The sequence below is a fragment of the Mycobacterium shunyiense genome, from assembly GCF_058270035.1.
Genome location: NZ_JBZDPT010000003.1, coordinates 114394 through 172064, shown reverse-complemented (window position 1 = coordinate 172064; position 57671 = coordinate 114394). Strand labels below are relative to the sequence as shown.

Below are 57671 nucleotides of genomic sequence, written 5' to 3'. Positions count from 1 at the left end.
TTCTGGATCTACGAATGACGGACAGCCCCGCGCCGACCAAGTTCGGTCCTCTCAGCTTCGTGGCGGCTCTGATCACCAGTCTCATATTCGAATTCACCGCTGTGACAATGGGATACTTCGTGATCTTCCTGCTCTACATCGTCTTGCCCGCGCTCCTGATCGTGGCTGCGATCGGAGGCCTGCTCTACTTCTCGGGAGGCAAGGCAACACAGGTCGGTCTCGGAATGCTGATCGGCTGTCTGGCAGCTCCGTTGACTGCGACGATCGCGGTCATCGTCCTCGTTGTCTCCTATTCCGGAGCCTAGTTGCCCACCCCGGCCAGGTTCTGGGCGTGGTCGACCACCTGAGTCAGGATGTTCTTCTGGCGTTCCAGTTCCCTGACCCGGGTGTTGCGCTCGTTCTCCTCGACCTTCGCCGCGGCAAGGGTGGCCTGCAGCGATTCGTTGAGCGAGCGGGTGGTCTGGTTGGCGATCCCCCGGTAGTGGTCGCGCAGTTGCCGCTGAATGCCCTTGAGCCGGTCCCGCGATTCCTTGCCGACGACGAAGGCGACGTCATCGATGAACTTGCGCATGTTGGTCTTGGCCTCGCCACGCACGCGGAGCATGCGGTTCTCCATGTCCTCCTTGTAGGCCTTGCGACCCAGCACCAGACCGGCGCCCAGCGACAGCGGGTTGAACATGCCGAGTCCGGCGAAGGACGTCAGCATGCCGAACATCAGCACACCGCCGTAGGAACCGCGCATGCCGGTGATGACCTTGTGCCCGGCCTTGATCGGCTTGGCCTCCAGCCGGGCCAGCGATTTCATCTCGCCGAATCCGGCGCCCATGTCGCGGGCGTCGATCTGAGGCAGCTGCACCGCCTCAAGACCTGCCTCGGTGAAGGTGCGGGCCACCTCGGCGGCCAGTGCCTCGGCACGCTGGTAGGCCCAGACGAAATTGTCGCCGACGGCGGTTGCCACCGCTTCCTCCAGCTCCGAGCCGATCTCGGCCCAGTGCAGGGTGGGGTCGCCGGTGTCGATCACCTTCTCTGCGTGCTGGGTGATGTTGCGGAACCGGTTACGCAGATCGTGGTCGACGTCGGCGGTCAGGTCGGCGATACCGTCGTTGAGCACCTGCTGCCACAGGGCGGTCTGCTGCAAGGCGTCCTGGGCTTCCTGCTTGCGCCGTTCCAGCTCGGCGGTGAGCCGCTCACGTTCGTCGGGATCGGTGAAGGCAGACAGCTCGGAGTCAACCGACAACAGCAGATGCTCTGCAGCTGACTGGATTTCGGCGACCACCTGGTCGCGAATCCGGTCGCTCTCGCGGGTCAGCACGCGGTCGGACAGGAACTTCACGATGGCCGGGAAGTTCGACTCCTCGTTGAGTTCTTTGTCGTTGAGCTGGATTGCGTGGCTGCGCAGCACACTGGAGACAGGCGTGATCGGGGTCGATATACCCGCCCGTTGCAGGTGGCCGGTATTGGCGCCGACGATCTCGCGCCAGTGCGGGTAAAGGTCTGTCTTGGTGGCGACAACCGTTGCCACCGGACAGATTTCGATCGCCTGGCGAATGAAGGTCATTTCCGGCTCGGTGAATTCCTGGCTGGTGTCGCTGACCATCAGCAGCGCATCGGCGTCGGGCAACAGGCCCAGGGTCGCCGAAAGGTGCGGCTGCCCGAGCCCGCCAACTCCCGGGGTGTCGACGAAGGCCAACCCGCCCTTGAGCAATGGGCTCGGCGCGGTGACCTCGACTCGCAACACCTCACGGCCGCCGGCCTGCGGAGCGCGACGCAGGTCGTTGGTCACCTCCGAGGGCGGGATCTCGATCAGTTCGGGTTCGGCCCCGTCGGGCCGGGCCACCACCAGCCGTGCCGACGGCTGCTCTCCGTAGGCGACGACGGTGGCCAGGACGGTGGATTCGTCATCGCCGACGCGGGCCACCGGAATGTTGAGCAGCGAGTTGAGCAGTTGGCTCTTGCCCTGCTTGAGCTGGCCGGCGATGACCACGCGGATCTGTGGGTCACTGATGCGCACCTTCGCCACCCGGAGCCGCTCCACCAGATCGCCGCGATCGTAGGTGTCGGCAATCGTGCTGGTGTGGTCGATGAGTTCGACGATCACCTTGACCTTGCGCGGGTCATTCGGTTGCGTCATCAGATTTCCTCCTGCATGCCGGGCTCAACGGTAGGCGCGCCAACGGGACGGGGGCCACCCGCGTAACGGATGGCCCCCGCCCCTGTGGGATCGGATCAGAAGGCGTCGAACCCGGTTTCGATCGGGTTGTGCGACGCGACATCGGTGTGGGACTGCGAGTGCGAGTCGTAGCTGTTGCCCGAGCCCAGCGCCGAGCTAGTGTCGTTGTGCGACCCGAAGGACGTGTCGTTGTGCGACGCGGTGTCGTTGTTCGACGCGAACGCGGTGTCGTTGCCCGACCCGATGTTCGAGGTGTAGCTCGACGAGTTGTCCTCGACACTGTGCGTCGATTCGGTCTGAACCGAGGTGTGCGTCGAGTTGTCCTGGGTGTTGCGGCTGCCGTAGTCACCGTCGACCGTGGTCTGGTTACCGCCGACCGCGTGGGTCGAGGCATCGGTGAGGATGATCGAGCCGGCGTTGCCGCCATCGCCGCCGGACGCACCGCCGCTGCCGATCCCGATCAGGCTGTCGCCGCCGGACGCGCCGCCGCCGTGGCCACCGCTCATGTCGACGTCCTTGATCACCGGACCGTCGTTGCCGGACACCACGTCGCCGCCGGCGTGCTGCGAGCTGTCCTCGATGGCGTTGCCCTCACCGACGTTGACGTGCGAACCGGAACCGGCCCAGACGTCACCGTTGTTGGTGGTGTTGCCGTCGCCGAGCACGGCGCCGTCACCGCTGACGATGTCGCCCTTGTTCTCCCCGTCGACCACCACGCCACCATTGGTGGCGGTGTTGGTGCTCTTGTCGCCGAGGGTGATGTCACCGAAGCCCAGGTTGAAGGCGCCCTGCTGGGCGTTGGCGCCGGCGTCCTGGTTGGGGCTCATCACCGGCACGTTGTTGTGACTGGCCCACTCGGTGTCGTTGTTGCTGGCAACCTCCGGCGCGAACTGCGTCTGCGGGGAGAAGGGCGAGGCGACCTGGTTCCCGAAGGAGGCCGGGATGCTGTGGTGGTCGGCGACCGCGCGCTGCAGGCCGAGTACCGGGTTGCCGCCACCGAGGAGGACACCGGCCGGGGCGGCGGTGGCCGCAACGGCGTGCAGCTGGGCCGCGGTCACGTTCGGCAGGCCGGCGTCACGCAGGCTGCCGTCCGGGTCGGCGATGAACGAAGCTGCCGAGGCGGGGCTGCGGAACAGGTCCAGGATGAAGTCGATCAGAGTGGTCATTGCTCCAACCTTTCGGATGTTTCTGTGGAGTGTCTGGTGACTCCCCGTGCCGGGCTCTCCGGCGATCTGGAGACAACGTTATGGGCGCGCCGCAACACCGGAAACGGGGTCGATTCCCCTCCCCGCATCTTCCCCACCCGGGGTGCTGGGGGTTCCCCCAATAGGGGTATAGGGGATCCGTAGGGGATGGGCTGGCAGCCCCGCACGTCCTGATGTTTCCGCAGGTAAAACGCAATAAGCGCGCGACCGCATGGGTCGCGCGCTTATTGGAAGGCCTGGGGGCTTCAGTCGAAAATATCGAAGCCGCCCGGGTCGTCTGTGTGATGCTCGGTGTCGACGACGTGGTGATCCCACACGGCATCCGATACCGGATCGGCGACCGGCACATCCTCGATGACCGGCTCGTTGAGCTGTAGCGATACGTCTTCGAGCGGCTGTTGAAGGACGCCGATGTCGTCGATGACCGGCCCGGTGGACACCAGATGGTCCAGCGAGCCCGACTGGTCGATCACCTGCCCCGCCGTCGTATCCCAGGCATGGTTGGGGGCATCGACCGGCACGTGATCGCCGAAGGCGTCGAACGCCGCCGTGGCCGCTCCACTGGCCCAGACATTGCCGCCCGGGTCGGCGGCAGCCAGGTCACCGAACGCGCCGCCACCGCCGGATGTCGACAACGACTCCGACACGACGGGAATCAGATTGTTGACGTCCGCGCTGGTCACATCGGTCAGATGTGCGTCGGCGATGGCCTGCGCCGGATCGGCGGCATAGTGGGCAGCAGCGTCAGGGTCGCGCACCAGCGACATCACAAAGTCCAGCAATGTGTTCGCCATGCTCCACCTCCTCAACGGTTCGCTTCGAATGCTAGCCAGCTGTGGGGGTGCTGGGATCGGTGCCGAGCCCACCCCCGCCCACCCGCCATTAGGGGGGTGGACATTAGGGGATTGACGCCACTAGGGGAACAATGCCGAGCCCTGGATGCCTCAGCGGTTAGGGTGAGGGTCGGCCGAGACAACAGGAGTGACGCCTGATGACCGACTCACTGGGGTTGTCGATCGGGATGACCAACCTGGTGGCAGCCCGCGAAGGCCGCCAACCGGTGATCCGCCGATCGATTTTCACGCTGCACAACGACCGGGCGCCGGACGTCGGGGAGTACACCGGCAGCGGGTTGCCGTTGGCCGGCTTCGTGGAGCGCGTCGGCGACCCAGTTCCCCTTGTCGCGGCCGACGGGTCCCAGCACCGAGGTGAACTGGTACTGGCCGAGGCCCTGGACGTCATGGCCCGCACCGCCGGCGGTGGTGCGCCCGTGGTGATCGCAGTACCCGCGCACTGGGGTCCCAGCACCGTGGGCGCCTTACGTGGCGCACTGCGCAACAAGCCCGCGCTGTCACCGGCTGGTGTGCCGCCGGGGCTGGTGCCCGACTCCTTGACCGCGCTGGCGGCGCTGCAGGCCGATCCGGGGTTACCCGCCGACGGCGTCGTGGTGCTGTGCGATTTCGGCGGCAGCGGGACGAGCGTGACGCTGGCCGACGCCGGCGCCAATTTCGCCACGATCGCACCGACTTTCCGTTATCCGGACTTCTCGGGCGATCAGATCGACCAGGCGCTGCTCAACCACGTGCTCAGCGGGATCGCGACGGCCAACGATTCCGACCCGGCCGGTACCGCGGCGGTCGGTTCTCTGGCGAAGCTTCGGGCCGAATGCCGTCAGGCCAAGGAGCGGTTGTCTGCCGACACCGCGACAGCGATTCCCACCGAACTGCCCGGGTTCAACTCCGACGTCCGAGTGACCCGCTCAGAACTAGAGCAACTCATGTCCGCGCCACTGGGTGGCCTGTTGGACGCCGTGGAAGACACGTTGCAGCGCAACAACATTGCGCTGTCGAGTGTGACCGCGGTCGCCACCGTCGGCGGCGGAGCGGCGATCCCCCTGGTGACCCAGCGACTGTCCGAGCGGTTGCGCGCCCCGGTGGTGACAACCCAGCGACCGCAGCTCGATGTGGCCCTGGGGGCCGCTCTCGTCGCCGAGCGCGTCATCGACGCCGCTGCACCGACCGGCATGGCCCCCGAGGTGGCGGCTGCCGATGCTCCCACCGGCATGGCTCCCACCAGCCTCGGACCGGCTGCCTGGGCGGCGGGCGCCACCATGGCGCAACCGTCGGCCGACGACGGGGATGCGGGGAGTGCCCTGGCCTGGTCGCAGGACGATGCACCCGGAAATGAACCGGTGCCCTACGCGGGCGGCGAGTACGAAACCGCGCCGGGCACGACCGCGGCGCGGCCACCCGTCCAGTTCAGCCATGAAGAGGAGATGTTCGACGCCGAACCGGCGCCGCTGCCCTGGTACAGACGTCCGGGGATCCTGTTCGGGGCCGCGGCTGCGGCTGTACTGCTGGCCGCAGGCGGCCTCGCGGTGACGTTGACCAGTTCCGAGGGGGATTCCACCCCGCTCACCGAGACCAGCACCACCTACTCGATGGGGCCGTCCCCGGAGGGTCCACCGCCCGAGCCGATCACGACCGTGACCGAGGGGCCCGACGGGGTCAAGACCACCACCGTCGTCGTCCCGCCACCGCCGCCGCCGGAGACGACGACGTCCGCACCGGAAACCACCACGACGACCAGTCCGACCACAACCACCACGACAACGACGACCACCACAACGACCACCACGCAACCGACGACAACGACCACGACCACGCAACCGCCGACGACGACCACGCAGCCTCCGACGACGACGAAGCCGCCGACCACCACCCAGCCGCCGGTTACCACCACTGCGGCGGCGGAGGCCCCAGGCGGCGGAGCCTAGGTCGGCGCTGATGACCGCCCCGGCACCGGAACCCGTTCCGGAGCTCCCGTTGGCTGCCCGGACGGCGATCGGTGCGGTGCAGGCCGACCCGGCCGCGCCGGTGAAGCTGCTGCTGTCCGGCGGCATCGGAACCGGCAAGAGCACGGTGCTCGCCGAAATCCGTGGCGGACTGCGCGAGGCCGGCCGTACCGTGCTGACCCGCGCTCCCCGACCGGGCGATGCCGCCGAGGCGGCATTTGTCGTCGACGATGCAGACCAGCTGAGCGACGCCGAAATCGATTGCCTTGCAGAGAAAGTCGCGGATCCTTCGGCGACGGTGGTGGTGGCGTGTGAGCCGTTGACCCACCGCCCGCCGTTGCACGCGTTGGCCACCGCTCTGGAGCGGGAGAACCCGGTGCTGCGGCTCGGCCCTCTGCCGGCAGCCGAGGTGGGCCGGGTGCTGACCGCGGCGCTGGGATCACCGGCGACCGTGGAAACCGTGAGATCGGTGCTGGCCGCGACCGCCGGTTTGCCGTTTCTGTTGCGGGCAGCGGCAGATGCGGTCGAGGCCCCGGCCGATGCGGCAAAGTTCGCACTGCTGCACCGATTACGACTGGTTGACGACGCCACCCGCGATGCGCTGCTGATCCTGTCACTGAGCCACGATCTCGGCCCCGACGACGTCGCGGCAGCACTGCGGTTGACCGGCGCCGAGGCGTCGGCACTGGTGGATCGGGCCCGCGCCGGCGGCTTGGTAGAGCCGTCTCACGACCGGCGGTTCGTCCGGTTGGTACACGAATCGCTCGCCCAGATCGCCGGCGCCGCCCGCCACCATGAGATCGAAACCTCCCTGCTCACTTCGCAACTCGAACTGTCGACCCTGTCTGCCGACCTCGCGGTACGCCTGGCCGAGCACGGACTACGCGATGACCGGCTGGCCGAGGCGCTGGCCGAGCACGCTGCCCACAATCGCGCCCGGCCGGCGCGGGCGGCTCGGCTCTACCGCGCCGCGGTCACAGCCGGGGCCGCCGCGGTGAGCACCCGACTGGCCGACGCATTGGCGTTGGCCGGAGACTGCACCACCGCGGCCCGCATGGCCGATGAGCTGCTCGGATCCGAGGACCCCTCCGAACGCGCCACCGCGGTGCGGGTCGCGGCCAGCGTCGCCATGCACGACGGCGGCGCAGCCCAGGCCGCCGACCTGTTCCGGTGGCTCGGCCCCTATCCGGACACTTTGATCAGCTCAGCCGCCGCGACCTCTTTTCTTGCCGCGGGTGACGCCGACGCGGCGCGGGCGTCGTCGAACTCGGAGGTGGCCGGACCACCCACCTCCACCGCGCGGGCGGCACGCAACCTGGCCGAAGGCCTGGTGCTGTCGTTGGATCAGCCGTTCGCCGTGACCGTGGCCCGGCTGGGGCAGGCGGTCACCGCGGAATATCAGGCCGGCGGCGTCGCCCCCGACACCCCGGCTGCCCTCGTGACGTTGGCCGCCCTGCACGGCGGTGACTCGGTGCGGGCACGCAGCGTGATCAGCCGGGCGGTGCGAGCCGGCAGCGGCGACGAGGCGTTCAGCGCGGCGCGCCACCGGCTGCTGTTGGGCTGGGTGAAGATGCAGGATGGCCAGCTCGGCGCGGCCGGCGCGGATGCTGCCGCCGCCGAAGCGGGTGAGGATCTGCACCGTCGCGACGCGTTGTGGGCGGCGGCGCTGCGTACCGCGATCGCCCGGCGAAGTGGAGACAGCGGCGCCGTCCAGAAGCACTGGTTTACCGCGGTCGAGGTGCTCGCCGAGTATTCGATCGACCTGTTCTCGCTGCTGCCGCTCGGTGAGTTGTGGGTGGCCGGGGCCAGGATGCGTCAGGTCGACCGCCTGGAACACACGCTGTCCGAGGCGTGGAGCCTGCTCGCGGCACTCGGCAATCCGGTGTTGTGGTCGGTGCCGCTGCACTGGGCCGGTGTGCACGCCGGGATCCTGGCCAACTCGCCGGGAGCCGTTGCTCCGCACGGACAGGCACTGACCGCGGCGGCCGGCCAGAGCGCGTTCGCCCGCGCGCTGGCCAACGCCGGGCGCATCTGGCTGCGGGTGCTGGCCAATCACGTCGACACCGACGAGGTCACGACCGCGGCACGTGGGCTGTCGCAGTTCGGCCTGACCTGGGACGGCACCCGGCTGGCCAGCCAGGCCGCACTGCAGACGCCGGATGCCCGGGTGTCCCAGGCGATGCTGCAACTGGCCCGCGACCTCAAGCAGACCAGTGCCGTGGAGGACGTCGAAGTCGTCTCGGCCCCTCCGCCCGGCGCCGCACCCCGGGCGCCGGCTCCGTCGTCGACCAAGCTGTCCGACCGCGAACGTGAGGTGGCCGAACTGCTGCTGCTCGGCATGCCCTACCGCGACATCGGCAGTCAGTTGTTCATCTCGGCGAAGACCGTCGAGCACCATGTGGCGCGCATCCGGCGGCGCCTCGGCGCCGAGTCGCGCACGGAGATGTTGTCGATGCTGAGGGCGATGCTGGCTCCGCAGGGCTGAGATCCATACCACAGTGACCTCAAAGTTAGGTAAGCCTCGGTAGCGGTGGGAAACACCGAAATGTCACTATGAGCTGAAGGAAGCTAAGTTACTGACGGGTAACTATGCCCAAGTTACTCACGGGTAACATCCGAATGGAGGCGTTTCTGTGGAGAGTCTCGAACACACACTGGTTGTGTCGCGACTGATTCTCGGTGTGCTCGCAACGCTCGTCGTGCTGGTGTTCGCCGGCAAGCGCGTGCTGTGGCTGACCAAGCTGATCAGCTCGGGACAGAAGGTCGGCGACGAGCGTGGCCGCAAGGACCATCTCGTCCAGCGTTTCCTGAACCAGAACAAAGAAGTCTTCGCGCAGTCGAAGCTGCTGAAGTGGTCCATCCCAGGCCTTGCGCACTTCTTCACCATGTGGGGCTTCTTCGTCCTCGCCACGGTGTATCTCGAGGCCTACGGGGTTCTGTTCAACCCCGAGTTCCACATTCCGTTCGTCGGCCGTTGGGCCGTGCTGGGCTTCCTACAGGACTTCTTCGCCGTCGCCGTGCTGGCCGGCATCATCGTCTTCGCGATCATCCGCATCCGTAAGAACCCCGAGCAGCTGGGTCGCGAGTCCCGCTTCTACGGCTCGCACAACGGCGGCGCCTGGACGATTCTGATCATGATCTTCCTGGTCATCCTGACCTACGCGATCTTCCGCGGTGCCGCCGTCAACGTCCTGGGCGAGAACTTCCCGTACCAGTCCGGCGCCTTCTTCTCCGACGGCATGGCCGCGCTGCTGGCTCCGCTTGGCCACACCGCCAACGTGTGGCTCGAGACCATCGCGCTGCTCGCCCACCTCGGCGTCATGCTGGCCTTCCTGCTGATCGTGCTGCACTCCAAGCACCTGCACATCGGTCTGGCCCCGATCAACGTCACCTTCAAGCGCCTGCCCGACGGCCTCGGCCCGCTGCTGCCGATGGAATACAAGGGCGACAAGATCGACTTCGAGGATCCCGCCGAAGACGCGGTGTTCGGCAAGGGCCGCATCGAGGACTTCACCTGGAAGGCCAACCTCGACATGGCGACCTGTACCGAGTGCGGTCGCTGCCAGTCGCAGTGCCCGGCCTGGAACACCGGCAAGCCGCTGTCTCCCAAGCTCGTGATGATGAACCTGCGCGATCACCTGTTCGCGAAGGCTCCATACATCATCGAGGGCAAGCCGATGCCCGAAGAGGGTTCGGTCGACTTCGCCAAGCTGGGCGACAGCCTGCATGGGCACGGGGTTCCTGAGGACGGCTTCGCCCGCATCGAGGGTTCCGGCCCCGAGCAGGCACTGCGCCCGCTGGTCGGCACCGCTGAGCAGGGCGGCGTGATCGATCCCGACGTGCTGTGGTCCTGCACCAACTGCGGCGCCTGCGTCGAGCAGTGCCCGGTGGACATCGAGCACATCGACCACATCGTCGACATGCGCCGCTACCAGGTCATGGTCGAGTCGGAGTTCCCCGGTGAGCTCGGTGTGCTGTTCAAGAACCTGGAGACCAAGGGCAACCCCTGGGGCCAGAACGCCAAGGACCGCACCAACTGGATCGACGAGGTCGACTTCGACGTCCCGGTCTACGGCGAGGATGTCGAGAGCTTCGACGGCTTCGAGTACCTGTTCTGGGTCGGCTGTGCCGGCGCCTACGAGGACCGGGCCAAGAAGACCACGAAGGCCGTCGCCGAGCTGCTTGCCGCCTCGGGCGTGAAGTTCCTGGTGCTCGGCACCGGCGAGACCTGCACGGGTGACTCGGCCCGCCGCTCCGGCAACGAGTTCCTGTTCCAGCAGCTGGCCGCGCAGAACGTCGAGACCATCAACGAGCTGTTCGAGGGTGTCGAGACGGTCGACCGCAAGATCATCGTCACCTGCCCGCACTGCTTCAACACGATCGGCCGCGAGTACCCGCAGCTGGGCGCCAACTACACCGTCGTGCACCACACGCAGCTGTTGAACCGCCTGGTCCGGGACAAGAAGCTGGTGCCGGTCAAGTCCACAGGCGGCCCCGAGGTCACCTACCACGACCCGTGCTTCCTTGGTCGTCACAACAAGGTCTACGAGGCTCCGCGCGAGCTGGTCGAGGCCTCCGGCGTGACGCTCAAGGAAATGCCCCGCCACGCCGACCGCGGCCTGTGCTGTGGTGCCGGTGGCGCGCGGATGTGGATGGAAGAGCACATCGGCAAGCGCGTGAACGTGGAGCGCACCGAAGAGGCGATGGACACCGCCTCGACCATCGCGACCGGCTGCCCGTTCTGCCGCGTGATGATCACCGACGGTGTCGACGACGTGGCCGCGGCGCGCAACGTCGAGAAGGCCGAAGTGCTCGACGTGGCTCAGCTGCTGCTGAACTCGCTGGACAAGAGCGGCATCACGCTGCCCGAGAAGGGCACGGCGGCAAAGGAATCCGAAAAGCGAGCCGAGGCACGCGCGGAAGCCGAGGCCAAGGCCGCAGCGGCGGCACCGGCTCCGGCACCGGTGGTCGAGGAAGCTCCGGCGGCTGAGGCAGCACCCGCTGCCGAAGCTCCCGCAGCCCCGGCCGCAGCTGCGGCCCCGGTCAAGGGTCTGGGCATGGCCGGAGGCGCCAAGCGTCCCGGCGCCAAGAAGACCGCGGCTCCCGCTGCGTCGGCAGCTCCGGCTGCCGAGGCCGCCGCTCCGGCAGCTCCGGTCAAGGGCCTTGGCATCGCCGGAGGCGCCAAGCGTCCCGGCGCCAAGAAGACCGCGGCCCCTGCCGCCTCTGCCGCTCCGGCTGCCGAGGCGCCTGCCGCTCCGGCAGCTCCCGCGGCGCCGGTGAAGGGTCTGGGCATGGCGGCCGGCGCGAAGCGTCCGGGTGCCAAGAAGGCTGCGGCCCCTGCTGCGTCGGCTGCTCCTGCAGCTCCCGCCGCGGAGGCACCGGCTGCCGCTCCCGCGGCGGCTGAGCCGGCCAAGCCGGAACCGCCGGTCGTGGGCCTGGGCATCGCCGCAGGCGCGCGTCGGCCGGGTGCCAAGAAGGCTGCTCCGGCTGCTCCGGCAACCCCGGCCCCGGCTGCACCCGCCGCCGAGCCGACGCCGGAACCGGCTGCTGAGAAGCCCGCCGAGGCGCCGGCCGAGCCCGCCAAGCCGGAACCGCCGGTCGTGGGCCTTGGCATCAAGCCGGGCGCCAAGCGTCCCGGTAAGCGCTGAGCACGTCGTAACGCACCGAACGGCCATCTCCGCGAGGAGGTGGCCGTTCGGCGTTCTGCCCCCTGATGTCCTGTCCCAGCCCCTGTGACGAGTGTGCAGCCTATTGCGCCGTCCGACACCTGCCGGAGCGATAACCTGCACACTCGTCACAGTGCGCCACACCGGACTATCCAGCGGAGGCCTGCGCCGATCAGCCGCCGCTACCGCCATAGGGTGGCGCCTTTACCGCCGGCGCCGCCACAGCCGGCGCGATCGTGCCGGTGTAGGTGACGGTCGTGGTCTCACCGAGGGTCATCGATCCGCCGGAGACGACGGTGGCCGGGCCCTCCGGTGTTCCACTCATGGTGGCGGCGATGACGCCCATTGTGACCACGGCGCTGCCGCCGAGGACCGCAGCCAAGGTGTTGACTCGGAGGATGCTGGTAATTCGTGCCATCTGGATTGCCAATCTGGTTGAACTTGTTGCCGATGAAAACACCATCTGACCTGGGTAGATAGTCGGCCTTTTGCGTTCCAGCCATAGTTGCGCAGGTTCTGGGACAGTGCGCGGCCACCGAAGCGAACACACAGGCGGCTTGCATATGACTGCCAGGAACGGGCACGGATGGCGCGTCTCGGCAAATCAGCGCATTGTGGCGGTGGCCACCTACCACATGGGCAAATTCCAAATTCAGTGGACGGTGATGAGACCATGGTGAACGTGACTACCCATCAGTTGCCGTGGCAGACCGGTCAGCACCCGAAGCCGCGTACGTTCGCCCAGTCCACGAAGCTGCAGGACGTCCTGTACGAGATCCGTGGACCGGTACACGAGCACGCCTCACGGCTGGAAGCTGAAGGGCACCGCATCCTCAAGCTGAACATCGGCAACCCCGCGCCGTTCGGCTTCGAAGCGCCCGACGTGATCATGCGCGACATGATCCAGGCGCTGCCGAACGCGCAGGGCTATTCCGACTCGAAGGGCATCGCCAGCGCACGCCGGGCGGTGTTCACCCGATACGAGCTGGTCGAGGGCTTTCCCAAGTTCGACATCGAAGACGTTTATCTGGGAAACGGCGTCTCCGAGCTCATCACCATGACCCTGCAGGCGCTGCTGGACAACGGCGACCAGGTGCTCATCCCCGCACCGGACTACCCGCTGTGGACGGCCTCGACCGCGCTCGCGGGCGGCACCCCGGTGCATTACATGTGTGACGAGACCCAGGGCTGGAATCCCGACGTCGCCGATATCGAATCCAAGATCACCGAGCGCACCAAGGCGCTCGTCGTGATCAACCCGAACAACCCCACAGGCGCGGTGTACAGCCGCGAAACCCTGGAACAGATGGTGGAGCTGGCCCGCAAGCACCAGCTCCTGCTGTTGGCCGACGAGATCTACGACAAGATCCTCTACGACGACGCCAAGCACATCTCGCTGGCAACGCTGGCGCCCGACCTGCTGACCCTGACGTTCAACGGGCTGTCCAAGGCCTACCGGGTGGCGGGTTACCGCTCCGGCTGGCTGGTCATCACCGGCCCCAAGGAGCATGCGACCAGCTTCATCGAGGGCATCAGCCTGCTGTCCAACATGCGGCTGTGCCCGAATGTGCCTGCCCAGCATGCGATCCAGGTGGCGCTCGGCGGCCACCAGAGCATCGACGACCTGGTGTTGCCGGGCGGCCGGCTGCTCGAGCAACGTGACACCGCGTGGACCAAGCTCAACGAAATCCCGGGAGTTTCCTGCGTGAAACCGTCGGGCGCGCTGTACGCGTTCCCGCGCCTGGACCCCGAGGTGCACGACATCCACGACGACGAGCAGCTGGTGCTCGACCTGTTGCTGCAGGAGAAGATCCTGTTGACCCAGGGCACGGGATTCAACTGGCCCACACCGGATCACCTACGCATCGTCACCCTGCCGTGGTCGCGTGACCTGGCCCAGGCCATCGAGCGTCTCGGTAACTTCCTGGCCGGCTACCGCCAGTAAGGCCTGCTACCACCCGTTGTCACGTAGCCCGCACATCCACCAGCCGTCACCGAGATCGACCGGATCGGCGCAGATGAAGCCGTACATGTCGGCCCCTTCGGGAGACTCGACGGGGTCGTACAAGTAGCCGCCGGCATCGTCGGGAATGCCGATCCACTGCGGGAAGAAGCGGCTTCCGTCCCGGACCGATGCTCTTCCCTCCGCTACGAGAAACCTCAGCGTCCAAGGCAATTGGTTCCCGTAGTACTCCTTGCCGGGGTCGGTTTGCAGTGCCCGCTCGAACAACGGCCGGTGCATCGCGAACCACGTTCGGGGTGCCACCTTCCACGTCGAGTTCACCACTATGGTGACGACGACGAGTACCGGCGCCGCCGTCGCGAGAACCACCCAACGGCGGCCTCCTATCGCCGCGGCCACCACCGCGGCCAAGCCGAGCAAGTACAGCGCCCCCATGAGCGGGTTCATCAGGATGTCGAAGATCCACCACGATGTTCTCGACCAGTGCCACCAGAACCCGACCAACCAGCACGCCAGGCCACCCCACAGCAGCCAGACCCACCACCTACCCACCCGCTCAGTATCGCCGCCTGACGTGCAGTGCCCGGTGCGGACGCCAGGAACCCGACAGCCACCCCCTCTACGCTGTCCGGGTGGCGCATACGCATTCCCACTCCCATTCTCTGGCCGGTCCGTCGCCCTTGGGCCCGCTGGCCGCCCGCATCGTCGTCGGCCTGTTGGTTGCCATCGGTCTCGCGATGCTCATCGGCGCCGCGGTGCTGTGGCCCAGCCACCAGAAGGTCGACATTCCGCTGCCCTTCCAGAACGCTGCGGGCGGTGCCGTCACCACCGAGGCCGGGCACGTCACGTCCAGCACTCTGGCCGATTGCGGCAGCCCGTCGGCCGGAGGCGTGTTGACGTCGGCACCGAGGCCCGCCGAACCCGGCGGCGGTACCTGCGTGCAGAACCTGGTTGCCATCGATTCCGGGCCGAACAAGGGCGCCAAGACGCTACTCGAATTCACCACCGGCCCCGGCCAGCCGAATCTTGCTGCCGGAGACAGTATTCGGGTGAGCCGGCAGGTCGACGAGGCCGGCACGACGACCTATGCGTTCTTCGATTTCGAGCGCACCTGGCCGCTCATCGCTCTGGCCGTGGCGTTCGCTGTGGTGATCGTTGCGGTGGCGCGCTGGCGCGGGCTGCGGGCCATTGTCGGCATCGTCGTGGCGTTCGCGGTACTGATGATCTTCCTGCTGCCTGCCCTGCGCGACGGTGCCCCGGCGATCCCAGTGGCTCTGGTGGCGTCGGCGGCCATCCTCTACGCGGTGATCTATCTGGCCCACGGTGTCAGCCTGCGCACCAGCGCGGCCCTGCTGGGCACTCTGACCTCGCTGTTGCTGGCGGCGATACTGTCCTGGGCGGCAATCGAATTGGCCCATCTGACGGGACTGTCCGAGGACCAGAACAACGAGGTCGCGGCGTATATGGGCAACGTGTCCATCACCGGACTGCTACTGGCCGGGTTCATCATCGGCTCACTGGGTGTGCTCAACGACGTGACCATCACCCAGGCCTCGGCGGTGTTCGAGCTCGCCGAGCACGGTGGCAGCCGGCGCTCGATCTTCGTGGGCGCCATGCGGGTGGGCAGCGACCACATCGCCAGCACGGTCTACACGCTGGTGCTGGCCTATGCCGGCAGCGCCCTGCCACTGCTGCTGTTGTTCAGCGTGGCCAACCGGTCGCTGGGCGACGTACTGACGGGTGAGAGTGTGGCGATCGAGATCGCTCGCTCCGCGGTGGGTGGCATCGCCCTGGCGCTGTCGGTTCCGTTGACGACGGGGATTGCCGCGGTGCTGGCCACTCCGCAGACCAGCAGGCACTGAGCCGTCACGTTTGGCCACCATCAGCCGGGGTACCCGGCGACGGTGAGCCAGCCCGATCGTCATCACAGCGAGTTGTCCCTCGAGGTCGACGGGACCCGTCGTGATCTGACGGTCGACAACCGCATGACACTGCTGGACGCGCTGCGTGAACGGCTGGGCGTCACGGCACCCAAGAAGGGTTGCGATCACGGCCAGTGCGGATCGTGCACGGTGCTGCTCGACGGACGCCGCGTCACGACTTGCCTGACGTTCGCCGTTGCCGCCGACGGGGCACAGATCACCACAGCCGCCGGCCTCGAGCAGAACGGTCAACTGCACCCGGTGGCGCAGTCCTTCTACGAGGAGGACGCCTTCCAGTGCGGCTACTGCACACCCGGCCAGATCTGTTCTGCGGTCGGCATGTTGGACGAGGCCAAGTCCGGAGCCCCCAGCTTCGTCACCGACGATGTCGAACTCAGCCCGGTGCTCACCGACGATGAGATCCGGGAACGGATGAGCGGCAACCTTTGCCGGTGCGCCGCGTATCCGAACATCGTCGCGGCGATCGGGCGGGCGGCGACTCGATGAAGCCGTTCGACTACCACCGTGCGACGAGTCCCGCCGATGCGGTGGCTGTGCTGGCCGACCACCCGCACGGCGCGTTTCTCGCTGGAGGCACCAATCTGGTCGATCACATGAAACTCGGTGTCGCGCAACCTGATCTCCTGGTCGACGTCAGCCGGCTGGATCTGACCGAGACCGTTCACACCACAGACGGTGGCGTTCGCATCGGCGCAAATGTCCGCAACAGCGATCTCGCGGCCGACCCGGTGATCCGCGCGCGCTATCCGATGCTGGCCCGGGCCTTGCTGTCCGGTGCGTCCGGACAGTTACGCAACGTCGCCACCACGGCCGGCAACCTGCTGCAGCGAACCAGGTGCGTGTACTTCCAAGATGTCACCACGCCATGCAACAAACGATCTCCGGGCACCGGTTGCTCGGCGCTCGACGGCTACGTGCGCTACCACGCCATCCTCGGAGCATCCCCGCACTGCGTGGCCGTGCACCCTTCGGACATGGCAGTGGCGATGTGTGCCCTCGATGCCCAGGTGGTGGTGCAGACCCGAGATGGCGAGCGTCGGATCCCGCTCGACGAGTTCTACCGGCTGCCCGGCGACGAACCGGACCGTGACACGGTGCTGCGGCACGGCGAGCTGATCACCGCGGTTGAGTTGCCCGCGCCACCGAGCGGGGCGGTGTCGGATTACCGCAAGGTCCGCGACCGCGCGTCCTACGCCTTCGCGTTGGTGTCGGTCGCTGCGGAGCTGACCTTCACGTCGACGTTCCAGATCGGTTCGGCGCGAGTCGCATTGGGCGGGGTGGCGCACAAACCATGGCGGGCGCGGCGAGCCGAGCAGGTTCTGACCGGCGATCAGCCCTCTGCGGAGACGTTCGCCGCTGCGGCCGACGCCGAACTCAAGCAGGCGGTACCTCTGCCGGGCAACGAGTTCAAGGTGGACCTGGCCCGCCGCACGATGATGGCGCAGTTGCGCATGCTCACAGAACGGAGGCGGCCGTGACTCTCGTCGAACCACACGCAATCGGAAAGCCATTGGCCCGCGCCGACGGCCGAGCCAAGGTCACCGGTACCGCCCGCTACGCGTTCGAGCAGCAGGTCGAGCATCCGGCGTATCTACATCCGATCCAAGCCACCATCGCACGTGGCCGGGTGACCGCCATGGACGTCACCGCAGCCCTCGCCATGGAGGGGGTCCTCGACGTGCTGACCGTGTTCGACGCCCCGACACTGGCAGATTCCTCGGACGGTGAACTGGCCATCCTGCAGGACGACCGGGTGCATTTTCGCGGACAGATCATCGGCGGGGTGGTCGCCGAGACCGCTGAGATCGCCCGGGAGGCAGCCGCTCTGGTGCGGGTCGAGTATCGGCGAGAACCGCATGACGCAGAACTGACCGCGCATCATCCGGGCCTGTACACCCCCGAGTCGGTCAATCCGTCATTTCCCGCCGACACCGACGAAGGCGACGTCGAGGCGGCACTGGCGGCGGCCGAGGTGACGGTCGACGCGACGTACCGGACTCCGATAGAGCACAACAACCCGATGGAACCCCACGCATGTGTCGCGCAGTGGGCGATGCGCGACGGCCGCCCGGCGGTGACGCTGTACGACTCGACCCAAGGCGTGCACGTCGTGCGCAAGACCCTGGCACCGATGCTCGACCTGGAGCCCGAGCAACTGCGCGTCGTGGCACCCCATGTGGGTGGCGGATTCGGGTCGAAAGGCGCGCCCCATGCCCACGACGTCCTGGCCCTGTTGGCCGCCCAACGGTCCGGGGGTCGCCCGGTGAAACTGGCGCTCACCCGACAGCAGATGTTCGCCCTCGTCGGCTACCGCACCCCGACCATCCAACGGCTGCGGCTCGGCGCGGACAAGAGCGGCCGGCTGACCGCACTGGTGCACGACGTGATCGAACAGACCGCGACCGTCAAAGAGTTCGCTGAACAGACCGCCGTCACCTCCCGCAAGATGTACGCCAGCCCCAACCGGCGCACGACGCACCGCCTGGCCGCACTCGACGTTGCCGTCCCGTTCTGGATGCGGGCACCGGGTGAGTGCCCTGGCACGTTCGCCGCGGAGGTGGCGATGGACGAGCTCGCGGTCGCCTGTCATCTGGACCCGATCGAGCTGCGCTTACGCAACGAACCCGACGTCGATCCCGAATCCGGCAAGCCGTGGTCGGGCCGTCACCTCGTCGAGTGCCTGAGGCTGGGTGCCGAGCGGTTCGACTGGGCTCCGCGGGATCCCCGCCCCGCCAAACGCCTGGCCGGCCATTGGTTCATCGGAACCGGCGTGGCGGCAGCGACGTACCCGGGGATGGCGATGGAAGGCAACACCGCCCGCGTCACCCACACCGGACAAGGCCGCTATACGGTCCAGATCGGTGCCGCCGACATCGGTACCGGCACATGGACCGCTCTGGCCCAGATCGCCGCAGACGCGCTCGGTTGCGGCGTCGAGGCAATCGATCTGCAGATCGGTGACTCCGACCTACCGCAGGCCTCGGTGGCGGGCGGCTCGTCGGGCATCACGTCGTGGGGTTCGGCAATCGTCGCCGCGGCCAATCAGTTTCGCCGCGAGCACGGGGACCACCCGCACATCGGTGTGACAGCGGAGGCCGAGGCGCCGCAGAACCCCGACGCGGACAAGTACAGCGTGCAGTCGTTCGGAGCACACTTCGTCGAGGCCCACGTCAATTCCGACACCGGAGAGATCCGGATCCCACGCATGCTCGGCGTTTTCTCGGTGGGTCGGGCGATCAACGCACGGACCCTGCGCTCACAGCTGATCGGCGGGATGACCATGGGCCTGTCCATGGCCTTGCACGAGGAGAGTGTGCGTGACATCCGGTTCGGTCATGTGGTCACGCAGGATCTCGCGTCCTATCACTTCAGCGCCCACGCGGATGTGACTGGTATTGAAGCGATCTGGCTCGACGAGGTCGAGGAGCACCTGAACCCGATGGGCTCCCGCGGCGCCGGCGAGATCGGTATCGTCGGTGCCGCGGCCGCAGTGGTCAACGCCGTCCACCATGCCACCGGAGTGCGGGTCCGCGAGCTCCCGGTGACCCTCGACAAGGTGTTGCCGGGGCTGCCGTGAGCCGTCGAATCAGCCGACGAGATCCTTTTCGGTGAGTTCGGTGGCGGCCAGCGCGGCGGCCAGGGTGTCGTGACGGAACGCCGAGGTGACGTGATCGTGCACCACCCGGAATGCCGCAGCACCGGTGCGGGTGGTCCCGTCAGCCGCCATGATGGTCTCTTCGACGACGACCACGCCGTCGTGCACGAACATCCGCCCCGGCGTCACGGTGTCCCCGCCGGTTGCAGCCCACTCACGTAGGGCGGCGTGCCCTTGGGCGGCACCGTTGGCATCGCCCACCTCGATGTCATCGCTGGACAGCGCGATCAGGGTGTCGATGTCGTCTTCGTCCAGCGCGTCGTGCCAGGCCAGAACCGTGGCGATCTCGGATGTGGTCATGAACGAAACGTACGCCTCTCAGAACGGTGTGCGGTCGAGCCACGCATCCCAGGTTGCGGTGTCGCCGAACACTTCCAGCCCGAGATCGGCAGCCGTGCCCCGCCGCGTGACCGCCATCAGCAGCTTCTGGGCCGGGCCCTTGAGCGCGACGGTGCCCTTGCCGTGGCTGTGGGCCCACCCGAGCCCGTCCTCGTCGTGCTCCACCGTCCACTCCCCCGTCGGCCCCAGACCGTCGTCGGTCGCGTGCAGGTGGATGCTGGTGCCGAATGCGAGCGGCTCTCCATGCCGTTTCTTCGCCATGGCGGTGGCGATCTCCAGCCATTCACTGACCGCGTCGGCCGCGAGGTCGGCCGGCAGCACGAACTCGGTTCCCACGGCCAGCGCGGCGTCAGCGTGGTGAACCGCCGCCTCGTGGACGCGTCGCCGCACCCACCAGCCCGCGGGTTTGGGGCCCAGGAACGTCCAGATCCTGGCGTCGGTGCCGATCTGGTCCACCGACTTGAGGACCTGGGCCGCGCCCGCGTTGAGCCACTCGATGGCAGCGTCGGGATCGTCGGGCGGCTTCCCGTCATGGACCTCGCGCGGATCGAGCGGTGAGACCCGGCGCTCGGAGATAATCTGTGCCGCCCAACGGTTTCCGCGCCCGACATGGCGGAACAGTTGTTTGAGCGTCCAGTCCGGGCAGGTCGGCACCGGCGTCTCCGGATCGCTGGAGGCGATCAGCTCCCCGAAGCTCCGGGTCTGGTCGAGCAGAGCGGCTCGGAAGTCCACGTCACGAACCTACCGCTGTGTGTGCCTTTCCGAGTGTGATCGGCAGAGTCGACCAGCCGCGCAGAATTCGGGTATCGCGGCGACTGCCTTCGCCGGCGGCCCGCGCGTCGGGAAAGCGGTCGAAGAAGGTCTGCAGACCCACCTGGCCTTCAGCTCTGGCCAAGGCCGCGCCGAGGCAGAAGTGACGGCCGCCGGAGAACGACAGGTGCCGTCCGGCGTTGTCGCGTTCGATGTCGAAGCGGTGCGGGTCGGTGAACACCGCCGGGTCGCGGTTGGCGCCGGCCAGGTGAATGATGACGAGTTCGCCGGCCTGCACGGCGGTGCCGGCCACCTCGGTGTCGCGCAGGGCAACCCGCGCGCTCATCAGCACCGGTGAGTCCAGCCGCAGGATCTCTTCCACCGTGTTAGGCCATAGCTCGGGGCGGGCCGCCAAGGTGTGCAGATGCTCAGGATGGTCGAGCAGCATGCGGATGCCGTTGCCCAGCAGGTTGACCGTCGTCTCGAATCCGGCTGCCAGCACCAGCCCGGCCAGCGCCCGCAGTTCGGACTCGTTGAGCGGCTCTCCGGCCGCGCCGGCGTCGGAGGCGGCGATGATCTGGCTGAGCAGGTCGTCACCGGGGTTACGCCGCAGGTGGCGCAGATGATCGGTCAGCCAGGTCTCGAATCCGTGGATGCCGGAGTTCACCTGTTGGTACTGCTGCCAGCTGAGTCCGATGTCGAGACTCGGCGCGCCGAGTTCACCGAAGCGCAGGACCTGGGGCCGATCGGCGTCGGGGACACCCAGGATGTCGCTGATCACCGCGACGGGCAGTTGAGCGCAGTAGCGGTCGACGATGTTGACCACTCCGGCGTCGTCGTCCATGGAGTCCAGCAGGGTGTTCGCGGTTTCCTGGACACCTTCCCGCAGCCGGGCCACCGCGCGGGTGGTGAACACCGAGGAGACCAGCTTGCGGTAGCGGGTGTGATCGGGCGGCTCCGTCGCGAGCAGCGACGGCGGCAGCAGCGGATGCAGCATCCCGGTGTCGGTTTTGTCGGCCACCCAGCGCAACGGCTTCGGCAGGTTGCCGCCGAGCCGCGACACCCGGAAGTCGTCGGAGCGCAGCAGGTCGGTGGCCACGTCGTGGTCGAAGGTCATCAGGAGGGCGCGGCCGCGCACAAGGGGCCCGTGCCGGCGCATCTCGTCGGCGAAGGGCGCCGGGTCGGCCCGCACCGCCGGGTCGGCGATCAACCGAGCCTGCGGATCCCCGCGACGGATGCCGACCGCAGAAATGCCTCTAACCACCCCGTGCAGGGCCATCCACCGGATTCGTTCCCGCATGGCCCGAGCCTACGACCGCGGAATTTGTTCTACAAGCGTCAAACAGTGGCGACGGGCCGTCCCAGCGCGTACACCCGCCACCCGGCTGCCCGCCACCGCTCCGCATCCAGGCAATTGCGGCCGTCCACAACGACTTTGACCCGCACCGTGTCGGCCAGCTCGGCCGGGTCCAGGTCGACGAACTCGGCCCACTCGGTGAGCACCAGCACCGCGTCGGCCCGGTCGCAGGCTTCGATGACCGAAGTGGAGTAATTCAGTGTGGGGAACACCCGCTGCGAGTTGTCCATGGCCTTGGGGTCGTACACGTTGACCGCGGCCCCGTTCAGCTGCAGCATGCCGGCGACATTGAGGGCGGGCGAGTCGCGCACATCGTCGGACTCGGGTTTGAATGCCGCGCCGAGGACTGCGATGTTGGCGCCGAGCAGTGATCCCCCGCAGGCCCGGGTGGTCAGCTCCACCATGGCGGTGCGACGGCGCATGTTGATGCTGTCGACCTCGCGCAGGAAGGTCAGCGCGTGGTTGGCGCCCAGTTCACCGGCACGGGCCATGAAGGCGCGGATGTCCTTGGGCAGGCAACCGCCACCGAAACCCAAGCCGGCGTTGAGGAATCGCCGCCCGATGCGTGGGTCGTAACCCAGGGCGTCGGCCAGCAGTGTCACGTCGGCGCCGGCGGCCTCGCACACTTCGGAGATTGCGTTGATGAAGGAGATCTTGGTGGCCAGGAACGCGTTGGCCGATACCTTGACCAGCTCGGCGGTCTGGAGATCGGTGACCAGGAACGGCACCCCGTCCTCGATCAACGGCGCGTAGAGTTCGCGCACCGCGGCCTCGGCGCGCAGTGAATCATGCTGCACCCCAACCACAATGCGATCGGGGTGCAGGGTGTCGTGCACGGCGTAGCCCTCACGGAGGAACTCCGGGTTCCAGGCCACCTCGACGTCGACGCCCGCCGGGGCGAGTCCGCGGGCCCGGTCGGCCAGGTCGGCGGACGTGCCGACCGGGACGGTCGACTTGCCGACGATCACCGCGTTGCGGCGCAGGCGTGGCACCAGGGTGTCGATGACGGCGTGCACGTGGCGCAGATCGGCGCTGTATTCGCCCTTCTTCTGCGGGGTGCCGACGCCGAGGAAATGCACATCGGCGAAGTCGGCGGCCTCGTCATAGTCGGTGGTGAACCGCAGCCGTCCGGCACTCAGGTTGTCGTTGAGCACCTTGCGCAGGCCGGGCTCGTAGAACGGGATGTCCCCGGCGGCGAGTTTGGCCACCTTGCCCGGGTCGATGTCGACCCCGATCACTTCGTGGCCGAGCTCGGCCATCCCCGCCGCATGTGTCGCGCCCAGATAGCCGGTACCGAATACGGTGCATCGCATACTGCCTGGATAGGCGCCGAGGATGAGCTAGCCGCTACGTGACACTGAGCGGCAGGCCAACGTCAGGTGACGGTTGAGGCGGAGGCCTAGACCCACGAGATCAACGCCGTGGTCGTGGTCGTGCGCTGCGGACAACCATGGCGTTGCATTCGACGCGATTGGCGTCAGTGGCCGCCGAACGACGGGAAGGGCCACAGCCCTCCGCCGTCACCGCCACTACGCGAACCACCGGACCGGCCTGGGTTCCAATCGCCGGATCCCGAGTTACCCGGGTTCCAGTCACCCGAGCCGCCCGAACGGCCGGGATTCCAGTCGCCCGAATTCCGGCCGGGGTTCCAATCGCCGGACCCCCGACCAGGGTTCCAGTCATCCGAGCCCGAGCCCGGCCACTGCGGGGTCTGGGGTTCGTGGCGCGACGGCGGATCCCACGGCCGCTGACGCTGCGGCGGGTCCCACGGAGGACGGAAGATGTTCGGCAGCCGCGGCGCAGGCGGCAGTACCACCAGCGGCGGGATGTACGGCGCCGGCGGGTTGTAGATCGGGGCCGGCGGCGGCGCCACAGGCTCCGGGGCCGGCGGCGGGGCTTCGGGGGCTGGAGCGGGCGCCTCGGGTGCCGGCGGCGGGGCCGCCGCGGGCTGCTCGACGTAGACCGTGCGCGGCGGCGCCTGCGGTGCGGGCGCCGGCGCTTCCTGGACCACCGGGATCGGGGCCTTGATGGTCTCGGGCGGCGGAGCCGGTGGCGGGGGCACCGCCGCTTCCGGCGGCGGAGCGGGTGCCGGAAGTTTGGCCGGAGCGCTGGGCGCCACGGCACCTTGAGCCGGAGAAGGCCGTTGGTCGACCGTCGGCCGGATGCTCACTGCAAGCGAAATAACCAGGGCCACAACGCCAACCACGAACACCGATGTCAACGCGGACCCGACGAGAAGGAACGGTTTGCGCTCGCCTTCCATCGGCATCTCGTCACCGACGAGCTCCACACCGTCGACCGGCGCGTCGCCCAGCGGGGCCATCTCGGTGGCCAGACCGGCCAGCGCGTATGCGCTTCCCGCGGTGGTGCCGTCGGGGTCCTGCGAATAGGCCAGCCCGACCGTGGTCGCCTCGAATGCCGGCGCATTGGCCGAGGCCAGCGCGGCGCCGCGGGCCAGCGCCATCTCCGGCTCGTCGGGGGCGCTGACCGGCAGCGACACCAAGTTCTCCAGGTGCGCCTTCACCGAGGCGACGTCCACTCCTGAGCCCAGGACGAAGATGCCCTGCGGTGCGGAGTCGGACGCCTCGACCGCCGCGGCCATCTCGGAGAGGACGGCCATGGCGTCGGTGGTGTGCAACGACTGGGCCAGCACCTTGACCACCGAGCCGTCGTCGGTCTTCACCACCGACAAGGTCGCGGCGTCACGGTCGATGAACAGCAGCGCGGTGGTGTCGTAGCCGACCGCGCGGCCGACCGCCTGGGCCAGTGCCGCGGCAGCGTGACTTTCGGAGACCAGCATGACGTCGTCGATGCCGTGCGCGGACAGTGTGTCGCGCAGCGCCGCGGCGTCCGAATGGTCCGTCCAGGTGACGCCGATCGCCTTCAGATGGTGACCGCCTGATGTGGCGCTCTCCTGAGTTCCGAGGATGGCCGAGACCACCTGATCGGACGCAGTGGTGGTTGCCGAATCATCACCGGCGGTGACATCGAAGACGTCGTGATCGACTGTGACCCCGTCGGCCTTCTCCCCCTCGACCAGCACCATGCGGACCGTCGTAGGTGCCATCGCCACACCCAATACGATGTCCACCAAGCCCTCCAATGTGTTTGCTGCACTGCCTTTGTCGCCATTGCGCACACATTCCGCACGAACCGACAACTAGAACCTTTTTCGGCGTATCCAGGTCGATCGTTACACCTGACCGCATTAGCTGCGCCGCTAGATTCTGGTCGGACCGCGACGGCATGCTGCGCGCCGGCGCCGGTTAGTTAGACCCTACTCGGCATTACGACAAACAGCGCCGCCCGGTTCATCCCGCGCTGTCTTCCTCGGCCGGATCGGGGCGATGCGTCAGGCCGCCGGGCTGGCCCAACTGGCCCAGGGTTCCACCGAACAAACCGGGCCGGCGCTGAGGCAGATGCCCGTGCACACCTTCGGCGTAGGCGGACTCGGCGTGCTGGGTGAAATCGACGCCGGTGGTCTCATCCTCGGGACTGAGCCGAAAGCCCATGAACCGGTCGATGGCCTTGGCCAAGAGGTAGGACATGGTGAAGGCGTAGGCGGCCACGACGACCGCGGCGAGCAGCTGCTTACCCAACTGCGTCAGCCCGCCGCCGTAGAAGAGGCCCTGCGGGCCCTGGGTCATCACCTCGGTGGCCAGGAATCCGATCAGCAGCACGCCGACCACGCCGCCGACGAAGTGCACGCCCACCACGTCGAGCGAGTCGTCGTACCCGAAGCGGAACTTCAGGCCGATTGCAAAGGAACACACCACACCGGCGGCCAGGCCGACCACGACCGCGCCGAGCGTGTTGACGGTGCCGCACGACGGGGTGATCGCCACCAGGCCGGCCACCACGCCGGAGGCCGCGCCGAAGGTGGTGGGCTTGCCGTCACGAACCTGTTCGACCGTCAGCCAGCCGAGCATGCCCAGGCAGCCGGCGACCAGGGTGTTGAGGAAGATCGCGGCGGCGGTGCCGTTGGCGGCCAGCGCCGAGCCCGCGTTGAAGCCGAACCAGCCGAACCACAGCAGGCCGACGCCGAGCAGCACGAAGGGCAGGTTGTGCGGGCGCATCGCGTCCTGTTTGAAGCCGATGCGGGGGCCGAGCACCAGGGCCAGCGCCAGCGCCGAGGAGCCGGAGACGATCTCGACGACGAGGCCGCCCGCGTAGTCGAGGACGCCGAGGCCGGCCAGCCAGCCGCCGGGACCCCAGACCCAGTGCGCGACGACGGCGTACACCGCGACCGCCCACACCGGGACGAACAGCATCCAGGCGGCGAACTTCGCGCGGTCCGCGATGGCCCCGCTGACCAGGGCGGCAGTGATGATCGCGAAGGTCAGCTGGAACGTGGCGAACAGCAGCTCGGGTACCGCGCCGTGGGCGGTGCCGGGCGTGATGCCGAGCATGCCGAAGTGCTGAAGGCCGCCGATCAGACCGCCACCCGCGTCATCGGAGAAGGCCAGGGTGTAGCCGACCAGCAGCCAGGCCACGGTGACCAGCGGGATCGAGATGAAGCTCATCATGATCATGTTGAGCACGCCGGTGGTGCGGACCATCCCGCCGTAGAAGATGGCGAGGCCGGGGGTCATCAACAGGACCAGCGCGGTACTGGCCAGCAGCCAGGCGGTGGCAGCCGGATCGATCTCGTGCACGTCGGGCTCCTTCGGTTCCGACGAGAATGTCCGGCGCGCGTTTCAGGTACGCGGCGTGCGTGTTTCCGGCGTGTTTCGTGTTGCGGTGTGGTTACTGAAAGTTCACCGGGTTATGTGTTGCGCGCTTGGCGTGGCAGAGCCCGCTTCAGCAGAGCCCGCTTCGGCTGAACTTCGGCACGGTTTTCTACACCAGGGCTGTTGACGGGCCATGCCCACAGCCCCCACGTAGAAAACGGCGCACGCGTCGGGAGCACGAGCCTCACCAGTCACGCCCAGTGGCCAGTTATGGCACGCGAATCACTGGTCGGCGCGAGATAAGTGGCCACTCGGCGGCGCAGGCAGGCGGTGCCCTACGACTTGATGAAGTTCAAATGCGAGCGTGACGGCGTCGGACCACGCTGACCCTGGTATTTCGAGCCGACCTTGTCGCTGCCATACGGGTGCTCGGCCGGGCTGGTGAGCCGCAGCAGGCACAGCTGGCCGATCTTCATGCCGGGCCACAGCGTGATGGGCAGGTTGGCGACGTTCGACAGCTCGAGGGTGATGTGCCCGGAGAAACCGGGGTCGATGAACCCGGCCGTCGAGTGCGTCAACAATCCGAGACGGCCCAACGAGGACTTGCCCTCCAGGCGTCCGGCCAGGTCATCGGGCAGCGTGCACACCTCGAGCGTGGAGCCGAGCACGAACTCACCCGGATGCAGCACGAACGGCTCGTCCTCGGCGGGTTCGACCAGGGTGGTCAGCTCGTCCTGCTGTTTGGCCGGGTCGATATGGGTGTATCGGGTGTTGTTGAACACCCGGAACAGGCTGTCCAGGCGGACATCGACGCTCGACGGCTGCACCAGGGCATCGTCGAACGGCTCGATGGCCAGGCGTTTCGCGGCGATCTCGGCCCGGATGTCCCTATCGGAGAGCAGCACCCGACGAGCGTATCGGTTAGCGACGGACCACCCCCGTCAACGGCGGCCCCGAGGTGTCGGCGTAGGGCGCGGTCAACGATTTCTCAGCCGCCCGACCCCCCAGCGGCACCACCTTGCGCACAACGGTGTGGATGGGTGGCTCGGCCGGCGGGGGCGGCGCAGTCTGTTCGACCGGGGTCGACGCCTGCGACGGAGGGGTGTCGTCGTTCCCGTGCACGGTGATCGCCAGGAACACCGAACCCGCCACGATCAGCATCGCCGTCGTCAGGATCGTGGCCAGAGTTCGCATCACTGGGTCGTACTTGGGAGCCGGCGCAGCCTCGTCGCGAAACTCGGAGCTCGAGAACAGCGCACCGCGCGCCAGCAGCAGGGCCGCGTCGTCGCCGAGCACGACTGGCCGCGACATCACTGAATTAACCTCCTCGACAAGGTTTTCCACGTCCGGGGCGGATCCCGCGATGGCAACTTCGGCGATCGGCTCGGGGAAGCTCTCGCAGACGCCGCGAAGCGACAGCACCGCAGTTGCCTCGTCAGCCTCGTCCAGACGGCGACTACGCAAACGTCGTGTGCCGTCCTCTTGCTCGGCGCCGATCACGGCCAGCATGGTCTGCTCGGGTTCCACCACGCACAGGGCGATGGAGTCACAGTCAGCGACCTGGACGGTGTATTCGGCAGCGGCTTCGAACGCGTCGGTCGTGGAGACCACTGCCACATTCGCGACGCCTTGCTCCGCGAGGGCGTCGAGCACCAGTTTGGCGTGAGTGTCGACGGCGTCGGTCCAGGTCAGCGCGACGCGGGTGACGGTGTATCCGTTCGCGGGCGCGTCGGCGTAGGTGTCGAGCACCGCCTTGACGACGTACTCGTGAAAGCCAGGGTGCTCGACACCGATGCGCGTGTCCGTGTCGAGCGAGTCGTGGTCGATCACCGCGCCGTCGCCCTGAGCGCCCTCCACCAGGAGAAGCCGGGCGTCGCGCGAGGTCATGGCAATACCGATAACAACATCCATGGGTAGAACCCCTTGCTTGGTTCGGCCCGTCGTGCGGACCTGTTCGCTCCATTCAGCGCCGGATGGAGCCCACGGGTACCGACGGTAGAGGCGGCGCCTGAGAGCTACGGCCCGATGTATTACATGACTCTCAGGGTCGGGCGTGGACAGCAATCATGTTCTGAGGTCATATGTTTCGCCACGCCGTCCGAGGCTCCGGGTCCGCACTGCGCAGCCGCGCGTCGAGGGTGCCGGCCACCTTCGCCAGTTGCCGGCTATTGCCCCCGGCATGAACCGGCGTCAATTTCTTAGACTCGCCGAGACGATGTCCGCCCGCCTTACCCACAACGCGAGCCGGGTTGCTATCCTTCGTCAGCACCATGCCGATGTAGTTCAATGGCAGAACATCAGCTTCCCAAGCTGAATACGCGGGTTCGATTCCCGTCATCGGCTCCATACATGCAGGTCAGCGACGTAAAGCAATTTGCCAGCCAACTCGAACCCGCAGCCCAGCGGCCACCCGACCGAGCTGATGTTGCGCGGCCTCGACGCCTAGGCATCCCTGACAACCGTTTCGGTAGAACGTCGGAAGCTGTGTGGCGCCGCCCGCGCGATCATCGGAACCGACTCGGACTACACGAGTAGCATTGCCACTTGTCGGGGGCCATTGGCCGGAGGTACCGATCATGTTCGACGCGACCCACTCACTCGTCGTTACTGCTGCAGCAATGCTGACGCTGGGCTTCAGCACAGCCGTCGCCTATGCCGACCCACCAGCGCCCGGCTCCGCCTGCGGCCCCGACAAGGTGATCACGTCCGTCAACACCTGCGAGCCGCTCAACTCACCGTGCACGGGATATGACGGCATGGTGATTGGGCGGGTGGCCGCTGACGGCCGGTGCGTGATTCCCGGGCTCGACGGCACTCGCTGGTAAGCCGGACCGGTAGCGGGCGAGCGGTCACCGCCCGTCGGTGATTGCTGCCGCTGCAGCACCAGAAGACCACGAGAGTGGTTGCAGCACAATACGTCAACCGACTGCGGAGGACGGCATTCTTCACCGTCGTGCGCGCGGTTGATCTTGCCTGCGCCCGACGAACGCCGCCACCCTCCCATTCATTGAGAACCCTCATTGACAATTGCCCTCGCCGGGCTGACAGTGCTAGACGTCCGCGGAACGAAAGGCATGTCATTGAGCGCGAACCAGCCCGAAGACCAGCTCAACGAGCTCGGCTACTACGCCGTGACCCGGCACCCCGCGGACGTCCGGGTGGTCCTGCCCGAAGCCCGTACCGCGGATGCACTCGGCTTGGGCTCCTGCCACATCGGTGAACGCTTCACGGTGAAGGACCCGGCGGTCCTCTCGGGAGCGGTCGCGGGCGCCAGCACCACGCTGGGCATCGCGCCGTCGACGAATTACCACACGCGCCATCCCACGGTCACCGCGACGATCGGCTCGACCATGCACGCACTCACCGAAGGCCGCTTCGCCATGGCGTTCGGCCGCGGGATGGCGGCGTACTGGCAGGCGATCGGTCTGCCGGTGGTGACCGAGGCACGACTCCGCGACTTCTTCGGCATCCTGCGCCGACTCTGGGCCGGCGAGATGATCCTGGACCACGACGGCCCGGCCGGGAAGTGGCCGTTCCTGCGCCATGCCAGCGGCCTGCCCGACGGACCGCCGATCGGACTGGTGGCGGTCGGCCCCAAGACGATGGAGCTCGCCGGCGAGATTGCCGATTTCGTTGTGCTCCATACCTTTTTCTCCGACGAGGCGACGACTTCGTCGGTCGAGGCAGTGCGCCGGGGCGCGGAACGCGCCGGCCGGGATCCCGACAGTATCCGCATCTGGGCGTGCCTGGCCACGGTCCCCGACGCATTGTCGCCGGAGGATCAGATGCGTCGCGGGGTCGGGCGGCTCGCCACGTACCTGCAGGCGTACGCGGACGTGTTGGTGTCGGCCAACGGCTGGGACCCCGCGGCGTGGGAGCGGATCAAGCAGACCGATCTGTTCGCCGACGCAGCCGCCGCGGGGCCGATCGACGCCAGCGCCTCGTTCGAGACGCTGCAGCGCATCGCCGACCTGATTCCCGCCGAATGGCTGGACTCGGTAGCAAAGGGATCGCCGCAGGACTGCGCGAAAACCATTGCCCGGCAGTATGACCTGGGCACTCACTCGGTCATCATGCATGGTGCGAGTCCACATGAACTCGCGCCCGTCGTGCAGGCATACCGGGCCAACCGGCCGACGCTACGACGTCCGGTCGCGGCGAACCCCGGGCGGTTCGCCTGAACTCCCGCGAATCCCCGCAGGCCACCCGCGCTCGAGAACAGTGGGTGGCCGCGGTCCCGTCTGCGGCCATCCAGTCCGCCGCGGGCACGCGGTTGAACAAGCGCGGCCTGGAGACCCGGGCACGCCTACTCGACATCGCCATCCACTGCCTGGCCGACAGCGGCGGCGAGCCGGTGTCGGCGAATCGCATCGCCAAGGATGCAGGCGTCACCTGGGGCACGGTGCAGCATCAGTTCGGCGATCTGGACGGGCTGTGGGTGGCGGTGATCACCGAGATTCACTCCCGCAGTTGGTCGTCCGACACAGACAGACCGGCGCGCACAGGCACATTGCGGGAGCGGGTGATTACAGCCATCGACTCGGTCTGGGCGTACTTGGACACCACCGAAGGTCGGGCATTGACGGCGTTGCGCACCTCGCTTCCTGCCCGCCGTTCCGACATCGCAGCCGAGTATCCATTGACCGCAGCGGCTTTCGCGGCACGCGAACTCGACTGGATTCAGGGGTTCGACTATCTGATGGACGGGCTCGATCTCGACCCGGACCAGCTGTACCGGGTACGGTGCCTGTTGCCCGCCGCGATCCGGGGACTGAGCAACGAGCGCCAGATCGGCTTCACGTCGGACCTGGAGATCGCCCGCGCGACGTTGACTGACGCGGTGGTGGCGTTGCTGACCCAACCGTGGTCTTGACCGCTACGGTTTTCCACACCCGGGCTGTTGACCGGCGGTAGTCACGACCCTGCGGTAGAAACCGGCGCCGCCGGCCGCCGCGCCACCCGCCGACCCCGACCATCCCTCCGCGTGAGCGGATAACAGCACAGCCCGATCAGCAGCGCCGCCATATGGCCGATCGCGGTGAAGTTGATATTGCTGACCAACGCGGCACCGAAGTACACAAACGCCGCGCCGAGATAGACCCAGCGCCACGGTCGCGGCATGCGGAAGGCCAACGCCGCCCCTACCCCGACAAGAAAATAACTGACCCCGACGTCGCGGACATGAACGAGCCGCTCGGGTGCGACGTGATCGTGGATCGCCAGGTACAGCAGGCCTTCGCTGATGTAGGTCGCCAGCACGTGGGCGATCAAACCTACTGCCAACCAACGGATCTGGCCGAGCCAGCGCTCTGCCGGGGCAAGTATCAGGCTGAACAACACCAGGTATGGCGTCCAGTACCGGCCGTCGATCCAGAACAGGCTGGTGACCAACACGTAGAGCGGATCCGTCCCCAGGTGGTGGATGTTGGTGGAGCTCTCGACCAACAGGGCATGCAGCTCGCGCCCGTGCATTTGGCGCTGAATGATCGTGGTGACCAGCAGCGCGGCCAGCCACGCATAGGTCAGCGGGGCGCTGCGCACATATCTCCACACCGCCGCCGGCCATGACCTCGGGCGCACAATAATCAGTATGGGCGTGATGGCTGGGCGTCGCCGGGATTGCACCGACACGGACGAGGGTCGCCCTGCGTCCACACCTCACTCGACGCCGGAAATCCGAATGCGGCGACGATCGTGAGTCGATTCATATTTTCGAATTGTACTGTTGCACAGCATTTTTGGAAGAGATATGTTCGGCCGGCCCGAATGCATTGAATGTATAGGCCAAAACATCAGGCCTCCACAGCAGACTCACAACCACCAGGCCCCTTCGCATGGGATACTCCCTGGATGGGCAGCGCGCCGCAGCACGAGATGACCCGAACTCCGGTCGATGAACTATCGGCATTCGAAGTCGCAACCCGAGATCTGGTCGGCGTGGCGCTGCGCAGCGTCGAGCAACTGGAGATCTCACTGCCCCAGTGCCGACTGCTGCTCGTGCTCCAGGCGCGCGGGAAGTCGACATCGACGGAGTGCGCGCAGGCGCTCGGGGTGGTCGGGTCGACGGTGACGCGGTTGGCCGACCGGCTGGATGCCTCCGGCCATCTGACACGCGGCTCCGACCCGAGCAACCGCAGTGTCGTCACCCTGGCGCTCACCGACCGTGGCCGCAAACTGGTCCGGCAGGTGAACACCCGCCGCCGGAGGGAACTCAGCAAGGTACTCGATCGGCTCGATCCGGCGGAGCGAGCGGCGTGCGCGTCGGTATTGCGCAGTTTCCATGAGTTGCTCATCAACGATGACGCCGATGATTTGGATCGTCCGATACCGCTGTAGGAATATCACCCATAATGGGTGATGCATTGGCCCACAATGCAAATCAACCGTTAGCAACTTGTGCCGTCGTTTATCCGGACAATCTGTCCAATCGGGCATAGTGTCAGCTGACATGGAATCGAATACCGATGACATGGCCCAGTCTGAGGACAACAAGCGCGGCAAATTGTCGAGACGTTCGATGCTGGGAGGCATCGCTGCCACCGGAGTCGGAGTAGCCGCTGCCGGCGCGTTCGTCGCCGGATGCGAAGACAACTCTGGAAAGCCGGGCGCCGCCGGAAAAGCCGGCCCTCCCGACTACGGGACCGGAATCAACGAAGGCTTCGATGGGAAGATCGAACTGGATGTTCGTGACTCGAAGCCGGATTGGAAGCCCTTCGAGCTCAAGCACGCCCCGGAGGGCGCTCCCAACGTCCTGGTGGTGCTCTTCGACGACACCGGTATGGCCTCGTGGTCGCCGTACGGCGGCCGGATCAACATGCCGACGCTGCAGAAGCTGGCCGACAACGGGCTCACCTATTCGCAGTGGCACACCACGGCGCTGTGTTCGCCCACCCGGTCCTGCATGTTGACCGGCCGCAATCACCATGTGAACCGGTTCGCAACGATCACCGAGGGTTCCGACGGCTTCCCGGGTGCCGCGGCCCGACTGCCCGCGCAGTGCGCGACGGTCGGGCAGGTGCTGCAGGACAACGGCTACAGCACCTTCTGGGTCGGCAAAGACCACAACGTGCCGGAGGAGGACGTCTCCAGCGGCGGTAGCAAATCGGAATGGCCGCTGCAGAAGGGCTTCGACCGGTTCTACGGGTTCCTCGGCGGCGAGACCAATCAGTGGTATCCCGACCTGTCCGAGGACAATCGGTTCATCGATCAGCCGTACGCCCCGGAACAGGGCTATCACTTGTCGAAAGACCTTGCGGATCAGGCGATTCGGATGCTGCGCGACCAGTGCTCCAGCAACCCGTCCAAGCCCTGGTACATGTGGTTCTGCCCCGGCGCGAACCACGCTCCGCATCACAGCCCTGAGGAGTACTCCGCGAAGTACAAGGGCAAGTTCGACGATGGCTACGAGGCCTACCGGGAGTGGGTACTGGGCCGGATGATCGACAAGGGCATCATGCCCAAGGGCACCGAGCTGACACCGATCAACCCGTTGCCTGCCGATGTGGCTTCGGAGGCCGATGCGGTGCGGCCGTGGGATTCACTGAACCCCGATGAGAAGAAATTGTTCAGCCGGATGGCCGAGGTGTTCGCCGGCTTCTCCGAGTACACCGATGCCCAGGTCGGCCGCGTCGTCGACTACCTGGAGCAGACCGGGCAGCTGGACAACACTGTCATCTTCTACTGTGCCGACAACGGCGCATCCGGTGAGGGGTCGCCGAACGGGTCGGTCAACGAGAACAAATTCTTCAACGGCTACCCCGATGACCTGGCCGAGAACATGAAGATGCTCGACAAGCTCGGCACCCCTGATACCTATAACCACTATCCGACGGGCTGGGCGGTGGCTTTCTCCACGCCGTTCCAGATGTTCAAGCGCTACTCGCAGTTCTCGGGCGGCACTTGCGATCCGATGGTGATCCACTGGCCCAAGGGCATCAAGGCCAGGGGCGAGGTGCGCCATCAGTACCACCACGCCACCGACGTGGTCCCGACGATTCTCGACGTCGCGGGAATCAAGATGCCCGACGAGTACCGCGGCATCAAGCAGTACCCGGTCAACGGGGTGTCGATGCGGTACAGCTTCGACGGCGCCGATGCCCCCACGACCAAGAAGCGGCAGTACTACGCGATGCTCGGCACTCGCGGTATCTGGCAGGACGGCTGGAAGGCGTCGGCACTGCACGCGCCCATCAGCGGAAAGGGTCACTTCGATCAGGACAAGTGGGAGCTCTTCCACGTCGACGAGGATCGCTCCGAGGCCAAGAACCTCGCCGATCAGAATCCGGACAAGCTCAAGGAGCTGATCGACGCGTGGAACGAGGAGGCCAAGAACAACTACGTCCTGCCCCTGGACGACCGCACCGCCGTCGACCTGATCACCATTCAACGGCCCCAGTTCGAACCGCCCCGCACCCGCTACCTCTACTACCCGGACACCGCGCCGGTGCCCGAGGGCGTGGCAGTCAACATCCGCGGCCGTTCCTACAAGATCATTGCCGACGTGGATATGACAAAGGATGCCCAGGGCGTGTTGTTCGCGCACGGTTCCCGCTTCGGCGGGCACTCCTTGTTCATCAAGGACAACAAGCTGCATTACGTCTACAACTTCCTCGGTATCAAACCCGAGCAGGTGTTCGTCTCCGGTCCGCTTCCAGAAGGCAAGCATGCACTGGGGATGGAGTTCGTCTGGGAGAAGAAGGGTGATCACGGTGAATCCCTGGGAACCACAATTCTTTACGTAGACGGCAAGGAGGCCATGAAGGGACCGATGCGGGCGCAGATCGGCAAGTTCACCCTGGCCGGTGACGGATTGTGCGTCGGGTTCGACAGCGGCGACAACGTGTCGTCGCTCTACCAGAATCCGGGACGGTTCACCGGCGGCACCATCAAGGGCGTCGCGGTCGACGTGAGCGAGGAGAAGTACGTCGACCTCGACAAGGAGGCGCAGGCCGCGTTCGCGACCGACTGAGCTACTGACGCCGACACTCTGGCCCAGCACCCGATGCTGGGCCAGAGTGTTGTTTGCAGGCCCTGTGGCGAACGTGCAGCTTTTTGACGCGGAACTGCGAATCGGGCGGAAGATCCTGCACGCTCGCCACAGCGTCCGGCCCGACTAGTTTGATCAGAGAACCCTGACGATAGGAGCGGGCCGTGGACTCCGACACGATCTGGCGCAATGTCGATGAACAGCGCGGATACCTCGCTGATCTCCTCGACACCCTCGAACCGCAACAGTGGGCCACGCCGTCACTGTGCGCGGGTTGGACGGTGCGCGAGGTCGCCATCCACATCACGCAGTCCCACGCGAGCATCGGCGAGATGTTGCCCGCGGCGCTCAAGTCGGGCTTCCGGTTCGACGCGATGGTCCGCCGGGCGGCGCTGGAGGATCCGTCCGACCCTGCTGCCATCACCGCACGACTGCGCGCCATGGCGGGGTCGCGTAAACGCCCGCCGCTGACCAAAGAGGTCGATCCACTGCTGGACATCCTGGTTCATACGCAGGATATCTGCATCCCGCTCGGGATCGACCGGACGATGCCCCCAGACGCCGCCGTCGCCGTCGCAGACCGCTTGTGGCACATGAAGTTTCCGTTCGCTCCGCAACGGGATCTGCCGGGCTACCGGTTCGTCGCCACCGATGCCGACTATGCCGTCGGCCCGGAATGGGGCGGCCGGCGTGAGGCCCCCATCCGGGACATCGTGCTGATGTTCTCGCGACGACGCGACGTGCCCGATGCGGAACCCGAGGCCGACGCCGACGCCGACTAACTCGGCCGGGCGGTCGGCGCGTCGTCGTCGAAGAACTCACGCAGGGTGAGGAACCCGCCGTGCCGGTAGGCCTCGTAGGCCCAGATCGCGGCGATGATCGGCAGTGGGCCGAACGCGACCAGCCACCGCGCTGAGGGCGGGACAAGTTCGGCGATCACGTGCGCGCTGGGTTGGCCGTCGACCTCGGCGGGGAGCCATTCGTGCAACAGGATGGTCAGCATCCGGGTGGCCTCGAATGGGCCGGCAATGGTGGACAGCACCCAGCTGAGTGAGGCGATGATCAGCGCCCACGGCCAGGCAAGCAACAGCGACTGGTCATCGACGATATCTGCGGCCGAGCGGATTGACTCGGCGATGAACGCAAAACCCAACGCCACCAACAGGACACCGATCTGTGCGGCCAGCAGATCGTCGAGCACCGAGTTGGCCAGTTCGTCCGCGGTCCGCGTCGGTAGACCGAACGCCAACGACAGCAGGCCAGCCAGCAGTGCCAGCAGCATCAGCGCGGAGGTGGAGTCGTCGATGCGCATGAAGGAGTCGGTCAGGATGCGCATCACCAGACGCGAGGAGGACGCCGGCCTGGTCCGGTAGAGGATCATCACCACCAGCCCGGAGATGATGATCGAGATCAGCCAGGCCACCACGGCCGCGCAGATGATCACCAGGGCCAGTGAGCCGATTACGGGGACCAGTTGCTCATTCGCGGTTTCCCCGTTGCGGACCACCAGGAGCGGCACCACACCGATGGCCACCACGCCGAGGGCGCGCACCAGGATCGGCAGGGTGAATCCGGCGATGTCACTCGCGTCGAGGTCAGGATCGCTGCGGCGGATCGCACCGATCTCGGCGCTCATCACCGATCGCGCCCGGCGGAACGACATTCTGCGCGCCACGACGCGAATCTAAACGTCGGGCGCACCCGTGATCGGCCGACACGCTCAGCGGAGGTACTGCTCGCCGCCTGTCGGGTACCCGCCGCCCTTGGTCGTCAGGTGAACGTGGTCGTAGTGCCCGTAGCTGCCGGCTTTCGCGCCGCCGTCCGGCGTGTAATAGGTGCCGCGCCAGATGGCGTCCTGCAACGCGAACCGATCGGCGTTCTTCAAGGCATAGGCGACGATCCGGTTGCCGAGCGCGATGCCTTCAGAACTGCTCGAGTTGGGGATCATCACGTCAAGCGCCAGGCCGTTGGGGTGCCAGCGCAGCGCGTCCGGACGCACGCCGCCGATCTCGCGGATCTGGGGGAAGTCGGCGTGGACGCTGCGGGCGGCCAGGATGGTCTTGACCTGCAGGCCGCGCTCGGGTGCGATGCCGACCGGCAACAGCTGGGGAATGTTGAGGACGCGCCAGCGCGAGGCGGTGCCCGGCTGTGCCTGCGCCGCACTCAACGAGAGGGCCTTCACCGAGGGCGCCGACGCGGGAGCGGCCGATGCGGCCACGATCTCCATGCAGCACTGCGCGGTCTCAGTGGCCGCCGGCTGCGCTATGGGTTTGGAGAGGTGCTCAGCGGGGTACGGATGGGAATCGCCACCGCTGGCGAAGAACGCAGCGACCGGCGCCAGGATTGCAGCCGCAACAGCCGGCAGTTTGCGCTGGCTGGGGCTGGCTAATGCGTGTCGGCCCACACGGGCACCATACGGGCACTTCTGTGACAACGCAGCAACCCCTCCCCCGATCTACGAGTTTCCTCAGAAACGTGTCAAGCATCTACGCGGCGTGTTTCCGCAGGTCATTAGTCACAAATTGGTCACGAATATAAGAGTTTCCTAAGGCTCGTCAGTTCGATATTTCAAGTCGAAAACACCATCTCGTGCACTTCGCCGCCGCTACGCTCCGATCCGGATTGACGCAGCCGCAAGGCGCGCAGGAGGTACGCGGGTGGCAATGACGCTGTGGACCGGCGACCGGCCCCAGACCCGCCGTGTCGTACTCGGCGAGCGGACCGTAGCTACCCGCGGACTGTCCATCCGGTACGCCACCGAGCAGATTCACACCACGACGGATTGGTGTTGCTTCGACGACACCCGCCACCTCGTCTATGTCCACCGGTCAGGGCGCCTGCGCTCCATGGAGACCGATCTGGATTGGGGTCCGTCTGGCCGGGGCGTGCCCAACGTGGGCGACATCTGGGTGGTGCCGGCCGGCGACAAATGCGCATCACTGGTCGTGGGCGACACCGCCGCGTACTGCGAGATCGCCATACCCGAGCAACTGCTCGGCGAGACGACGTTGATTCCGCGCGTGAAGCACCGCGACCCGCTGATCCATCAGATGGTGGAGCGCATCTATGAAGTTGCCGATCGCGACGACGCGCTCGCACGTCTGCTCACCGACTCGGTGGGCGAAACTCTCAGGCTGTTGCTCACCGACATGTACACGGTGGACCCGCCGCAACGAGCCGAGCACCGTCCAGACACCCTGGACGCCGCCACCCGCTCAAAGATCATCGAGTTTCTCGAGGACGGCATGGACTCGGAGATCACTCTCGAAATGCTTGCGCAGCAAGCGAAGATGTCCGTCGGCGCCTTCATCAAGGCATTCCGGGCAGCGTTCCACACCACGCCCTACCAGTACCTGCTCGATCGACGTATCGAACGCGCGAAGTCACTGCTGCTGCACACGACTCGAACCGTCACCGAGATCAGCGCGATGGTGGGATTCTCGACGCCGAATCACTTCGCCACCGCCTTCCGGCGCCGGGTCGGCATGTCACCCCGCAACTACCGCACCCCTCGCTGAGCAAGGGCATCGGCCTCGCCGCGTCAATAATTCAAACGTCGAACAGAATGCGAATGTTGTTCGGCGACTTTCCAGATACCTTCGCGCGGTCAGCAATAGCTGGCATCCCGCTGTTGCGAAGGAGACCTTCTTGAACCTCGCTCTACGGCCGTATATGACGGCCGGTGTCGCCTTGGTCGGCGCCGGCGTCATCGCAGTCACCCCGGTGGCCGCGCCCCCGACTGCGGTGCAATCCCACTCGATACAACTCAGCGCGGCAATCGATAACCCGATCGAGGTCTTCGCCCCGGTATTCGCCCAGGCGAGCACTGTGATTCAAAATGCGATCCAAGCCGAGATAGACGATCCGTTCCCCATCATTGTCGGGCTGGCCGGCAAGCTCGCCGCGGACGGCAAGACGCTCGGCGACATCGCCAGTACTCTCGGCCAGTCCTACGCGGGTCTGGTGGCCGGCCTCCCAGGGGCGTTGACGACGTACGCCCAGAAAATCGCAGCCGGAGATTTCACCGGAGCGGTTGGCGCGTTTATGCCCATCGCCATGGGACCGTTCATGACCACGTTCATGCAGCTGATGAACTTCCAGAGCTTCGTGAAAACCCAGTTCGATGTCGCGAGGGATTTGACCGGCGCCGCGATCGTGACCGCATGGTCCCTCGGCCCCGGGCAGCTGCTGTCGGTGTACGGCATCATCGGCGCGGTAACGAACACGCTCGGCGAGCTCGTAAAGGCAGTGCCCACAGGTGATCCCGGCAAGATCGTCAACGTCATCCAGCACGGTGCCGCGAATATCGCAACGGCGGCCCTCGGCGCTGCCGACTTGTGGAGGTGGTCCCTCGACGACGCACGTCAAAATTTCCGCGACATTCTGAATCCTCCGCCGCCGGACCCGGAAGAAGAGTTCCGGACCGCGAAAGGCGTTCCCGATCTGGCGAAGTCCCTACCGACCGCAGAGGCAGTGACGCTCGAAGCACCGCTGTCGGCGCCGAACACCGAGGCGGTAACCGAGGTCGATTCGTCCCCCGCGGCAACCGCGACGGACGAGGTAACCCGGACGGAGGACGTCACGACGCCTGCGACGAAGCCTCTCGTTCGGGACAGCCTGGTCGCGGTGCCCGGGAAACCCGGCGTGACATCGGCAGCGAAGACGGAGCGAAACAAGTTGGCCTCGACTATCAGTGAACGAGTCTCGACCACCGTCAACAAGATTGGCGAAGACGTCAAGAAGGCATTCGCCAACCCGGCCAAGCAGGCCAAAGCGGACAAGAGCGACGCCGGTGCCGGCAGTTCAGGGGGCGCCAAGTAACACCGACGCAGGTCGGCCTGGCCGGGATCGTCACTCGATCACGGCCAGGCCGTAGCCGCGCAGGTCGATGTTGGCCATCTTCTCGAACTGGGCGGCTCCGAGCGGATACGGTTGTGACTCAATTACATAGATGCGTATGAAGTCCTGAGATCTCAAGGCCGCCGAAGCAACTCCTCACCGACTCGATAGATGGAAAAGGAACGTGGCAAGCACCAACTTGTGCGTGGAAGATTCACCGCTTCAGGCCGAACGTCGACCTGACATCCTGAGTTCGGCCACCCAATCCAAGCTCATCGATTTCCTCGAGGGCAGCATCGACTCAAGCGTCACCCTCGAAGCTCTTGCGCGGCAAGCGGACATGCCCGTGCCCGTTTTCATCACCGCATTCCGCGCCGCGTTTCACACCACGCCGTATCAATATCTGCTGAACTTGCGATTCGAACGCGCCAAGCATCTACTCCGATATACCTCGCGGACGATTGCCGAGATCAGTGCACTGGTCGGGTTTTCGCGGCCGAGCCACTTCTCCAGTGCCTTCCGGCGGCGCGTCGGAGTGTCACCGCGGGCCTATCGGGACCACCCTACGGCGCCGTCATCACCGCAGTGAACGTCATCCGGTCACCCCGGTACAGGGAACGCCGTTGCTCGATCGGGATTCCGTGCTGGTCGTAGGACACCCGGTTGAGCAGAAACATCGGGGTCCGGGTGTCGACGGTGAGCAGGGCCGATTCGCGTGAGTCCGGCAGCGCGGTCTCGATGGTGTCGACGGTCCGCGCGAAATGAACCCCGCGGCTGCGGATCTCGGCGTAGAGCGAGTCGCGGTAGTCGAAGGTTTCCCGCAGGCCCGGGTAGCGGGCGGCGGGCAGCTTCGTGGTCTCCAGCCCGACCCGGATGCCGTCAGTGGTGAGGACGCGCTCGAGCTGCAGGATCGGTGCACCGATGTCGATGGCGAGTTGGCCGGCCAGGATGTCGTCGGCGATGAGATCGCTCCAGCCGACGAGGATGCGCCCACCGCTGCGGCCCTGCTCCTTGACGGCCTCGGTGTAGGACCCCATGGACAGGGGCTGCAGGATCTTGGGCCGGGCGACAATGGTGGTGCGGCCGCGTCGTTCAATACGTCCGGCCAACAACAGCTCTCGCAACGCCTGCCGAACTGTTTCGCGGGCGACGTCGAACCGTTCAGCGATGTCGCGTTCCGCCGGGAACGGGTCTCCGACCTCCAGGTCGTCGAGCAGTCGCTCCAGTTGCGCACGGACAACCTGGTGCTTGAGAACCCTCGGTTCTGCACTCGCGGACACCTGCCCACAGTAGCAAGTTTTGGTATAGACCAAGACTTGCCGTGTTGTTAACCTCCTCGCCAACTTTGATGCACCCGCTGGTATAGACCAACCCACAGGGTGTGAGGCAGGGCAGCTGCGCACCCCCGCTCGCGCACTGCCCGTCAAACGTCCCCGCCCGAAAGGTCTCGCGCGCCATGAAGTTCCGTACCGCTCGCACCTCAGCCCGCATCGCTGCCGTGGCAACCGCCAGCGCCGCCCTCGTCCTGTCCGGTTGTTCGAGCTCCGACAACTCCGACGCCAAGACCGCTCAGGGCTTCCCCGAAACCCTCACCCTGGCCGCGATCCCGGCCGAGAACTCCACCGACCTCAAGGCCAGCTACCAGCCGCTGATCAAGCTGCTGGAGAAGGAGACCGGCTCCAAGGTCGAGTTCGTGCAGGCCTCCGACTACGCCGGGGTGGTGGAGGGCATCATCGCCAACAACGTCGACCTCGCCTTCTTCGGCCCGTTCGCCTACGTGGTGGCCGGCGTCAACGGCGCCAAGGTCACCCCGGTTGGCGCCGTCATCCAGGAGCAGGGCGCCAAGCCCGGCTACCAGTCCTACGGCCTGGCGCGGACGGACGAAGCGAACGTCAACGGCCTCAAGGACTTCGCCGGCAAGAAGGTCTGCTTCGTCGACCCCAGCTCGACCTCGGGATTCCTCTACCCCACTGCCGGGCTGATCGAGGCCGGGGTGATCAAATCCGGATCAGAGGGCGATCTGTCAAAGGCCATGTCGCCGATCTTCGCCGGCGGCCACGACTCCTCCGCCCTGGCGATCGCCAACGGTGACTGCGACGCCGGCTTCGCCTTCGACACCATGGTGGACAAGACCATGATCGCCAAGGGTGACCTCAAACCTGGTCAGCTCAAGACGGTCTGGAAGTCGGAGATGATCGCCGGGTCGGTCTTCGCCGCCAACGATTCACTCGGCCCCGAGGCCATCGGCAAGCTGAAGACCCTCTTCGCCGACAAGGTGAACGTGCCCAACCTGGAGGCCGAGGGCTTCTGTCAGGGCGACGCCTGCCGGATCACCGACGAACGCGCGTGGGGATTCGTCCCCGTCGAGGATTCGGACTACAGCGGCGTGCGCCACGTCTGCGACGTCACCGGCTCCGAGAAGTGCAAGGGCTGAGATCCCATGAGCGCGGACGGACCCCATCATTCCGTCGCGGGCGACGATCTCGTCGTCATCGCGCGCGACGTCACCAAACGCTTCGGTGACACCCTGGCCCTCGACCAGGTCAGCCTCGACGTCCGGCGCAGCGAGATGCTGGTGCTGCTCGGCCTTTCCGGGTCGGGCAAGTCCACCCTGCTGCGCTGCCTCAACGGACTGCACCCGGTCACTTCCGGCAGTGTCGAGGTCGGCGGTACCCACGTCGACACCGCCTCGGCCAAACAGTTGCGCGCACTGCGCCGCAACGTGGGGTTCGTTTTCCAGCATTTCAATCTGGTCGGGCGGCTGAGCTGCCTGGAGAACGTCCTGATCGGCGGTCTCGGACAGCTGCGGCTCCCCCGCTACGGGGCCCTGACCTACCCCAAGGGGATGCGCGCCGAGGCCCTGAGCTACCTGGACCGCGTCGGCCTCGCCGACTACGCCGAGCGGCGCGCCGACACCCTCTCCGGCGGTCAACAGCAACGCGTCGCGATCGCCCGCACCCTGATGCAGAAGCCCGGCCTGCTGCTGGCCGATGAGCCCGTCGCCTCACTGGATCCCGAAAATGCCGGAGTGGTCATGGATCTGCTGTTCCGGGTGTGCATCGAGGAGAAGCTGACCGTGGTGTGCACGCTGCACCAGGTGGATCTCGCGCTGGGTTGGGCCCACCGACTGGTCGGCCTGCGCAACGGCCAGAAGATCCTCGACCGGCCCGCCGTCGGCATGACCCGCGACGATGTCATGGAGATCTACCAACGCGTCGACCCCGCAGCCCGTTCGGCGGCCCGGCCCTCGTGAGCACCGACCTGACCGAACGCCCGACCCCGTCCGCGCCGCCGACACCGCAGCGCCGGCCGCTACCGAACCTTCTGCACCTGGTCGGCGTTGCAGCGGTACTGGCCACCCTCGTCGCGGCCTGGTCGATCGACTTCGCCCCCGCCACACTGCTGAACGGGTTCGACGAAGTGATCGCGTTGCTGCAGCGCATGATCCCGCCCCGGCTCGATGATCCGGCACGCATCGGCGGCCTCGCGGTGGAAACCCTGTTGATGGCCGTGCTGGGGACGGTGCTCGCAGCGATCGCCTCTGTGCCGCTGGCCTTTTTGGCCGCCCGCAACACCACCCCGCACCCGGCGGTACAGGCGGTGGCCCGGGGAGTCATCACGTTCTGCCGCGCCATGCCGGACCTGCTGTTCGCGGTCCTGTTCGTCCGCGCTCTCGGAATCGGCGTGCTACCCGGCATTCTCGCGTTGGCCATCCATTCCATCGGCATGCTCGGCAAGGTGTTCGCCGACGCCATCGAACAGACCGACCCCGGCCCACGGGAAGCGGTCCGCAGCACCGGTGTCGGCTATTTCCGCGAGATGCTCAATGCTGTCGTCCCCCAGGCCATCCCGTCCTGGATCGCCACCTTCATCTACCGCATCGACATCAACCTGCGCATGTCGGTGGTACTCGGCTTCGTCGGTGCGGGCGGCATCGGCTTCGCCCTGCAGGATGCCTTGCGCGGCTTGATTTACCCGAGGGCCCTCGGCATCGCCTGCGTCATCCTGGCGATCATCGCCGCGATGGAGCTGCTGTCGATCGTGATCCGGCGGATGCTGCTGGATTCGGCGCAGTCGAACCCGGCACGCGAGCACGCCGCCCGGTTCTTCTTCGGCGGTGCACTGCTCGCGACCTGCATCGCGGCCCTGGCGGTGTTGAAGATCAATCCGCTGTCCCTGATCACCTGGGTGGGCCCGGCCGCCGAGGTGTGCACCCGGATGATCCCGCCCAACTTCTCGGCGCTGGGCGGTGAGTTGTTCGCAGCTGCAGGACAAACCGTCGCCATCGGCGTGGTGTCCACCGCGATCGGTGTGGTGTTGTCGATCCCGGTCGGCATCCTGGCGGCCCGCAACGTCACACCCCACCCGTCGGTCTATTGGCTGGCCCGGGCTTGGATCCTGCTGGTGCGGGCAGTACCCGAACTCATTCTGGCCGTGGTGTTCGTCGCCGCATTGGGGCTCGGTCCCATCGCCGGTACCTGTGCACTGGCCATCGGCTCCATCGGGTTCCTGGCCAAACTGGTCGCCGACGCGGTCGAGGAGATCGATCCCGGTCCTCTGGAGGCGGTGCGCTCGGTGGGCGGCGGTTGGTGGAAGACGTTGTTCTCCGCCGTGATTCCGCAAGCCATGCCGGCCATGGTCGGGTCGAGCCTCTACCTGTTCGACGTGAATGTGCGGACCTCGACCATCCTGGGCATCGTCGGTGCGGGCGGGGTCGGCTACCTGCTGTTCGAGTCGATCCGCACGTTGAACTTCGACGTCGCCGGTGCAATCGTCCTCGTCATCTTCGTCATCGTCTACGCCATCGAAAGGTTGTCCGGATGGATCCGATCCCGCCTCGTGTGACGATGGCCGCCGTCTGGACCGGTGCCGGTGTCGACGTGCTGACGGTGCCTATTCCCGCGCTCGGCGCCGGTGAGGTCCTGGTCCGGGTGCGGTTGGCCACGGTGTGCGGCAGCGACCTGCACACCGTCACCGGCCGGCGTCCCGCCGCCTGCCCGTCGGTTCTCGGTCATGAGGCCGTCGGTGACGTCGTCGCCACCGGTCCGGGTGCGGATATCCAAGTCGGGCAACGCGTTATCTGGTCGGTGACGGTGGCCTGTGGTGAGTGCCCACGGTGCAGGTCGGGTCTTAGCGCCAAATGTCTGTCGGTGCGTAAGGTCGGCCATGAGCCGTTCGACGGGGACTGGGCACTGTCGGGTTCCTATGCCGCACATGTGGTCCTGCCGCGCGGCACCACCATCGTCGTGGTCCCCGACGCACTTTCCGATGCCGTCGCCGCACCCGCGGCTTGCGCGACCGCGACGGTGATGGCCACCCTGGAAGCTGCAGGCGAACTGGGCGGCCGCCGAGTGCTGATCGGCGGTGCGGGCATGCTCGGCCTGAACGCAGTCGCGGCCTGTGCGGACGCCGGTGCCGATGTGCAGGTGGTCGACCGCAACGCCGACCGCCTGGCGTTGGCGGCGCAGTTCGGTGGCCGCGCCTCCGATGGTGGGCGGGTCGATGTGGCGATCGACTACACGGGTTCCTCGGCAGCCGTGGCGGATGCGTTGGGACGCCTCGACATCGGCGGCACCCTGGTGTTGGCCGGATCGGTCACCCCCGGACCGCCGCTGGCGGTGGATCCGGAAACTGTTGTGCGGCAATGGCTGACCATCACCGGCGTGCACAACTACGAGCCCAGACACCTACACCGGGCCGTGGAGTTCCTCGACCGCACGCGCGAGCGCCATCCGTGGGACGCGCTCGTCGTCGCGCCGGTGCCGCTGAAGCAGATCGCATCGGCATTGCATTCGCCCCCGCCCGGCAAGCTCCGGACGGCAGTCTGCCCTTGACCGGCGACCGGGTCGCCTTGCAGCGCACAAAGTCACACTGGAGTGGCGCTCGACTTCGAGCGCCACTCCAGCGTGACAAAGCAAGGTATGGCGGGAGGAAGATCCGGACGAAAGCTCAGCCCTGGAAGACGCGGATCCAGTCGACCAGCATCTCGGCCGGGTAGCTGCCACCGCTCGGATCGCGGCCACCGGAGCCGCCGACGGCGATGTTGAACACCGGCACCAAGGTGTAGCCCGGATCATTGAAAGGCCAGTCTTCCAACGAGTTTGCCGGGACCTCGAAGAAGGGATCCATGCCCGGGGCATAGTCCTTCCAGAAGTACATTCCCTGCGGCGTCCACGACATCCGCCAGGTGTGCCAGCCGCTGTCGATGGGATGCGGGTTGGTGGCGAAGGACTCGCCGTCCAGCCGGGCGTGCACCGTGGAGCCCGACGGCCAGTCACGGTTGCCGTACCACTCGACGAGGTCGACCTCGCCGCCGCGGACGGGATCGTCGTTGAGGAGCCAGAACGCGGGCCAGGCGCCGTCGGTCAGGCAGTTGAGCTTGACCCGGGCCTCCCACGTGGTGCCGATGCCACCGCGCCAGTTTCCGACGACCTTGGCGCTGGCGTACTTCTCCTGAACGGTGGTGCCGGGACCGCGCGTCGCGCGGATCACCAGGTTGCCCTTGCCATCCTGGAACGCGTGCTCGGTGTCGGTGACGTAGCGGCCCATGTTGAACGGCTTGTCCCACTCGACCGGGTTCTTGATGGTCTCGCGCTCCGGGATCAGATGCCACCATGCCGGGTCCGGCGGAGAGCCGGCCGGGCCGTTGAACTCGTCCTGGAACAGGAACGTCGGCGACGCTGCGGTAGCAGCCGGCGGGGTGGGCGCTCCGGGCGCGGCGGGACCGGGTGCGGCTGGGTCGGCGTTGGCCGTCCCGGCCGGCAGCGCTGCCGCCGCCACCCCCAGACCCATCATGAACATCACACTGCGACGATCCATCTCAGGCACAGCAGAACTTTAACCGAACTCTTACCGAGATATTCGCCCCCTGCCCAAAGTTTCGTGGTCGCAAGCCCGTTTCCCCAGCTAGAGGCACTGTGCGGGCGCGTCGTCCCGCACCGGAGCGTCGGCGGGCAGCGTGTAGGTGACGACGACATCGGCGTCGACAGCGCCCTCGTTGTTCACCCGGTGGGGCACGCCGGCGGGAATGACAACCGCCTGGCCCGCGGTGTACTCCGCAGGTACGCAGTCGACCGCGGTCTGCACCACCACGGCGCCCTCGTTGATCACCGACTGCTCCGGTCCGGGATGGGTGTGCCAACCGCTGCCGGCGCCGGGTTTGAGCACCAGCCCGTGGACATGCAGCGTGGTGGGCTGACCCGCGGTGAACACCCAGATCGGCGCGGTGGTGGTGCCTTTGCCGAGATCGGTGCGCACGACGTCACCCTCGGCCGGAGTTGCTGCAGCGGGGCCGACCGACATCCCTGCGGCGACGACTGCCATGGCGCCCACGGCGACGGCATGAATGCGCTTCATCGTTCCTCCCGGTTTGACCGAGAAGGTACAGCCGAACCACGCGGCCGGCAGCGTATTGCCCAACCACGCCGTCAGTCGTCGCCCGAGGCCAACCCTTCCCGCCCACATGGCGCGGACCGCTGCGCTGCTGTCAGTTCACTGTATTGAGAATGCGCGCAACACTTTTCGATCCGAGCAACACCATCAGGGATAGGGCTGGAACGGATTCTGCGGCTGCTGCTGGTAGGGGTACTGCGGCTGATACGGGTACTGGGGTTGCTGCGTCTCGCCACGGTTCGGCACCTGGATCGGAATGGGCACCGGGACGAACGGCACGGTGACATACGTCGTCGTCATCGGGTTCGTCGTCGTGGTGGTTGTGGTCGGTGTCGTTGTAGTGGTGGTGGTCGGCGGCGTCGTGGTGGTCGTCGTCGTGGTCGTGGTGGTCGTGACCGGAGGAGGCGTCGTCGTCTGCGTGACGACGTGTGTCTCTGTCACGGGCGGCGGCGGGGGCGGGGGCGCCTGAGTGACGGTGACCGGCGGCGGCGCGGGTGCCTGGGTAACGGGCTCGGGAGCCGGCGGCGGCTCGGCCGGCGGCGGGGGTGCGACCGGACTCGGCGCCACTTCCTGCGGAGGCAACGGTTTGGGCTCGGGTGGCTTGACCTCCGAACTCGGCGCGGTACCAGTCGCACTGGTCAACGCATACGTCACACCACCGATGGCGACCAGGACCAACGCCGCGGCCACCGCGAAAACCGTCAGCGGCAACCGCTCCCACCCGCCACGCGGCTGCTCGATGGGACCCGTCGGCGGAACATACTGCACCGCCGGACGCGCCGCGGTCTCACTGCCGTAGGACTCCACCAGATCGGGACCGGTGTACGGCACCACGTCGTCGCCCGCGTCGTCTTCGGACCATGCCAGCGCCCGGAACGTCGACGACGCCTCAGAACCTCCTGCACCGGCAGGCATTTCGGCCAGCGGGGGCACCGCCGCCGCGCCAAGGGTGGGAGCCACGCCCGTCTGCGCCTCGGCGTCTGCGGAGTAGGCGGCGGACAACGCGGCCCCGATGGCGGCATCCAGCGCCGGTTGCGGCGTGGTCACCACCTGCGCCTGCGAATGCTGCGAAAGCTGTTGGGTGACAAGCGGAATACTGGCGCCACCACCGATGGTCACCACTGCCGACACCGCCGGCCAGCTGATCCCGTTGCGCTCCAAGGCCTTTTCCAGCGCATCCAACGCACCGGCGAGCGGTGCCTGCATCAGCCCTTCGAGTTCCGTGCGGGTGACCCGCACCGTGGCCGAATATCCGGGCAGCTCGACCACCAGATCGGTGGCGGTCTCCGCCGACAGCCGTTCCTTGGCCTGACGGCACTCCTCGCGCAGCCGGGCCAGGGAGCCGACCGCCGCTGTGCCGGCCGGATCGATACCGCCGGCCTGCGCGACACCGTCGAGCACATGGGTCAGCAGCGCCTGATCGATCTGGTCACCCGAGAAATCGGAATAGCGGGTGGTCTCGTCGATCGGCTCGAAGGCCGCCGCGGCGTCGGCCAGCGTGATGCTGGTACCGCCGCCGCCGAAATCCAGCAGGGCCACCACGCCGTTGGACGGCAGGCCCGGGTTGGCACGCAGCGCCGCCAGCGAGGCGACGGCATCGGGGACGAGCCGGGCGGGCCGACCGTCACGCGACAGGCTGGGGTTGTGCCGCAGCGCGTTGCGCAGGGCCCGCAAGGTGGGCGCACCCCAGTGCGCGGGCACCGCGATCGCCAGCTGGTCGGAGGGTCCGCCGACCAGCTCGACCATCGCATCGAGGGCCTCGACCAACAGGGTGTCGGCGGGATAGGACGCACCATCGGGCGCCACCAGCGGAACCGGGTCGCCGACCCGCTCGACGAATCCGCCGAGCGTGACACCGGGACCGGATTCGGGCACGCCGACCTGCGGCGTCCGGTCGGTCGACAAGGTCAACACCGAACGCCGGCTGACAGGTTGATTGCCGACACGCGCCGCAACCAAGTTGGTGGTCCCGATCGACAACCCCAACGGGCCGCTCATAACGCACGCCACGATAGCCGCACTGCCGGCCCGGGGCCCCTCGACACTCCGCAGTAGCCCGGCGAAGCCCGTTCCGCCGGTGCGGTTTTGACTGCTTCAGCAACGCTCATGCGACACACAGGAACGCAGATGGTTACTGCAGATGACTGCCGGGCAGGACGCCTGGCAACGATTGTCCGGGCGGCTGCGACGAGTGTGCAGCTTCTTGAGCCGGACATCGAGTGTCCGTCACGAAAGCCTGCACACTCGCCACAGCGGCCGGGAGGGACCCCACCTGACAGAGACCGCACCGACGAATCGGGCACACTTCTCAGCCCCACACCCAAAGCTGTTTCGCTTCAACGCTTTTACCATCGCCAGGAGCACCGCTCTCAACCTACGTTTGAGTTCCCCACCTGCGGGTACAGCCATATCCGTGACGTCACTCTGGCTTGCCGACCGCCCCGAGCACCGCATCGTGCCCACTCTCGACGAGGAATCCGCGCGGAGCGCGGACGTCGTCGTGGTCGGCGCCGGGATCACCGGCCTGGTCACCGCCGTCCTACTGGCACGGGCCGGGCGAGATGTGCTGGTCCTGGAGGGGCGCACCGCCGGTGCCGGGGCGACCGGCAACACCACCGCGAAGATCAGCCTGCTGCAAGGCACCCGGATGACCGACATCGTGGGCAAGCATTCGCCCGACGTGGCCCGACAGTACGCCCAGGGCAACCTCGAAGGTCAGCAGTGGCTGATCGACTATTGCGAGCAGCGGCAGATCGGCCTGCAGCACGAGGCCGCCTACACCTACGCGCAGTCACCCAGCGGGATGGCAAAGGCGAAGGCCGAACTGAAGGCCTGCCAGGCCGCGGGCCTCGATGTCGAATGGGTCGATGACGCCGACGTCCCCTTTCCGTTCCATGGTGGAGTTCGGTTGGCCGATCAGGCTCAGTTCGATCCCATGCCGTTCCTGGACAGCCTGACCGCCGAACTGCACGAACGCGAAGGGCGACTGGTCGAGGGCGCCAGGGTGCAACGCGTAAGCCATGAGGGTGGGGCTCGCCTCAAACTCCGGGTGCGGACGAATACCGGCAACGAGATCGACGTAGTCGCCGATCGCTGCGTACTGGCCACCGGCGTTCCTATTCTGGACCGGGGTGGATTCTTCGCGCGACTGACTCCTCACCGCTCCTACTGCATGGCATTCCAGGTACCGGGCGATATCACCCGCGGCATGTTCATCTCGACCGATTCCCCTACCCGCTCAATACGTTCGGCTCCGACGGCCGACGGCGAGCGGCTCATCGTCGGCGGTGCCGGCCACCCAGTCGGGCGCGGCAGCGACCCCGCTGCCGCCACCGACGAGCTGGCGTCGTGGGCCAAGCAGCACTGGCCCGGGTCCCTCCAGACGCACTTCTGGTCCGCACAGGACTATTCACCCATCGACGCACTTCCTTACGTCGGCCCGATCCTGCCGGGGCATGAAGAGATCTTGGTGGCAACGGGTTTCGACAAATGGGGCATGACCAACGGGGTGGCCGCCGCACTGGCGCTGACGGGCCGGATCCTAAGCGGTCGGATGGACTGGGCCGAGGCCTTCGCAAGCTGGAGCCCGCACGAGCTGTCCGGCATCGCCACTGCGGTGCAGGCCAATCTGACCGTCGGACTGAACATGGCCAAGGGCTGGATCGCTCCGGTCACCCGCATCGGTAGGCCCGCCACCGAGGACTGCGGCGTGGTCAGCGGGCCGCCGTGGCGTCTGCAAGCACGCAGCGTCGTCGACGGAGTCGAGCGCACCGTGTCGCCCGTGTGCCCCCACCTGGGCGGCATCGTGAACTGGAACGACGCCGACAAGTCCTGGGACTGCCCGCTACACGGGTCCCGCTTCGCGCCGGACGGCACCCTGATCGAGGGACCGGCCACCCGCGACCTCACGCGTTCGGCATAGCGTCACACCCGCTGTGGCCGGTGTGCTCCAATGTCGGGCATGGGTGACATCGACGACATCAAGCAAGTCAAATACCGGTACCTGCGTGCGCTCGACACCAAGCACTGGGACGAGTTCGCCGACACCCTCACCGAGGACGTCGCGGGCGACTACGGACAGTCGATGGGCAAGACGCTGCACTTCACCGAGCGCGACTCGCTGGTGGAGTACATGAAGGCCTCGCTGGGTCCCGAGGTCATCACCGAACATCGCGTCGCCCACCCCGAGATCGAGGTCAACGGCGACGACGCCACCGCCACCTGGTACCTCCAGGACCGCGTGATCGTCCCCAGCATGAACTTCATGCTGTTCGGCTCGGCGTTCTACCACGACACCTACCGCCGCACCGCCGACGGCTGGAAGATCAGCAGCACCGGCTACGACCGCACCTACGACGCCACCCTCTCGCTGGAGGGGCTCAACTTCAAGCTCGAGCCCGGTGCCGCCCTCAATCTTTGAGCTATTGCGCGACGGCGATCACGGCGCCCGGCCGTAGCCACTGCATGATCTTGACGAGCATGGCGTCGTCGATCGCCACGCAACCGGCGGTCGGCCCGCCATCAGTGGTGTGCACGAAGAACGCGCCACCGTTGCCGGGCACCCGTGCCTTGTTGACGCCCATCACGATGGCGTGTTTGTAAGCGGTGATATCGAGGTTCTCGGTGCCGCTGGCCGGGTTGGTGTTGAACGGGCACTGCGCCTTCTTGCACACCTGCATGGTGTTGTAGGTCGGGCTCTTCATGTCCCCGTCCCACCAGTGATCAGGCGTCACCTGGACGTACTGCAGCCCGCCACCGGGATTGGGGGCGGTACCGAACGCGAAGTCGAGGGTGAAGACACCCATGGGCGTCTTCATCTCCCCGTCATGGGTCTGCGGGGCCATGCCATTGGAGCCGATGTTGGCCGGAATCCCGGCAGCCACCGGCTGCCAGCCCGCCGGCCCGCGTTGCCAGACATCCATCTTCGCCTTCGAACCACCCACTCCGACAACGGAAATCACCTGGGTGGCGTTGCCCACCGACGGGGCGAACCAGGGCGGTTCGACGGCGCCGGCCGTGGGCGCGCATGCCAGAGCCAACACCCCGGCACACAGCATGGCGAGCAGTCGGCGCATCCGTCCATCGTCGTCGGCCTGCCTCTCGGGCGGATAAAGCTTGGAGCACGATCCGGTCGCGACCGGCTACGTTGGCGACATGGACGTGCGCGCGATCGGCAAGGGCCTCGGCACATTGGACCGCGAGGTCTTCGAAGCGGTCGCCGAGTCACCGAGCCCCCTACTGGATTCCGTGATGCCCGGCTTGACCCGGGCCGCAGACCACTCCAAGCTGTGGTTTGCCATCGCGGCCGCCATGGGTGCGCTGGGCGGCACATCGCTGCGGCGTGGCGCCGCGCGAGGCGTCGTCAGCCTGGCGATAACCAGCCTGGTGACCAACCAGGTGGCCAAACGGATCTGGCGGCGGCCCCGCCCCGACCGCAGTCTGATCCCGTTGGCCCGGCGGACCCGACGCGTCCCCACCTCGCATTCCCTGCCATCGGGACACTCCGCGAGCGCGGCGGCCTTCGCGGTGGCCGTAGGCCTGGAATCCCCGGCCGCCGGCCTGCCGCTGGCGCTGCTCGCCGGCCTGGTCGGGCTGTCCCGGGTGGCCACCGGTGCGCACTATCCCGGCGACGTGTTCGCCGGGTTCGGCATCGGCGCCGCGATCGCGGTCCTCGGCGCCCGCATCGTCCCGACCATCCCGACCGCCACCCTGCCCCGCTCCGAACCGCTGCGATATCGCACCGAGCCCCGACCGGACGGTGCCGGCGTGGCACTGGTGATCAACCCGGCCTCCGGCGACGGGACGGGCGCACGGATCGTCGACGACGTGCGTAACGCTCTGCCGCGCACCGAGATCGTCGAACTCGGTGACGACGATGACATCGAAACGGTGTTACGCGAGACGGCGGCCCGCGTCGACGTGCTCGCGGTGGGCGGCGGCGACGGCACGGTGGCGTGCGCGGCCGGCATCGCCGTCGAGGCGGGGGTCCCGCTCGCGGTGTTCCCCGGCGGCACGTTCAACCACTTCGCCAAGGACATCGGTTGCGACACGGTGGCCCGCACCGTGGCGGCGATCAAGGACGGCGCCGCGGCCTACGTCGACCTGGTGTGCCTCAACGAGGAACGCATGGTGATCAACACCGCCAGCATCGGCGCCTACCCGAACTACGTGCGGATGCGGGAGAAGCTCGAACACCGGATGGGCAAGCGACTGGCCGGGATGTACGCGCTGTATCTGACGCTGCGCCGGGAAGCGCCGGTGCGGATCAGCTACGACGACAAAACCCTTGAGACGGAACTGTTCTTCCTGGGCAATTCGACGTACTTCCCGTCCGGGTTCGCCCCGTCACAGCGGCCGCGTCTCGACGACGGCCTGATTGACGTGCGGATCCTGGAGACCGGGCGACGGTTCAGCCGGCTGCGCATCGCGACGGCCGTCGCGTTGGGACGGCTCGAACGCAGCCCGCTCTATCACGAGCTTCAGGTGCCGGAGTTCCGGTTCGTCGTGGTCGACGGGCCCACCACATTGGCCCACGACGGAGAGGTTGGTGAGGCGCTCAGCGAGGCCAGCTTCACCGTGCGGTACCGGGCGCTACCGGTGTTTCGTCCGCTGCCGTGATCGCCGACGGGTACGGCGGGTACAGCAGGAACACGGCCACGAACCAGACGTAGCCCAACGCCCAGCCGGCCACCACATCCGAGGGATGGTGGACGTTGAGCACCACCCGGCCCACGCCGATCGCGACGATGACGAGCACGCCTGCGGCCACCCACCACGCCCGCAGGTTGGGACGCAGTGCCGGCCACGCCAGGGCCAAAAGAGCCAGTACCGAGACCATCACCCCCAGCGCGTGCCCGGACGGGAACGAGGTGGACAGGGCGTGGACCAGCGCGGTGGACGGCCGCGGACGGTCGACCAGGAACTTGGCCGCCTCGGTGATCACGGCGCTGAGCTCGATGGTCAACACCAGGTACCACGCGATGCGCCACCGGCGGCGCACCAGCGCGACGACGATCATCACCAAAGCCAGCAACCGGAAGGCGAACGGCCCGAGCACGGTGCAGAACACGTCCCACGCGGTCACCCAGCCGGGATGCGCCGAGCCGTACCGGTATGGACCTGCCAGGCCCGCGGCGTCGACATCGGCCAGCCAGGTCCACTGCATCGCGTAACCGATCCACAGCGCCGCGTACAGCACGGCGGCCAGGGCCGCGGTCACGATCAGCCATCGGGCACGAGTTCCCACCAGATAATCTCTACCAGCTCCCATCGATTTGCCATGTTTGCGCGCTACCGTCGAAGGCATGGCTCTGATCCTGCGAAAGCTGATGCACATCGGCGGGCTGCCAGAGGGTCTGCGGGCAGAGGCCGAAGCCGAAGGCATCCTCTTCCTCGCTGAGTACATCCCGGTGACCAGGCGTTTCACCGGATCGATCCCGGGAACGCGATCGGCAGGGAGCGTCGCCAGCTACGCCGGTTCACTGGTCCTCACCAACTACCGGGTACTGGCCACCATGTCCACCCTGCCCAAGCTCGCCGGCCGCAGCATCGACCAGCCCTGGTCGGCCCCGCAGGTCGGTGCGGTGCACGCCGAGCTCAGCGAGGCGGGGCTCACGCTGCAGGCCGACGTGGCCCAGATCGACAAGCGTGGTCACGGGAAACTGTCGCTGCACTACAAGACCGAGATCCCGGACGAGGTGCTGACGCGGCTGCCGCGCCGGTCTCTGGCCTTCGATGTCGGCCCCGAGTACGTGTTCCGTGCGGTCGGCGTGCCGTACCACCCGTAGCAAACTCCACCACAAATCCGGTATTTACCGAGACCCAATGTCTCGGTAAATTGTCGCCATGGCTTCCACCTCTCTCGACACCGCACGGCAGGATGCGGACTACCGGGACCTGTTGCAGACGCTGTCCGAGGGTTCCGTGCGCCGCCGCTTCGATCCCTATCTGGACATCGCGTGGGACTCCCCCGATCTGGCGATCGACCTGGACGATCCGAGGTGGGTGCTGTCACCGAACGTCGACCCACTCGGCGCCACCGCCTGGTATCAGAGCCAGCCGCTGGCCCGGCAGATCGAGATCGGCCGGTGGCGGACGCTCAACTCCGTCAAGGTCGGCGCGGCGTTCGAGAGCATCCTCATCCGCGGGTTGATGGCGTTCATCATGAAGCTGCCCAACAACTCGCCCGAGTTCCGTTACGCATTGCACGAGATGACCGAGGAGTGCAACCACATCCAGATGTTCCAGGAGCTGGTCAACCGGTCAGGCGTCGACGTGCCCGGCATGCGGCCGCTGTTCCGTCGGTTGTCGCCGTACATCGGCCTGGTCGGCCAGTACTCGCCGACGGCGTTCATGGCGGGCATCCTCGCCGGTGAAGAGCCGATCGACCATTTCCAGAAAGGCCTGATCCGCGAGGGCGCCAACATTCCGCCCGCGGTGCTGCGCACCATGCAGATCCACATCGCCGAAGAGGCCCGCCACATCTCCTGGGCGCACGAGTTCCTCAAAACCCATATGCCGGAACGCTCGTGGCAGATGAAGGCGTTCGCGTGTGTGGCATTTCCGTTGACGCTGCGCTGGCTGGCCCATGAGATCGTGGCGCCCCCGAAGTCGTTCGGCGAGGAGTTCGGGATTCCGCGGGCGGTGATCAAGGACGCGTTCTGGCGCAGCCCGCACTCACGCAAGATCCTGTCCGGATACTTCGGCGAGATGCGTTCTCTCAGCGAGGAGCTCGGGCTGATGAACCGGGTCGGCCGGTGGGTGTGGAAGCGCTGCGGCATCGACGGCGAGGCCGCCCGCTACCGCGCCGTGCCGGACCGTGAAGCGGTTGCGCTCGCCTGATGCCGCATGTCATCACACAGTCCTGCTGCAGCGACGCCTCGTGCGTCTACGCCTGCCCGGTGAACTGCATCCACCCCACGCCTGACGAACCTGACTTTCACACCGCCCAGATGCTCTACGTCGACCCGGTCGAGTGTGTCGATTGCGGCGCATGCGTGTCGGCATGCCCAGTGGATGCGATCAAACCGCATACCAAGCTGACCGCCGCCGAAGACGTGTTCACCACACTGAACGCCGATTTCTACGCCACACCGCGCCACCGACCGGTGCTGGCCCCGGTGGTGCCGCCGTTACAGGTGCGCGCGGGCGACCTGCGCGTGGCGATCGTCGGATCGGGCCCGGCCGCGATGTATGCCGCCGAAGAGGTGCTGACCATTCCCGGCGCCCGGGTTCGGATCTATGAAAAGCTCACTCAGCCCTACGGTTTGGCCCGGTACGGGGTGGCCCCCGATCACCAGCGCACCCGCGGGGTCGCCCGGCAGTTCGACCAGATCACCGCCGACCCTCGGCTGTCGATGCGCCTGGGCGTCGAGGTCGGCAGCGACATCACCCATGACGAGCTGCTGAATGAGCACCACGCCGTCATCTACGCAGTCGGTGCCTCAACCGACCGTCGGCTCGACATCCCAGGCATCGACCTGCCCGGCGTCACCTCGGCCACCGACTTCGTCGCCTGGTACAACGGTCATCCCGATCACGCGGGCCGCTCCTTCGATCTGGCTCATCGACGCGCCGTTGTGATCGGCAACGGCAATGTCGCACTCGACGTCGCACGCATCCTCACGATCGACCCGGACCTGCTCGCGGGTACGGCCATCGCGCCCACAGCCCTGGAAGCGCTGCGCCACAGTGCAATCGAAGAGGTGGTCGTGGTCGGGCGGCGCGGGATCGAGCAGTCCGCGTTCACCATCCCCGAGCTGGTCGGGCTGTGCTCCACACCGGGTGTCGACGTCGTCGTGCGTGAAGAGGACCTGCGGATGTTGCCCGGGTCGGATCCCCGGTCCGCGATTCTGCGCGCCGCGCCACGCGGAGCGGGCCATCGCCGGATCGCGCTCGAATATCTGCTGTCACCGACCGCGATCCGCGGCCGGTCCGCAGCCA

The 57671-nt window shown here is 66.9% G+C and carries 52 protein-coding genes and 1 tRNA gene (2 of these 53 only partly in view); 30 read left to right on the top strand and 23 right to left on the bottom strand.

Annotated features, from left to right (window positions below; all coding sequences use genetic code 11):
• A protein-coding gene (locus AC4ELS_RS03585) for a hypothetical protein (protein ID WP_448448417.1) crosses the window boundary here: on the top strand, window positions 1-18 show its end. Its footprint begins 297 nt before the window's first position; 18 of the gene's 315 nt are visible here — the last part of the coding sequence; its start codon lies off the left edge, out of view; the stop codon is at window positions 16-18.
• Window positions 15-305, top strand: a complete 291-nt coding sequence (locus AC4ELS_RS03580; protein WP_448448416.1) for a hypothetical protein — start codon at window positions 15-17, stop codon at window positions 303-305. Before AC4ELS_RS03585 ends, AC4ELS_RS03580 begins: the two co-directional genes overlap by 4 nt.
• Here the strand turns inward: AC4ELS_RS03580 and iniA are convergent.
• The 3 genes from iniA to AC4ELS_RS03565 all read right to left on the bottom strand — a co-directional run bounded on the left by iniA (window position 302) and on the right by AC4ELS_RS03565 (window position 4169).
• On the bottom strand, window positions 302-2131 hold the full coding sequence (iniA, locus tag AC4ELS_RS03575; RefSeq protein ID WP_448448415.1) for an isoniazid-induced dynamin-like GTPase IniA: 1830 nt from the start codon (window positions 2129-2131) through the stop codon (window positions 302-304). The two genes, AC4ELS_RS03580 and iniA, sit on opposite strands and share 4 nt — an antisense overlap.
• 95 nt (window positions 2132-2226) lie before the next feature.
• Window positions 2227-3336, bottom strand: a complete 1110-nt coding sequence (locus AC4ELS_RS03570; protein WP_064886118.1) for an IniB N-terminal domain-containing protein — start codon at window positions 3334-3336, stop codon at window positions 2227-2229.
• A gap of 284 nt (window positions 3337-3620) precedes the next feature.
• On the bottom strand, window positions 3621-4169 hold the full coding sequence (locus tag AC4ELS_RS03565) for an Rv0340 family IniB-related protein (protein WP_064960960.1): 549 nt from the start codon (window positions 4167-4169) through the stop codon (window positions 3621-3623).
• 197 nt (window positions 4170-4366) lie between these two features.
• Here AC4ELS_RS03565 and AC4ELS_RS03560 point away from each other — a divergent pair, with 197 nt between their 5' ends.
• The 3 genes from AC4ELS_RS03560 (at window position 4367) to AC4ELS_RS03550 (ending at window position 11817) form a co-directional block, all read left to right on the top strand.
• Entirely contained in the window at window positions 4367-6151 is a 1785-nt protein-coding gene (locus tag AC4ELS_RS03560) for an Hsp70 family protein (RefSeq protein ID WP_499045888.1), read from the top strand.
• Between the two features lie 10 nt (window positions 6152-6161).
• Entirely contained in the window at window positions 6162-8654 is a 2493-nt protein-coding gene (iniR, locus tag AC4ELS_RS03555; RefSeq protein ID WP_499045885.1) for an isoniazid response ATPase/transcriptional regulator IniR, read from the top strand.
• 175 nt (window positions 8655-8829) lie between these two features.
• Window positions 8830-11817, top strand: a complete 2988-nt coding sequence (locus tag AC4ELS_RS03550) for a heterodisulfide reductase-related iron-sulfur binding cluster (protein WP_236734598.1) — start codon at window positions 8830-8832, stop codon at window positions 11815-11817.
• A 190-nt stretch (window positions 11818-12007) separates the two neighbouring features.
• Here AC4ELS_RS03550 and AC4ELS_RS03545 read toward each other — a convergent pair whose 3' ends face one another.
• Complete coding sequence (locus tag AC4ELS_RS03545) at window positions 12008-12253, bottom strand: hypothetical protein (RefSeq protein ID WP_064877821.1); 246 nt, start codon at window positions 12251-12253, stop codon at window positions 12008-12010.
• Between the two features lie 237 nt (window positions 12254-12490).
• Between AC4ELS_RS03545 and AC4ELS_RS03540 the strand changes: the two genes are divergently transcribed.
• Window positions 12491-13780 (top strand): pyridoxal phosphate-dependent aminotransferase, encoded by a 1290-nt coding sequence (locus AC4ELS_RS03540; RefSeq protein WP_064877819.1) that lies wholly within the window; start codon window positions 12491-12493, stop codon window positions 13778-13780.
• A 6-nt stretch (window positions 13781-13786) separates the two neighbouring features.
• On the opposite strand, the gene AC4ELS_RS03535 is transcribed toward AC4ELS_RS03540, so the two are convergent.
• Window positions 13787-14350: a hypothetical protein gene (locus tag AC4ELS_RS03535; protein WP_498883135.1), complete on the bottom strand. Its 564-nt coding sequence runs from the start codon at window positions 14348-14350 to the stop codon at window positions 13787-13789.
• Window positions 14351-14430: 80 nt separating this feature from the next.
• On the opposite strand from AC4ELS_RS03535, the gene AC4ELS_RS03530 reads away from it, so the two are divergent.
• From AC4ELS_RS03530 to AC4ELS_RS03515, 4 genes are read left to right on the top strand one after another with little or no spacing between them, the layout of a single operon-like run.
• A complete protein-coding gene (locus tag AC4ELS_RS03530; protein ID WP_135361921.1) occupies window positions 14431-15660 on the top strand; it encodes a YibE/F family protein in 1230 nt (409 codons plus the stop codon).
• A gap of 42 nt (window positions 15661-15702) precedes the next feature.
• Window positions 15703-16227, top strand: a complete 525-nt coding sequence (locus AC4ELS_RS03525; protein WP_064877813.1) for a 2Fe-2S iron-sulfur cluster-binding protein — start codon at window positions 15703-15705, stop codon at window positions 16225-16227.
• A complete protein-coding gene (locus AC4ELS_RS03520; RefSeq protein WP_064960954.1) occupies window positions 16224-17219 on the top strand; it encodes an FAD binding domain-containing protein in 996 nt (331 codons plus the stop codon). The genes AC4ELS_RS03525 and AC4ELS_RS03520 overlap by 4 nt, the downstream gene beginning before the upstream one ends.
• Window positions 17216-19318, top strand: a complete 2103-nt coding sequence (locus AC4ELS_RS03515; protein ID WP_499045882.1) for a xanthine dehydrogenase family protein molybdopterin-binding subunit — start codon at window positions 17216-17218, stop codon at window positions 19316-19318. Before AC4ELS_RS03520 ends, AC4ELS_RS03515 begins: the two co-directional genes overlap by 4 nt.
• Before the next feature lie 9 nt (window positions 19319-19327).
• Here the strand turns inward: AC4ELS_RS03515 and AC4ELS_RS03510 are convergent, their stop codons facing one another.
• The 8 genes from AC4ELS_RS03510 to AC4ELS_RS03475 all read right to left on the bottom strand — a co-directional run bounded on the left by AC4ELS_RS03510 (window position 19328) and on the right by AC4ELS_RS03475 (window position 28423).
• The gene (locus AC4ELS_RS03510; RefSeq protein ID WP_055110724.1) at window positions 19328-19696 is read right to left on the bottom strand and encodes a nuclear transport factor 2 family protein; all 369 of its coding nucleotides are present in this window, start codon (window positions 19694-19696) and stop codon (window positions 19328-19330) included.
• An 18-nt stretch (window positions 19697-19714) separates the two neighbouring features.
• The gene (locus AC4ELS_RS03505; protein WP_498883134.1) at window positions 19715-20467 is read right to left on the bottom strand and encodes a maleylpyruvate isomerase family mycothiol-dependent enzyme; all 753 of its coding nucleotides are present in this window, start codon (window positions 20465-20467) and stop codon (window positions 19715-19717) included.
• A 1-nt stretch (window position 20468) separates the two neighbouring features.
• Window positions 20469-21785 (bottom strand): cytochrome P450, encoded by a 1317-nt coding sequence (locus AC4ELS_RS03500; protein ID WP_064877805.1) that lies wholly within the window; start codon window positions 21783-21785, stop codon window positions 20469-20471.
• A 38-nt stretch (window positions 21786-21823) separates the two neighbouring features.
• Entirely contained in the window at window positions 21824-23155 is a 1332-nt protein-coding gene (locus AC4ELS_RS03495; protein ID WP_448448408.1) for a UDP-glucose dehydrogenase family protein, read from the bottom strand.
• Between the two features lie 164 nt (window positions 23156-23319).
• Complete coding sequence (locus tag AC4ELS_RS03490) at window positions 23320-24933, bottom strand: DUF7159 family protein (protein WP_448448407.1); 1614 nt, start codon at window positions 24931-24933, stop codon at window positions 23320-23322.
• A 220-nt stretch (window positions 24934-25153) separates the two neighbouring features.
• Window positions 25154-26497: an ammonium transporter gene (locus tag AC4ELS_RS03485; RefSeq protein ID WP_499045879.1), complete on the bottom strand. Its 1344-nt coding sequence runs from the start codon at window positions 26495-26497 to the stop codon at window positions 25154-25156.
• A 350-nt stretch (window positions 26498-26847) separates the two neighbouring features.
• Window positions 26848-27417, bottom strand: coding sequence for a dCTP deaminase (dcd, locus tag AC4ELS_RS03480; RefSeq protein ID WP_064877797.1), 570 nt, complete (start codon window positions 27415-27417; stop codon window positions 26848-26850).
• A gap of 16 nt (window positions 27418-27433) precedes the next feature.
• Window positions 27434-28423, bottom strand: a complete 990-nt coding sequence (locus tag AC4ELS_RS03475; RefSeq protein ID WP_499045877.1) for a DUF7159 family protein — start codon at window positions 28421-28423, stop codon at window positions 27434-27436.
• A gap of 361 nt (window positions 28424-28784) precedes the next feature.
• Between AC4ELS_RS03475 and AC4ELS_RS03470 the strand changes: the two genes are divergently transcribed.
• The 4 genes from AC4ELS_RS03470 to AC4ELS_RS03455 all read left to right on the top strand — a co-directional run bounded on the left by AC4ELS_RS03470 (window position 28785) and on the right by AC4ELS_RS03455 (window position 31385).
• Window positions 28785-28858, top strand: a tRNA-Gly gene (locus AC4ELS_RS03470).
• A 230-nt stretch (window positions 28859-29088) separates the two neighbouring features.
• Window positions 29089-29337 (top strand): hypothetical protein, encoded by a 249-nt coding sequence (locus tag AC4ELS_RS03465; RefSeq protein WP_499045875.1) that lies wholly within the window; start codon window positions 29089-29091, stop codon window positions 29335-29337.
• Window positions 29338-29586: 249 nt separating this feature from the next.
• On the top strand, window positions 29587-30693 hold the full coding sequence (locus tag AC4ELS_RS03460; protein WP_498886403.1) for a TIGR03857 family LLM class F420-dependent oxidoreductase: 1107 nt from the start codon (window positions 29587-29589) through the stop codon (window positions 30691-30693).
• Between the two features lie 44 nt (window positions 30694-30737).
• Window positions 30738-31385: a TetR/AcrR family transcriptional regulator gene (locus tag AC4ELS_RS03455; RefSeq protein WP_498886405.1), complete on the top strand. Its 648-nt coding sequence runs from the start codon at window positions 30738-30740 to the stop codon at window positions 31383-31385.
• 41 nt (window positions 31386-31426) lie between these two features.
• On the opposite strand, the gene AC4ELS_RS03450 is transcribed toward AC4ELS_RS03455, so the two are convergent.
• Entirely contained in the window at window positions 31427-32092 is a 666-nt protein-coding gene (locus tag AC4ELS_RS03450) for a rhomboid-like protein (protein ID WP_499045873.1), read from the bottom strand.
• 270 nt (window positions 32093-32362) lie between these two features.
• Between AC4ELS_RS03450 and AC4ELS_RS03445 the strand changes: the two genes are divergently transcribed.
• The 3 genes from AC4ELS_RS03445 to AC4ELS_RS03435 all read left to right on the top strand — a co-directional run bounded on the left by AC4ELS_RS03445 (window position 32363) and on the right by AC4ELS_RS03435 (window position 36280).
• The gene (locus AC4ELS_RS03445) at window positions 32363-32848 is read left to right on the top strand and encodes a MarR family winged helix-turn-helix transcriptional regulator (protein ID WP_064930115.1); all 486 of its coding nucleotides are present in this window, start codon (window positions 32363-32365) and stop codon (window positions 32846-32848) included.
• Window positions 32849-32960: 112 nt separating this feature from the next.
• Window positions 32961-35480: an arylsulfatase gene (locus AC4ELS_RS03440; protein ID WP_499045871.1), complete on the top strand. Its 2520-nt coding sequence runs from the start codon at window positions 32961-32963 to the stop codon at window positions 35478-35480.
• Between the two features lie 182 nt (window positions 35481-35662).
• Window positions 35663-36280, top strand: coding sequence for a maleylpyruvate isomerase family mycothiol-dependent enzyme (locus AC4ELS_RS03435; RefSeq protein WP_499045869.1), 618 nt, complete (start codon window positions 35663-35665; stop codon window positions 36278-36280).
• On the opposite strand, the gene AC4ELS_RS03430 is transcribed toward AC4ELS_RS03435, so the two are convergent.
• Both AC4ELS_RS03430 and AC4ELS_RS03425 read right to left on the bottom strand, forming a co-directional pair.
• Window positions 36277-37161, bottom strand: coding sequence for a hypothetical protein (locus tag AC4ELS_RS03430; protein WP_499045975.1), 885 nt, complete (start codon window positions 37159-37161; stop codon window positions 36277-36279). The genes AC4ELS_RS03435 and AC4ELS_RS03430 overlap by 4 nt on opposite strands.
• Before the next feature lie 57 nt (window positions 37162-37218).
• On the bottom strand, window positions 37219-37902 hold the full coding sequence (locus AC4ELS_RS03425) for a VldE C-terminal domain-containing protein (protein ID WP_499045866.1): 684 nt from the start codon (window positions 37900-37902) through the stop codon (window positions 37219-37221).
• Between the two features lie 259 nt (window positions 37903-38161).
• On the opposite strand from AC4ELS_RS03425, the gene AC4ELS_RS03420 reads away from it, so the two are divergent.
• Together AC4ELS_RS03420 and AC4ELS_RS03415 are read left to right on the top strand one after the other, a co-directional pair.
• On the top strand, window positions 38162-39016 hold the full coding sequence (locus tag AC4ELS_RS03420) for a helix-turn-helix transcriptional regulator (protein WP_499045972.1): 855 nt from the start codon (window positions 38162-38164) through the stop codon (window positions 39014-39016).
• A gap of 130 nt (window positions 39017-39146) precedes the next feature.
• The gene (locus AC4ELS_RS03415; protein ID WP_499045864.1) at window positions 39147-40319 is read left to right on the top strand and encodes a hypothetical protein; all 1173 of its coding nucleotides are present in this window, start codon (window positions 39147-39149) and stop codon (window positions 40317-40319) included.
• Window positions 40320-40349: 30 nt separating this feature from the next.
• Here the strand turns inward: AC4ELS_RS03415 and AC4ELS_RS03410 are convergent, their stop codons facing one another.
• A complete protein-coding gene (locus tag AC4ELS_RS03410) occupies window positions 40350-40475 on the bottom strand; it encodes a hypothetical protein (RefSeq protein ID WP_499045862.1) in 126 nt (41 codons plus the stop codon).
• A gap of 46 nt (window positions 40476-40521) precedes the next feature.
• On the opposite strand from AC4ELS_RS03410, the gene AC4ELS_RS03405 reads away from it, so the two are divergent.
• Window positions 40522-40926, top strand: a complete 405-nt coding sequence (locus AC4ELS_RS03405) for a helix-turn-helix domain-containing protein (RefSeq protein ID WP_499045860.1) — start codon at window positions 40522-40524, stop codon at window positions 40924-40926.
• Here AC4ELS_RS03405 and AC4ELS_RS03400 read toward each other — a convergent pair.
• Window positions 40901-41617, bottom strand: a complete 717-nt coding sequence (locus AC4ELS_RS03400; protein WP_499045857.1) for a GntR family transcriptional regulator — start codon at window positions 41615-41617, stop codon at window positions 40901-40903. The two genes, AC4ELS_RS03405 and AC4ELS_RS03400, sit on opposite strands and share 26 nt — an antisense overlap.
• Before the next feature lie 176 nt (window positions 41618-41793).
• On the opposite strand from AC4ELS_RS03400, the gene AC4ELS_RS03395 reads away from it, so the two are divergent.
• Genes AC4ELS_RS03395 through AC4ELS_RS03380 form a run of 4 tightly spaced genes read left to right on the top strand, consistent with a single transcriptional unit; the run spans window position 41794 to window position 46171 of the window.
• Window positions 41794-42771 carry a phosphate/phosphite/phosphonate ABC transporter substrate-binding protein gene (locus tag AC4ELS_RS03395; protein ID WP_499045854.1) on the top strand — a complete coding sequence of 326 codons (978 nt, stop codon included), beginning with the start codon at window positions 41794-41796 and terminating at the stop codon, window positions 42769-42771.
• Between the two features lie 6 nt (window positions 42772-42777).
• Window positions 42778-43590: a phosphonate ABC transporter ATP-binding protein gene (gene phnC / locus AC4ELS_RS03390; RefSeq protein WP_499045851.1), complete on the top strand. Its 813-nt coding sequence runs from the start codon at window positions 42778-42780 to the stop codon at window positions 43588-43590.
• Window positions 43587-45182, top strand: a complete 1596-nt coding sequence (gene phnE, locus AC4ELS_RS03385) for a phosphonate ABC transporter, permease protein PhnE (protein WP_499045849.1) — start codon at window positions 43587-43589, stop codon at window positions 45180-45182. The genes phnC and phnE overlap by 4 nt, the downstream gene beginning before the upstream one ends.
• The gene (locus tag AC4ELS_RS03380) at window positions 45158-46171 is read left to right on the top strand and encodes a zinc-binding dehydrogenase (protein ID WP_499045847.1); all 1014 of its coding nucleotides are present in this window, start codon (window positions 45158-45160) and stop codon (window positions 46169-46171) included. Before phnE ends, AC4ELS_RS03380 begins: the two co-directional genes overlap by 25 nt.
• Window positions 46172-46286: 115 nt before the next feature.
• Here the strand turns inward: AC4ELS_RS03380 and AC4ELS_RS03375 are convergent, their stop codons facing one another.
• The 3 genes from AC4ELS_RS03375 to AC4ELS_RS03365 form a co-directional block, all read right to left on the bottom strand.
• The gene (locus tag AC4ELS_RS03375; RefSeq protein ID WP_064957656.1) at window positions 46287-47156 is read right to left on the bottom strand and encodes a glycoside hydrolase family 16 protein; all 870 of its coding nucleotides are present in this window, start codon (window positions 47154-47156) and stop codon (window positions 46287-46289) included.
• An 87-nt stretch (window positions 47157-47243) separates the two neighbouring features.
• Window positions 47244-47693 (bottom strand): cupin domain-containing protein, encoded by a 450-nt coding sequence (locus AC4ELS_RS03370; protein ID WP_064877759.1) that lies wholly within the window; start codon window positions 47691-47693, stop codon window positions 47244-47246.
• 183 nt (window positions 47694-47876) lie between these two features.
• The gene (locus tag AC4ELS_RS03365; RefSeq protein WP_499045845.1) at window positions 47877-49727 is read right to left on the bottom strand and encodes an Hsp70 family protein; all 1851 of its coding nucleotides are present in this window, start codon (window positions 49725-49727) and stop codon (window positions 47877-47879) included.
• A gap of 415 nt (window positions 49728-50142) precedes the next feature.
• On the opposite strand from AC4ELS_RS03365, the gene AC4ELS_RS03360 reads away from it, so the two are divergent.
• On the top strand, window positions 50143-51651 hold the full coding sequence (locus tag AC4ELS_RS03360) for an FAD-dependent oxidoreductase (RefSeq protein WP_499045842.1): 1509 nt from the start codon (window positions 50143-50145) through the stop codon (window positions 51649-51651).
• A gap of 39 nt (window positions 51652-51690) precedes the next feature.
• Complete coding sequence (locus AC4ELS_RS03355) at window positions 51691-52149, top strand: nuclear transport factor 2 family protein (RefSeq protein WP_169619053.1); 459 nt, start codon at window positions 51691-51693, stop codon at window positions 52147-52149.
• Between the two features lies 1 nt (window position 52150).
• On the opposite strand, the gene AC4ELS_RS03350 is transcribed toward AC4ELS_RS03355, so the two are convergent.
• Window positions 52151-52804, bottom strand: a complete 654-nt coding sequence (locus AC4ELS_RS03350; RefSeq protein WP_499045840.1) for a L,D-transpeptidase family protein — start codon at window positions 52802-52804, stop codon at window positions 52151-52153.
• 79 nt (window positions 52805-52883) lie between these two features.
• Here AC4ELS_RS03350 and AC4ELS_RS03345 point away from each other — a divergent pair, with 79 nt between their 5' ends.
• Window positions 52884-54347, top strand: a complete 1464-nt coding sequence (locus tag AC4ELS_RS03345) for a bifunctional phosphatase PAP2/diacylglycerol kinase family protein (RefSeq protein WP_463806464.1) — start codon at window positions 52884-52886, stop codon at window positions 54345-54347.
• Here AC4ELS_RS03345 and AC4ELS_RS03340 read toward each other — a convergent pair.
• Window positions 54301-54975, bottom strand: a complete 675-nt coding sequence (locus AC4ELS_RS03340; RefSeq protein WP_436971732.1) for a phosphatase PAP2 family protein — start codon at window positions 54973-54975, stop codon at window positions 54301-54303. The two genes, AC4ELS_RS03345 and AC4ELS_RS03340, sit on opposite strands and share 47 nt — an antisense overlap.
• A gap of 58 nt (window positions 54976-55033) precedes the next feature.
• Between AC4ELS_RS03340 and AC4ELS_RS03335 the strand changes: the two genes are divergently transcribed.
• The 3 genes in view from AC4ELS_RS03335 to AC4ELS_RS03325 are tightly spaced (at most 58 nt apart) and all read left to right on the top strand, a layout consistent with a single transcriptional unit that may run on beyond the window.
• Complete coding sequence (locus AC4ELS_RS03335; RefSeq protein WP_499045837.1) at window positions 55034-55516, top strand: hypothetical protein; 483 nt, start codon at window positions 55034-55036, stop codon at window positions 55514-55516.
• Between the two features lie 58 nt (window positions 55517-55574).
• Window positions 55575-56570: an AurF N-oxygenase family protein gene (locus AC4ELS_RS03330; RefSeq protein ID WP_499045834.1), complete on the top strand. Its 996-nt coding sequence runs from the start codon at window positions 55575-55577 to the stop codon at window positions 56568-56570.
• On the top strand, window positions 56570-57671 hold the 5' portion of the coding sequence (locus AC4ELS_RS03325) for an FAD-dependent oxidoreductase (protein ID WP_499045831.1). Its footprint extends 317 nt past the window's final position; the window shows 1102 of its 1419 coding nt (coding positions 1-1102); it begins with the start codon at window positions 56570-56572; the stop codon falls past the right edge of the window. The genes AC4ELS_RS03330 and AC4ELS_RS03325 overlap by 1 nt, the downstream gene beginning before the upstream one ends.

Coding starts and splice junctions, on each gene's coding strand:
- AC4ELS_RS03560 (WP_499045888.1), top strand. CDS start 4,367: ATGACCGACTCACTGGGGTTGTCGATCGGGATGACCAACCTGGTGGCA.
- AC4ELS_RS03420 (WP_499045972.1), top strand. CDS start 38,162: ATGACGCTGTGGACCGGCGACCGGCCCCAGACCCGCCGTGTCGTACTC.
- AC4ELS_RS03335 (WP_499045837.1), top strand. CDS start 55,034: ATGGCTCTGATCCTGCGAAAGCTGATGCACATCGGCGGGCTGCCAGAG.
- AC4ELS_RS03510 (WP_055110724.1), bottom strand. CDS start 19,696: ATGACCACATCCGAGATCGCCACGGTTCTGGCCTGGCACGACGCGCTG.
- AC4ELS_RS03500 (WP_064877805.1), bottom strand. CDS start 21,785: ATGCGGGAACGAATCCGGTGGATGGCCCTGCACGGGGTGGTTAGAGGC.
- AC4ELS_RS03460 (WP_498886403.1), top strand. CDS start 29,587: ATGTCATTGAGCGCGAACCAGCCCGAAGACCAGCTCAACGAGCTCGGC.
- AC4ELS_RS03375 (WP_064957656.1), bottom strand. CDS start 47,156: ATGGATCGTCGCAGTGTGATGTTCATGATGGGTCTGGGGGTGGCGGCG.
- AC4ELS_RS03520 (WP_064960954.1), top strand. CDS start 16,224: ATGAAGCCGTTCGACTACCACCGTGCGACGAGTCCCGCCGATGCGGTG.
- AC4ELS_RS03440 (WP_499045871.1), top strand. CDS start 32,961: ATGGAATCGAATACCGATGACATGGCCCAGTCTGAGGACAACAAGCGC.
- AC4ELS_RS03495 (WP_448448408.1), bottom strand. CDS start 23,155: ATGCGATGCACCGTATTCGGTACCGGCTATCTGGGCGCGACACATGCG.
- AC4ELS_RS03565 (WP_064960960.1), bottom strand. CDS start 4,169: ATGGCGAACACATTGCTGGACTTTGTGATGTCGCTGGTGCGCGACCCT.
- AC4ELS_RS03570 (WP_064886118.1), bottom strand. CDS start 3,336: ATGACCACTCTGATCGACTTCATCCTGGACCTGTTCCGCAGCCCCGCC.
- iniR (WP_499045885.1), top strand. CDS start 6,162: ATGACCGCCCCGGCACCGGAACCCGTTCCGGAGCTCCCGTTGGCTGCC.
- AC4ELS_RS03395 (WP_499045854.1), top strand. CDS start 41,794: ATGAAGTTCCGTACCGCTCGCACCTCAGCCCGCATCGCTGCCGTGGCA.
- AC4ELS_RS03475 (WP_499045877.1), bottom strand. CDS start 28,423: ATGGATGTTGTTATCGGTATTGCCATGACCTCGCGCGACGCCCGGCTT.
- AC4ELS_RS03350 (WP_499045840.1), bottom strand. CDS start 52,804: ATGCGCCGACTGCTCGCCATGCTGTGTGCCGGGGTGTTGGCTCTGGCA.
- AC4ELS_RS03380 (WP_499045847.1), top strand. CDS start 45,158: ATGGATCCGATCCCGCCTCGTGTGACGATGGCCGCCGTCTGGACCGGT.
- AC4ELS_RS03465 (WP_499045875.1), top strand. CDS start 29,089: ATGTTCGACGCGACCCACTCACTCGTCGTTACTGCTGCAGCAATGCTG.
- AC4ELS_RS03345 (WP_463806464.1), top strand. CDS start 52,884: ATGGACGTGCGCGCGATCGGCAAGGGCCTCGGCACATTGGACCGCGAG.
- AC4ELS_RS03370 (WP_064877759.1), bottom strand. CDS start 47,693: ATGAAGCGCATTCATGCCGTCGCCGTGGGCGCCATGGCAGTCGTCGCC.
- AC4ELS_RS03445 (WP_064930115.1), top strand. CDS start 32,363: ATGGGCAGCGCGCCGCAGCACGAGATGACCCGAACTCCGGTCGATGAA.
- AC4ELS_RS03545 (WP_064877821.1), bottom strand. CDS start 12,253: ATGGCACGAATTACCAGCATCCTCCGAGTCAACACCTTGGCTGCGGTC.
- AC4ELS_RS03430 (WP_499045975.1), bottom strand. CDS start 37,161: ATGTCGTTCCGCCGGGCGCGATCGGTGATGAGCGCCGAGATCGGTGCG.
- AC4ELS_RS03580 (WP_448448416.1), top strand. CDS start 15: ATGACGGACAGCCCCGCGCCGACCAAGTTCGGTCCTCTCAGCTTCGTG.
- AC4ELS_RS03365 (WP_499045845.1), bottom strand. CDS start 49,727: ATGAGCGGCCCGTTGGGGTTGTCGATCGGGACCACCAACTTGGTTGCG.
- iniA (WP_448448415.1), bottom strand. CDS start 2,131: ATGACGCAACCGAATGACCCGCGCAAGGTCAAGGTGATCGTCGAACTC.
- AC4ELS_RS03355 (WP_169619053.1), top strand. CDS start 51,691: ATGGGTGACATCGACGACATCAAGCAAGTCAAATACCGGTACCTGCGT.
- phnC (WP_499045851.1), top strand. CDS start 42,778: ATGAGCGCGGACGGACCCCATCATTCCGTCGCGGGCGACGATCTCGTC.
- AC4ELS_RS03330 (WP_499045834.1), top strand. CDS start 55,575: ATGGCTTCCACCTCTCTCGACACCGCACGGCAGGATGCGGACTACCGG.